Here is a 46,704-nt window from a genome sequence, read left to right as displayed (position 1 = left end):
CCCACCCGCTCCAGACATCGCGGATCTCGATACGCCCGCGCAGCGGGCTACTCGATCCGCAGGAGAGGGGCGGACGCACGAGCACCCCGCCGCGATGCGCGACGGGGTGCTCAGTGTGCGGGGAGCGTCAGCTCTCGAAGGTAGCGTCGAGGGTGATCTCGACTCCGGTCAGCGCCTTCGAGACCGGGCAGGTGGCCTTGGCCTCGTCGGCCGCCTTGAGGAACGCGGCCTCGTCGATGCCGGAGACCTCTCCGCTGACGACGAGGTGGATGCCGGTCAGCTTGAAGCCGCCCGCGGAGTCCGGGCCGAGCGAGACGTCGGCGCGGACGTCGAGCGCCTCGACGGTGCCGCCGGCAGCACCGAGCACGGCCGAGAACTGCATGGCGTAGCAGGCGGAATGAGCGGCGCCGAGGAGCTCCTCGGGGCTGGTCGCGCCGTTGGCGTCGTCGGCGGCGCGCTTCGGGAACGAGACGTCGTAGGTGCCGAGCTTCGAGCTCGAGAGCTCGACCTGGCCCTCGCCGGTCTCGAGCGAGCCGTTCCAGGCGGTGCGTGCAGAACGAGTGGGCATGGTTCCTCCTCAAGCAGACGGGGAGAGCAGTAGAACGATCGTTCTCCCCTGATGCACCGAGCCTACGGGGAACGCGCGTTCTCCTGCAACCACCCCTCGGGATGCACAGCGAGATGCCGGTTCGGGACGCCCACCGCGGCGCGTCGCGGACCGGAGGGGCGTCTCGCGGATCAGTGCAGGACCTTCAGCCCGATCACGCACGCGACGATGCCGAATACCAGCAGCGTGCGCACGAGCGAGAAGCCCTCGCCGCCGAAGAACATGCCGTACAACACGGTCAGCGACGCGCCGATGCCGACCCAGACCGCGTAGGCGGTGCCGGTGGGCAGCTCGCGCATCGCGTACGCGAGCCCGGCCATGCTGGCCACGACCGCGACGCCGAAGACGACGGTCGGCCCGGCGCGGGTGAACCCCTCCGACTTCCCGAGGGCGGTGGCCCAGACGGCTTCGAGGACTCCCGAGACGACGAGGACGATCCAGGACATGACGACTCCTATCGAGTCAGTCCTGTCGCTGTCCGGGTACTGCTCCCTCGTCCGGTCGCCGTCATCGGCTGTCCCCCATTGTGGCAAGCCTCACTGAGCAGACCGTGTGCAGTCAGCGCGGCTGCGCCGGGTTGGTCGGCACCCCGTGCGACGGCGGGTTGATCGGCGGGCCGGACGTCGCGGGCGACACCGGGGACCCGGTCGACCCCTGCGACGTCTCGGGCAGCGACTCCGGAACCCGGCCGGCGGGCTCGGCGCCCTCGCGCAGCTGAGCGAGTCGCGAGCGCAGGATCGTGGTGATCGGCGCGCGGTCCCCGTGCGCGTCCTCGTAGCTCAGCAAGGCGGTGACGCCGTCCTCGTCGAGGGGGCGGATGCGCTCGGCGATCGTGCCGAGCGGGATGTCGTTCCAGTCGGGCAGCGGCAGGTCCTCGCGGGAGGGTTCGGTCGACATGGTGCTCCTTCCGTTCCCCTCCATCCCAGCGGTTCCGATCGCCCGGCCCCAGGGGCTTGACCGCTGCTCAGGAACCGAGCCGCCCCGTCAGCCGCCGGTGGAACCCGGTGCTGCGCTCGTCCAGCCCCTCGATCGACACGGTCGCGCCGTGGTCGCGGTACTTCGTCTCGATCGAGTCGAGCGCGGCGACCGTCGAGGCGTCCCAGATCTGCGCATGGCGGAGGTCGACCACCACGTGCGCGGGGTCGTCGGCGTAGGCGAAGCGGTCGACCAGGTCGTTGCTGCTGCCGAAGAAGAGGGGCCCGGTGACGTCGTAGCGCACCGATCCGCCGTCCTCGGCGAGGATCCGCTCGACCGCGATCACGTGGGCGACCCGGCGCGCGAACAGGACCATCGCCAGCACCACCCCCACCAGCACGCCGAGCGCGAGGTTGTCGGTCGCGACCACGACGACCACGGTGACGACCATCACCAGCGTCTCGGGCAGCGGCATCCGCCGCAGCGTCGACGGGCGGAGGCTGTGCCAGTCGACGGTCGTGATCGCCACGATCATCATCACCGCGGCGAGCGCCACCATCGGGATCCGCCCCATCAGCGAGCTCAGCCCGGTCACGAGCGCCAGGAGGAACACGCCGGCGACGACGGTCGAGATGCGGGTGCGCGCGCGTCCGGTCTTCACGTTCAGCACGGTCTGCCCGATCATCGCGCAGCCCGCGATGCCCCCGTAGAAGCCGGCGAGGATGTTCGAGACGCCCAGCGCCCACGACTCGCGGCCCTTGTGCGACGGGGTGTCCGTCATCTCGTCGACGAGCTTCGCCGTCAGCAGCGTCTCCATCAGCCCCACGAACGCCACGCTCAGCGCGGTCGGCAGGATCAGCTGCAGCGTCTCGAGCGTCAGCGGCACCAGGAACGGGGTGATCCCCGGCAGCTGCCCGGTCAGCGGCCCCTCGTCGGCGACGTCCGGCACCACGAGCCCTGCGACGATCACGGCGGTGGTCACGACGACGATCGCGACGAGCGGAGCCGGCACCGCCTTGGTGAAGCGCGGCAGCACCAGGATGATCGCGAGCGTCACGGCGAAGAGCACGTACGCGACCCACGGCACCCCGATCACGTGCGGCACCTGCGCGACGAAGATCAGGATCCCGAGCGCGTTGACGAAGCCGATCATCACCGAGCGCGGGATGAACCGCATCAGCCGGGCGAGGCCGGCGAGGCCGAACACGATCTGGATCACTCCGGCCAGGATCACTGTGGGCAGCACGTACTGCACCCCGTGCTCGCTCACGAGCGGGGCGATGACGAGCGCGACGGATCCGGCGGCCGCCGTGATCACTCCGGGCCGGCCGCCGAGGATCGACATGGTGAGCGCGAGCACGATCGACGAGACCAGGCTGACCATCGGATCCACGCCCGCGACGACCGAGAACGAGATCACCTCGGGCACGAGGGCGAGAGTCGTCACCATGCCGGCGAGGACCTCGCGCGACAGCTGCCGCGGCGAGCGCAGCGCGTCGAGCACGGTGATCACCCGGTGCACGGGCTGGGGGCGGGCTTGCCGGGGGCGGGCGGGAACGGCCATGGGGTGGCTCCGGGGCGGGTCGGCTCTGGCGAGCGGCTGTCGAGGGAGGAGCGCCACATCGCGCGGGGACCGCTCCGGCCGTGCCGGAGAATGGGGGCGGGGAGCGGATCGACAGCAAACCTACCGCAGCGTGAGGTTTGCGGACACCCCGAGCGAGCGGAGCAGTGCGTGACGGACGAGCGGACGGCCGAGGAGGTCGAGGCGACCCTGCGCATCGGCGAGCTCGCCGACCGCTCCTCGATGTCGCTGCGCACCCTCCGCCACTACGACGAGGTCGGGCTGCTGAAGCCGAGCGGACGCACGGTCGGCGGGTTCCGCCTCTACACCGAGCGCGACGTCGACCGGCTGCTCCTCATCCGCCGGATGAAACCGCTCGGCTTCTCGCTCGACGCGATGGCCGAGCTGCTGCGCGTCGTCGACAGCCTCGAGATCGCCGGCACCGCGGAGGAGGCGGCCGCGATCCGCACGCGCCTGGACGCCTTCGTCGCCGACGCCGCCGCCCGCCGCGCGAAGCTCGAGGAGCAGCTCGCGATGGCGGACGAGTTCCTGGCGCTGCTGCGCGCGCGATAGGGCGGCGCGGTCACCGGGAGGGTGGATCTCGATACGCCCTCTCCGAGGGCTACTCGATCAGCAAGCTCCCCCGCTGGTCGAGTAGCCGCGCAGCGGCGTATCGAGACCCACCACCGCCCGGAGACCGGGATCTCGATACGCCCTCTCCGAGGGCTGCTCGATCAGCGAGCTCCCCCGCTGGTCGAGTAGCCGCGCAGCGGCGTATCGAGACCGACGTCATCAGGAGGGGGTGGATCTCGATACGCCCGCTGCGCGGGCTACTCGATCAGCAGAGACGGGCCGCTGCGCGGGCTGCTCGATCAGCAGAAGCGCCGACCCGTCAGTGGGACGCGCGCGGGGGCGCAGAGCTCTCGCGGACGATCAGCTCGGGGCGCTCCGACGAGAAGGTGGCGCCTCCGCCGTCCTCCATCGCGCGCAGCAGCAGGCCGAAGCCGCGGCGACCGAGCCCCGCGAAGTCCTGGCGCACCGTCGTCAGCGCGGGCGTCCACATCCGCGCGAGGGGGTGGTCGTCGAAGCCGACGACGCTCACGTCCTCCGGGACGCGCAGCCCCGCCTCGGTGAGCCCCTTGATGACGCCCATCGCGATCTCGTCGTTGCCGCAGAACACCGCCGTGACCTCGGGATCCTCCGCGAGCCGGTGCGCGAGCGCGCGGCCCGACTCCGGCTCCCAGGTCGCCTCGAGCGGAGTCGGCGCGACGGCGACGCCCGCCTCCTTCAGCGCCCGGCGCCACCCCGTGGTCCGGCCGTCCTCGCGGCGCGACGGCGGCACGCGCACGTGGTGCACGGTGCGGTGGCCGAGCTCGAGCAGATGCTCGGTCAGCGCCTGGGCCGCGTGCAGCTCGTCGAGCACGGCCTGCGGGATCCCCCGCCCGCGCACGCCCGACAGCGCGACGACCGGCACTCCGGGCGGCAGCGCCGCGACCATGGCGACGCCGGGCGGGTCGAACTTCAGCACCGCGATGCCGTCGGGGCTCTGGCTCAGCACGAGCGAGAGCGCCTTCTCGATGTCGTCCGGGTCGGCCGACTCGATGACGGTGATCGTGACGGTCCAGCCGCCGGCGCGCGCCTCCTCCTCGATGCCGCGGATCGCCTCGGCGTAGCCGTACTGCGAGGTGTTGCCGGCGACGACCGCGATCGTGCGGGAGCGGCGGGTGACGAGGGTGCGCGCGGCGGCGCTGGGGCGGTAGTTCAGCTCGGCGATCGCGGCGAGCACGCGCTCGCGCTTGTCGGGAGCCACGCGCGCGGCTCCGGTGAGCACCCGGGAGACCGTGGGCACCGAGACTCCCGCGAGGGCCGCGACGTCGGCGATGACCGGGGCTTTCGCCGCCCTGTCCCGCTTCATGTCGTCTCGCTTCCGTCCTCGGCCGTCGCGCTGGTGAAGGGCGAGCCACGAGGGGGCGGAGGCGATCGGCGCCGCGTCGGTCTCGGAGGCGCTCACTTCACCGCGCCGCTCGTGATGCCCGAGATGATCTTGCGCTGGGCGAAGACGAACACCAGGAGGAGGGGCAGGCTCATCAGGATGATATAGGAGAAGATCAGGTGCCAGTTCTGGAGGTAGAGCCCCGCGCTGGCCACCTGGTAGAGGTTCAGCGGCAGGGTGTCGAGCCGCCCGCCGACCACGAACAGCGCGTAGAAGACGTCGTTCCAGATGTAGAGGCAGATCAGGATCGTCGCCGTCGCGAGCACGGGCATCAGCAGCGGCAGGATGATCGTGAAGAACACCCGGAACGGTCGCGCCCCGTCGACCCGGGCCGCCTCCTCGAGCTCCGCCGGGATCGTCCGGACGAAGCCGGTGACGAAGAAGATCACCGTCGAGAGGTACATCCCCATGTACACGCCGACCATGCCGACGGCGGTGCCGGCGAGTCCGAGCTGGCGCAGGAGGAGCACGACGGTCACGACGGCGGGTGGCAGGACGATGCCGCTGATCGCGAGGGCGTAGACGAGGGCCATCCCGCGCCCGGTGCGGCGGCCGAGGATCCACGCGGCCATCGAGCCGAGCACGAGCACGCCCAGCACCGACGGCACCATGACGAGCACGCTGCCGAGGAACGCCTGCACCATGCGCCCGTCGGTGAAGACGGTGGCGAAGTTCTCGAGCAGCTGCCACTGCGACGGAGCGGCGAGGTTGGGGTTCAGCGCCTCGGCCTGGGTCTTGCCCGCGGTGCTGATGATGAGCCAGAACGGGACGCCCAGGAGCAGGACGACGGCGGCGAGCGCGGCGGTGGGCTGCGCGAGGCGGGCGAGCGTCCGCGAGGCGGACGGGCGGTTCCGGACGGGGGTGGGAGCGGGCGCGGGGTTCCGCGCCGGAGCGGGCTTCTCGACCATGGTGCTCACAGCACGTCCTCTCGACGGCGCAGGATGCGGATGACGGGGAAGGCCAGGAGCGCGACGGCCACGAAGAGGATCAGGCTCATCGTGGTCGCCTGGGCGAACAGGCCCTGGCCGAAGGTGCGGAAGATGAAGATGTTGAGCAGCTCGGTCGTGCCGCCGGGGCCGCCCTCGGTGGTGGCCTGCACGATGTCGAAGCCGTTCATCGATCCGAGCAGCGCCGTCGCCACGTTGAAGGTCAGCGCCGGGGCGATCAGCGGGAAGCGGATGTCGCGGAACGTCTGCCACCACGAGGATCCGTCGAGCCGCGCGGCCTCGAGCACGTCGCCGCTGATCGTCTTGAGGCCGGCCAGGTAGATCAGCATCGAGAGGCCCATCCACTTCCACGAGTGGATGAGGGCGACGACCACGATCGTCCAGGTCGTGTCGCCGAGCCACGCGGTCGACACGGACTGGCCGGTCACGAACGAGAGGATGCCGTTGAGCGCGCCGTCGGGCTTCAGCAGCGCCTGGAACACGTAGCCGACGGCGAGCGCCGACATGATCACCGGGATGAAGAACATCACCCGGGCGAAGCGGTTGACCCGCGTGTCCTTCTCGAAGAGCAGCGCCAGGATCAGCCCGAACAGGTTCTGGAAGACCGCGACGAGCACCGCGTAGACCAGCGTCACCCGCAGCGCCTGGATCAGCGTGCCGCTCTGGAACAGGTCGACGAAGTTCGAGACGCCGACGAAGCCGATGGCCGACTTGAAGCTCGACCAGTCGGTGAACGCGTAGACGAAGTTGAACAGCGTCGGCACGAAGAAGAAGACGACCAGCACGACGAGGGCCGGCACGAGGAAGACGAGCGGATGGTCGGACCGGCGGCCGCTCGCGGCGACCGGCTTCGAGGCGCGGGCGAGGACGCGGGGCGGCGCGGCTGCTCGGGTGGTGGACACGCGGTCACTGCCTTTCGAGAGAGGAGGAGGAGCGGGGGCCCGTCGAGTCGTGGCAGGCCCCCGCGTCGAGTGGCTAGAAGCCGGTGGCTCCCTGAGCCTTCGCGAGCTGCGCGAACTGGTCCTGCGTGGCCTGCGCGACCTGCTCCGGGGTCTTGGTGCCCTGGATCATGTCGGCGAGGTAGATGTAGAGGTCGGGGTTGGCGATCGCCAGGGCCTGCATCGAGCCGACCGAGGTGCCGACCGACTCGCTCACCGAGACGAGCGCGGTGGGCACGGTGTCGGGCGTGGTGACCGAGGGCTCGAGCGAGATGGTGTTCTGCGCCTCGACGAAGTCGGCGTAGCCGTCGCCGAGCCAGTAGGAGAGGAGCTGGCGCGAGGCCGCCTCCTTGTCGGCGTCACCGGTCTTGAAGGCCACGAGCGCGTTCGACTGGTCGGGGATGAAGGTGCCGACGTTGCCGGAGGGCGAGATCGGGAAGAAGCCGACGGTGTCGTTCAGCGTCTCGGTGTCGGAGAGCGACTGCAGCTGGCCGAAGAAGGAGTTGACCTGCACGACCATCGCCGCGTCGCCGGCGAGGAGGGCGGCGCCCTGGTCCTCGAAGGTGGCGGTCTTGATGTCCTCGTTGAACAGGCCCTCGTCGATCAGGCCCTTGTAGGAGTCGATCGCCCCCTGGATGGTCGGGTCGGTGAACTTCTCCTCGCCCGAGTTGACGCGGTCCCAGAGGCCGTCGGCCGCGGCGTCGGCGAGCTGCACCTGCACCCACCACTGGGTGGCCCAGCGGTCGGCGCCCATCTCGAAGAACGGGGTCTCGCCCGCGGTCTTGAGCTGGCGGGCGGTCTCGAGGAACGACGCCCAGTCGGTGGGGAGCTCGGTGATGCCGTTCTCCTCGAAGACCTTCTTGTTGTAGTAGACCCCCTCGACCGCGGGGGTCGAGATCAGCGCGGCGTAGCGGGTGTCGTCGAGCGTGCCGGTGATGTCGGCGAGCGCGGGATCGACGTCCTCGAGCCAGGGGGCTCCGTCGAGGCTCTGCAGGTTGGTGGTCGCGTTGAGCGCGGTGAGCTGCGAGGCGGTCGGCTGCCAGAACGCCAGGTCGGGCTTGTCGCCGGTGGCGACCTTGGTCTGCACGCCCTGCTCGTAAGGGTCCGGGATCGTCTCGATCTCGACGGAGGCGCCGGTGAGCTCCTCGAAGCCCTCGACGACCGACTCCGGGACGGTGTTCGAGTTCTGCGCGGCCCAGATGGTGAGCTCGGTGCCCTCGAGGTCGGCGTCCTGGGCGGGCCAGGAGGCGGGAGCGGCCGCGCCGCCGTCGGTGCCGCCGCCGGCCCCCGGGTCGCTGCAGCCGGCGAGGAGCAGGGCGGAGGCGGCCGTGAGGACGGCCGCGCTGAGGAGTGACTTCTTCATCGAAATACTCGAGCTTTCTGTGTGTGGAGAGGGTATGCCGGGACGGGTGGACCCGGCAGGGGGTCAGGTGGTGCGGAGGGACAGGCGGAAGGTGCGGGCGGAGGGACCGGAGCCGGTGGGCCGGACGGTGAGGCGGGCCGTGGAGGCGTCCCAGGCGGTGCCCCAGGTCGGGAGCGCCACGGGGAACACGACCGAGACGTCGACGTCCCGCCCGCGCAGCTCCGGGAGGTGCAGCACGACGACGTCCGTGCCGCTGCGGCGCCACACCGAGACGAGGTGCTCGTCCTCGGTGCGCAGCGCCAGGGAGACCGCGTCGTCCGTCCAGCCGGGCAGGCCGAGCGGCCAGCGGGGCGAGGAGGAGGCGATCGCGCCGCGGAGCGATTTGGCCGCGGCGACGGCCTCGTGCACCAGCGCGAGCTGCGGGTCGGACATCCGATTGAGGTAGCCCGAGAGGTAGAAGCGGCCGAGGAGGCCCGTGACCAGGCAGAACGCGATCTCCTCGTCGTCCATGTCGGCCTGCGGGTACGCCCAGCTGGCCGCCTGCTCCGGGAGGAGCATCATGGGCGCCGCGGCCGCGATCGGCGGGTAGAGGCGGAAGTCCTGCTGGTCGGAGGTCGACTGCATCTGCAGCCGCGACATCACGGCCCAGTCCTGCCGCATCGCTCCCGAGGAGCAGCTCTCGATCACCAGGGTCGGGTGCCGCTCGAGCAGCGCGTCGAGCCACGCGAGGTAGGCGCGGTTGTGGCCGAGCAGTCCGTCGCCGACGGAGTCGGAGGCCGCGTCGGTGCCGGGGCCCGCGTCGATGTTGTAGTCGAACTTGAAGAACCCGATGCCGAAGTCGGCGACCAGGCGGTCCACCGTCTCGTCGAGGTGGGCGACGGCGGCCGGGTGGCGGAGGTCGAGGTGGAAGCGCTCGTGCTCCTCGATGCGGATGCCGCAGCGCTGCAGGAACGCGTCGTCGGGGAGGCGGTCGGCCATCGGGCTGTCGACGCCGATCACCTCCGGCTCGAGCCACAGGCCCGGGACCAGGCCGTGGCCGTGGATCCGCTCGACGACCTCGCCCAGACCGCCCGGGAAGCGCTTCGCGGACGGCTGCCAGGCGCCGACGCTGCTCCACCAGCCGCCGGGCACGCCGCTCTCGTCGTACCAGCCGGCGTCGATGCAGAAGATCTCGGCTCCCGCGGCGGCCGCGGCGTCGATCAGCGGCAGCAGCTTCTCGGTGGTCGGGTCGCCGTCGAGCGTGTTCATGTAGTCGTTGAAGACGACGGGCAGGGCGGTGTCGTCGGGGTGGGAGCGGCGGGTCGCGCGGCGGTGGTGCGTCAACGCGGTGACCGCGGCGTCGGCGGTGGCTCCGAGCACCACGGTCACCGGGACCGAGGTGAACACGTCCCCCGCTTCGAGGGCGCGGATCCAGCCGTGGTCGAGGTCGGTCGGGCCCGAGAGGGCGAGCGTTCCGCCGTCGATGTCCTCGCCGACCTCCCAGCGCCACGCTCCGTTGTGCTCGATCTGCCAGAGCAGGGCGGCGTCGGGGGCGAGGAGCCCGCCGACCGGGAGGTGCGAGCCGGTGGACCAGCTGCCGGTGGACACCGCGCCGACCGCGCCGCGCGGGTCGTGGCCGGTGATGTCCTCGCGGAGGGTGACGAATCCGGAGTCGCGGACGGGCGCCGTGCGCCAGCGCCCCTCCCCCAGCCAGTCGTTCTCGCCGCGCAGCAGCGACCAGCGGGTGAAGGCGTCCTTGCCGTCCGCGCCCGCCGGGGCGCCGAGGTCGGCGCTCCAGGACGCGACCGAGCGCAGGACCTGGCGCGAGAGCGCTCCGACCGCGACCTCGGAGGTGACGGCCGCGACTCCGACGACCTGGCGCAGGACCGCCCGGGCGACGACGCCGAACGCCGGCGCCTCCGCCTCGATCTCGAGCACGGCGACTCCGTCGACGAGGCTCTCGCGGTGCGACACGTAGCGCATCGCCGCTCCGATGCGGGTGTGGGTGAGACGGGAGCTCGCGGGGTCGTGCCCGGCGGCGGCGGTCGTGATCTCGAAGAACGGAGCGACGTGCGTCGCCTCGAGGCGGACGTCCGCGGTCTCGAGGACGACGAGGGCCAGCGGGGCTCCGGGCGAGCAGTCGAAGGTCAGTCGGAGCCCGTCGCGGGGCCCCCAGGTCAGCTGCTCGGGCACAGGGGCTCCTCGTCGTCGCGGAGTGGGAAGGGCGTGGTCCCGGATTCGGGGCTGGGGAGATACTGATACCGATTTCACGAAAGTGCAAGTCCGAGATGAAAGCGTTATCTGCGACGGCCCTCCCGAGGCCGAGCGAGTCTGGTGGCGATTTCAGAAATGTGTGGAGATCGCCCTCTGATATCGATATCGTGCAGCGACCGACCCCTCTCGAGATCGCCTCGACCGCGATCCCGGATCCCTTCTCAGCGTTGAGGAACCCATGCACACTCCCCACTCCTTCTCGAGGCGGATCACCGCCTCGATCGCCGCCCTCGTCGCACTCCCCGTGCTGGCGACCTCGACACTCGTCGGCGCCGGTCCAGCGTCGGCGGTCGACGCGCCTCCCGCCCCCGCCGTCCTCTACACGTTCGACCAGAACCCCTCGGCGGCCACCATCGCCAACCAGGGCTCCCTCGGCTCCGCCTTCGACGCCCGCGTCCGCAACGCGACGTCGCTGCCCCGCGGAACGGGTCCGGTCGCCGGGTCCGGCGCCTCCGGCCTCTTCCCCGGCGGTGCGCAGGGCTCGTCGACGACCGCCGCGCCGTACCTCGACATCCCCGCGGGACTCTTCGCGGACACGTCGGCGATGACCGTCTCGACGTGGATCAAGTGGGACGGCGCGAACGCCGGCCAGCTCCCGTGGTCGTACATCATCGGCAGCGACGCGCTCCCCCGCGACAACTGGGGGCTCTACCACGTGCCGAACGAGGGCGGGCAGTCGAAGGCCGCGGCCAATACCGGCACCGAGGTCAAGGCGGTGTCCTCCACTCCGCTGCCCACGAACACCTGGGCGCAGATCACCACGGTCGCCACGACCGACTCCGTCTCGTACTACATCAACGGCTCGCTCGTGCGGACGGAGGCGGTCTCGCTCGACTTCGCGAAGCTCGCCTCGCCCTCCAGCACCCGCTCGGGCCTCATCGGCCGCGTGCCGTGGGCGGGGCCGTACGCCGCGTTCTTCGGCGGCCAGTTCGACGACTTCGCGATCTACCGCAGCGCCCTCACGGCCGAGCAGGTCTCGAACGCCTACCTCGAGGACGCCGGCGCGATCGTCTCGGTCGAGCGTCAGAGCTTCACCGCGTCCACGGCCGCGAAGGTCGCTCCGACCCTCCCCGCGACCGTGAACGTCACGCGCGAGGCCGGCCCCGCCACCGCGGCGATCACCTGGGACGCCGTCCCCGCCTCGGCCTACGCCACCGCCGGCGCGACGTTCACCGTGAACGGCACCGTCGCCGGATGGTCGACCCCGTTCACCACGACCGTCACCGTCACGGCCCGGCCGACCGAGCCGATCGCCGTCGACTTCGGTCAGGACACGGGCGAGTTCCGCGGAGGCGCCTCCGGCACCCTCTACGGCCTCGGCGACGAGGGCTCGCCGACCCAGGCGCTCGTCAACGGCGCGGCGATGACCAACGTGTCGCAGAAGCCCCCGTTCGGCACCCAGCACCCGGGCGGCGACGCCTTCACCGTCGAGAAGACCTTCTTCGACAAGTACGGGAAGGACCTCTACCTCTACACGCAGGACTACTACCCCGACTGGCCCTACAACGGCGGGAAGCGCCCCGGCGACGACCGCAGCTACGTCCGCGACGCGAGCGGACGCCTGACCGACGACTTCACTGCGGCGCCCAACGGTGTCTGGGACTACCTCGAGGTGCTCGAGATCGTCGTCGACGAGGTCGCCCGCGAAGCCGAGAACCCCGAGAAGTACGTCTTCATCCCGTTCAACGAGGTCGACCTGCAGTGGCTGAACTCGGACGACCTCTACAACCGCTACATGCACGTCGGCAACCAGCCGAACAGCTTCACCCCCGGTGGGGCGACCGACTGGAAGGCGGCGTGGGACGTCATCACCGCCACCTACGCGAAGCACGGTCTCGCGCGTCCGCAGATCGCGGGCCCCGGAGACGCCGCCTGGCGCGGCGAGGGCAACATCAAGACGTTCCTGACCATGGCCCGCGCGACGAACACGGTGCCGGACATCTACGTCTGGCACGAGCTCCGCGGCTACCAGTGGCTGCCCGACCGCGCGTCCGACTTCCGCCGCTACGCCGCCGAGGTGGGCATCGCCGCCGCCGACATCCCCTCGATCAACATCACCGAGTGGGGCGCCAGCACCGACATGAGCTCGCCCGCCAACCTCCTGCGCTGGTTCGCCGGCTTCGAGGCGGCCAAGATCGACGCCCAGACGGCCTACTGGACCGCCTCCGGCACGCTCTCGGACAACCAGGCGAAGGTCAACGCCGCGAACGGCGGCTGGTGGCTCTTCAAGTGGTACGGCGACCTGACCGGATCGCGCACGGCCGCGGTCACCACGAACCGCGAGAAGGCGATCGCCGCGATCGACCGGGACGCCGACCGCGCCCAGGTGATCGTCGCGGGGATCCCCGACGGCCGTGACGGCGCATTGACGCTGAACGGCCTCGACAGCGCGACGTTCGGCTCCTCCGTGGACGTCGAGGTCCGCGAGGCCGTCGTCAGCGGCACCGACGGCATCGCGGGCACTCCCCGGGTCGTCCTCGCCAATGACGCCGTGTCCGTCGTGAACGGCCGCGTCGAGCTGCGGATCCCCTCCGCGAACTCGTCGAGCGCCTACCAGGTCGTCGTCACTCCCGCCGCGACCCGCGACGTGGAGGCGGCCGCCGCCGCCCAGGGCGAGCGCCACGTGATCGAGGCCGAGGCCACGCGCCTCACCGCCGCGGCCACCCGGACGCCCGACGGCTACCGCGCCTCCGGCGACCGCGACGTCTCCGGCTTCGCCGCCGTGGGCTCGCGCGCCGACTGGACCGTGTCGGTGGCGCAGGCCGGTCTGTACCGCCTGCAGATCCTCGGAGCCACGCCCGGCCGGGCCGCGCAGCACGCGGTCTTCGTCGACGGCGCGTTCTCGACGCTCGCCCAGTACGGAGCGAACGCGATCAAGCCGAGCAACGTCCGCACCGTCGCCCGCGGCAGTGCCGAGGTGTACGTCGCCCTGAGCGCCGGCACCCACACCGTCGGAGTGCGCACCAGCAAGGACGGGACGACCCTCCTGCCCGGCGCCGGTGCCGACGGCGGAGTGACGCTCGACCGCTTCGAGCTCGTCCGGGTCGGCGACACGGTGAACGCCGAGTCCGTCGAGTACCCGGCGACCGGGTTCCGCCTGATCGACGGTGCGGCGCTCTCGGGCGGACGCGTCTCGCTCGAGACCGGCGAGCGCGCCGACCTCTACCCGTCGACGTTCGAGTCCGGCTACTACGACCTCGCCGTGGCGTGGGAGGGTGCCGCCGGCACGACGCTGACGGTCGACGTCAACGGCCGCCGTGCGGCGACCTTCGCGCCGGGCACGACGACGGTCCGCGTCCACCTGCCCGAGGGCATCAGCGAGGTCGAGCTGGCGAGCACCGGCAGCGTCCGCGTCGGATCGGTCACGACCACCCGTGCGGTCGCAGGTGACGCCTCCATCGTCCGCGTCCAGGCCGAGGACCTCGCCACCGTCGACCTCGGCGGCACGGCCGCGGTCGCCGGCTTCGGCGGAGCCCTCACGAACGGATCCGGGACCGGCTACGTGACCGGCCTCGGCATCACCGACGCGGACCCGGCGAACGAGGGCACGCTCACCGTGCCCCGCCTGCCGGGCTTCGATGAGGCCGGCGCCTACGACGCCGTCGTGCACTACTCGAACGACGACATCGAGGGGACGCACGACTACAACCCGCAGGTCGTCGACCTCGGGCTGCAGGCCGAGGAGGCCGGCACCACGGGCCTCGTGGGCCGCACCACCTTCCGCTACACCTACTCCTCGAGCAACTTCTGGGAGGCGGTCCTGCCGCTGGACCTCGCGACCGACTCCGGTCCGGTGACCTTCGGCAACACCCGCTCGACCCTGTTCATCGACGAGGGCCCGACGACGAGCACGAACGACGACCGGGTCCTGCCCGGCTACGCCGTCGCGCCCGACGTCGACTGGATCGACTTCGCTCCGTTCGTCCTGCCGGCGCAGGAGACGAAGCTGAACGTCGCCAGCACGGCCGCCGTGCGCTGCATCGCGGGCAAGGCCGTCGTGACGGTCACCTCGGTCAACCGCGACGCGGTGCCGGTCGACGTGACGATGACGCGGGGGACGACCGTGAAGTCGTTCGCCTCGGTCGTGCCCGGCAAGGCGGCGACCCACGCCTTCAGCACCCGCCTGGCGGTGCTGCCGGCCGGCGAGGTGTCGGTGGCGGTGAGCCGGTCCGGTGGCGGAGCGGGAGCGCACACGCAGACGGTGGCGCACCCCGCGACGACCTGCCGGTGAGGCACGGGCGTGTGAGCGTCGGACCTGGTCCGACGTGAACCGGCCCTGACGACGAGGACCTCCCGGGTCGAGCAGCTGCTCGGCGCGGGAGGTCCTCGTTCGTCGTGGGCGTCGAGGGCGGCGACCCTGCTGGTCGGGGAGCGCCGCAGGCGCGTACCGAGACTTGCCATCGCGAGCAGATCGGCCACCTGACCCGGCCTTCTGACGCTGGTGGATCTCGATACGCCCGCTGCGCGGGCTACTCGATCAGCAAGGGCAGTGCCACACGCGCGACGTGACTTCTCCTCAGAGACCCATCGGCTCCGGACCCGCGGATCTCGACACGCCGCTCTGCGACCACTCGATCAGCAGAGGGGGAGGCGAACGCCGCGAATCGGCTCCTGCGCCCCTGCCGTGCCCCGTCTCGCGACCACTCGCGGCAGCCACGCGCACCGACTCGACCCGAAACGGGGGCTGCACACACGCCGGGGCCCGCCGACCGACCACTCGCCCACCCCCTGCTGGTCGAGTAGCGCCGCAGGCGCGTATCGAGACCCACCCACTCCGGACCCGCGGATCTCGACACGCCGCTCCGCGGCCACTCGATCAGCAGAGGACGGCGAAGCGCCGCGGCGCCGCTCAGCCTTCGTTCTGCAGGCCGGCCGCGCGCGACCGGGTCAGTCGCGGTCGCGGACCCGCTCGCCGCGCTCGCTCCGGCGCTTCGTCGCCAGGTGCAGCAGCGCGCCGATGCCCAGCAGGGCGGCGCCGTAGGCCCAGACGATCGGGGCCTGCTGCGTCAGCAGGAGGACGCAGGACGCGACTCCGAGGACCGGGATCGCCGTCCAGACGCGGAAGTGGTCGTGCTCGACGCGGTCGCGGCGCAGCACCAGCACGGCGACGTTCGTGCTGATGAAGACGAGCAGGAGGAGCAGCACGACGGTCTCGGCCAGCGTCGCCAGGTCGCCGACGAGCGTCAGGAGGCACGCCGCCACGGTGGTGACGACGATCGCGACCCACGGCGTGCGGCGCTTCGGCAGGACCTTGCTCAGCACGGCGGGCAGCAGGCGCTCCTCGGCCATGCCGTAGGTGACGCGGCTGGCCATGATCATGGTCAGCAGGGCGCCGTTGGCGACCGCGATCAGCGCGATGAGGCTGAAGAGCCAGGCCGGGACGCCGACTCCGGAGGCGGTGACGACGTCGAGCAGCAGAGCGGAGGACTCGCCCAACTCGTCGGCGGGCAGCGCGATCGAGCTGGCGAGGCCGACGAGGACGTAGACGGCGCCGGCGGCGAGCAGCGATCCGAAGAGGGCGCGCGGGTATACGCGGCTGGGGTCGCGGACCTCCTCGGCGACGTTGGCCGAGGTCTCGAAGCCGACGAAGGAGTAGTAGGCGATGATCGCGCCGCCGAGCACCGCGAGGGCCGGCCCCTGCTCGCCGCCGATCTCGACCGTGCGCGAGAGGCCGCCGCCGCCGCCGGCCACGAGCAGCGCGACGCAGGCGATCACGATGAGCAGGCCGCTGACCTCGATCACGGTCATCACCGTGTTGCTGAGGAGCGACTCCGCCACGCCCCGCGCGTTGAGGCACGCGACCAGGATCAGGAACACGATCGCGGCGGGCACCGCGGGCACATCGAGGAAGGTGCCGAGGTAGTCGCCGGCGAACGCGAGCGACAGACCGGCCGCGCTCGTCACTCCGGCCGCGAGCATCGCGAACCCGACGAGGAACGAGACGATCGGACGGCGGAACGCGCGCTGGGCGAAGACCGCGGCACCGCCCGCCTTCGGGTACTTGGTGACGAGCTCGGCGTAGGAGCCGGCCGTCAGGAGCGAGAGGCCGAGGGCGAGCAGCAGCGGCATCCAGACGGCGCCGCCGACCTCGTTCGCGAGGGTGCCCATGAGGGCGTAGATGCCGGCGCCGAGCACGTCGCCGAGGATGAAGAAGAAGAAGAGGAGAGGGCCGGTGATGCGGCGCTTCAGCTTCTGCCCGTCGGTGGTCGTCGCGGTGGGCTCACTCGTGGTCGCCATGTCGTCCTCCCGTCAGGTGCGCTCCGGGATCGGGGCGGCACGACGGGCCTGGCTAGGCCGGGCACGTCGGGGCCGGACAGAGACTTGACCGGGCCGGACGCGGCACGATAAGGGACGGATGTCGGGTTCGACGTTCGCCTCAGTCGTGGACGATGTGACCGCCACCGCGCTGGCGGGCCATGGCGGCGCCCTCGCGCTCGGCCTCGTCGCGGTCGGAGTGGTGGGTCAGCGGGACGCGGGCGTCGGCGATGCGGTTGTGCCAGCCGTCGTCGTCGGCGTAGGTCTCGATAGGGGCGATGCGGGTGGTGCTGGACTGCACGGGGCTCCTGTCGTGTCGGGTCCTCCAGACAACCGCGCGGGGGCGGAGGGGCGGGAGGGGCTTGACCGGCGGGGCGGGTGGGGCGACGCTGGCGCCCGCGACTCCGCGGAAGTCGTCGTACTCAGCGCTCGAGTACGACGACTTCTGGAGAGTCGAGCGCGACGGACGCGGGGCTCGGCTCGCAGGAACGCGTTCGGCTCGCAGGATCCGGGGAGTCCTGCGAGCCGAACGCGCTGTGACGAGCCGGAGGTGCGGTAGCCGACCCCCGACCCGGCTAGGAGATCTTCGCGCGGAGCGCCGCGGCGGCCTCGCCGACGTCCGGAGCACCGTAGATGGCGCCGCCCGCGACGGCGACCACGGCGCCCGCGGACTGCACCGACTCGATCGTGGCGGTGCTCACTCCGCCCGCCACCGAGAACGGCACGCCCGAGGACTCTCCGTCGCGCAGCAGCGTGTCGAAGGTGAAGCCGTCCTCGGCCTGCTCGTCCAGGCCCGCGTGCATCTCGACGAACTCGGCGCCGAGCGCGACGACCTCGCGGGCGCGGGCGGCCTTGTCCGGCACGCCGATGAGGTCGACGACCACGCCCTTGCCGTGCTTCTTGCCGGCGGCGATCGCCCCCGCGATCGTGCTGTCGCCGGCGACTCCGAGCACCGTCACGAGGTCGGCTCCGGCCGTGAACGCCATGTCGGCCTCGAGCTCGCCGGCATCCATGGTCTTGAGATCGGCGAAGACGATCTTGTCGGGGTGGGCGTCCTTGATCGCGGTGATGGCCGAGAGGCCCGCGCTCTTGATGAGCGGGGTGCCGAGCTCGAGGATGTCGACGTGCGGAGCCGCGGCGGCGGCGAGCTCGAGGGCGGCCTCGGTGCTGAGGGTGTCCATGGCGAACTGGAGCTTCATGAGGTTCTGCTTCCTGTAGAGAGTGCGGGGAGTGCGGGGGTCATTCGAGGTTCGCGTGGCGCGGCCAGAGCTCGTCGGCGCTCTCGCCGCGGCGCTTCCAGAGCGCGTGGAACAGGGCGTCGCCGGCGAGCACGACCACCTGCTCGAAGAGCCCGCCCGAGTACTGCGCGGAGGCGGTTCCGGAGCGATCGAGCTTCTCGGCCGCCGGCACGATCACGACCGCGGAGGCGAGCCCGGCCAGCGGCGATCCCGCGGCCGTCGTGATCGCGGCCACGCGCGCGCCCGCATCGACGGCCGACTGCGCCGCGCGCACGATGCCGCCCGTGGTGCCGGAGCCGCTCGCCGTGAGCAGCAGGTCGCCCTCGCGGATCGCGGGCGTGGTGACGTCGCCGACCACGTGCACGACGAGACCGAGGTGCATGAGGCGCATGGCGGTCATCCGCAGGGCGAGGCCGGAGCGGCCGGCGCCGTGCACGAAGACGCGATCGGCGTCGGCGAGCAGCGCGGCGACGGGCTCGAGCCGGTCGTCCTCGGTGAGGGACGTGGCCGCCGCGGTCACTTCGGCCACGATCACGGCCAGCGCCTTCGCGGGGTCTGCGGTGGGGTCCTCGGTGTCGGGCATGACTCCAGCCTGCGCGCGCCCGCCGCAGGAGTCCGCCCCCTGATGGAGCAGGCCTGCCTACCCGTTCGGGTAGGCGGGCTCCGCAGGAGGTAGGACGGGTAGGTTCGACGGATGGACTCCTCCCCCGCCTCCCGCGCGCTGCTGCTCGAGCACGCCCGCACCGTCGCCGAGCAGGCCGACCGGCACGCGGTCGCGCTGGAGTCGGTGCTCGCCGCCCTGCGCGCCGAGCGCCTGGACGATCGTGCGGCCCGCGCCGTCGCGATCGACATCGCCGCGAACGCCCTGGTCGAGCTGCGCACCGCGACGGACGAGCAGCGCAGCGCGATGCTCGAGCCCGTCGTGGGCGCCTTCGCGCGCCTCCGGAGCGACCTGCGCCCGCTCGTGCGCTTCGGCGACCTGGACGTGCAGTTCGTCGAGCCGCCGACCACCGGCCGCGCCCTCCCCGGCGAGGTCGCCCACGCGGCCCGCGCCATCGTCCGGAGCGCCGTGCTGGCCTTCGTGGAGTCGGAGCAGACGCGGCGCGTGCGGATCCAGTGGGACTGCGACGGGCTGAATCTCCTGATCGAGATCCGCGACGACGGCCGCGGCGAGCTGACCGCCCGCGACGAGGCCCTGCGCCCGATCGCCGAGCGCGTCCGCGGCCTCGACGGCGACCTCGCGATCACCTCGACCGCCGGCTGGGGCTCGACCCTGTCGATCCGCCTGCCCCTGGACCCGCCCGCTCAGCCCGACGGCCTCGACCTCGCCGAGCTGAGCGCCCGCGAGCGCGAGGTGCTGCACCTGATCACCCTGGGCGCCTCGAACCAGCGCATCGCCGACGACCTCGGCATCAGCGGCAACACGGCGAAGTTCCACGTCTCGAACCTGCTGCGGAAGGCCGGGGCGCGGAACCGCGCGGAGCTGGCGGCGCTGGCGCGGTGACCGCGGCGCGGAGGGACTCCCCCGCGCCGGGCCCGCTGTCAGCAGGTGCTGCGGTACTCGCTGATCAGCGTGGAGACCGCCGGCGGCGGGCAGAGGAACTGCTCGTAGCGGACGTCGTCGTCGATGTAGCGCTTCAGCCAGGCGATGCTGTACTTCGCGATCGTGGTGTTCGACGTGTTCGGAGCGAAGTGGCTCGCGCCGCGGAGCTCGAGGTAGGCCTTCTCGCTCGCCGAGGTCAGCGAGTCGTAGAACGGCTCGGAGTGCTGCGCGACCGGAGCCGTCCGGTCGACCTCGGCGCCGATCAGGAGGGTCGGCGTCACCACCTCGGGCCACGTCTTGTCGAGGTTGTAGGCCGTGAGCGGGATCGCCGCCTGCAGGGCGGTGTTCTCGGCCGCCGCCTCGAGCGCTCCGCCGCCGCCCATCGAGTGCCCCATCACGCCGAGGCGGTTCGGGTCGATGCGGTCGCGGACCTGGCTGGTCGTGGTGAGGTACCGCAGGGCGGCGAGCAGCTGATCGCCGCGCTGACTCGGCTGGTCGTAGGTCGTGTTCGTGTCGATGGTGAAGACGACGAAGCCCTGGGAGGCGAGGCGCGGGCCGAGCCACGCGATGCTCGACTGGCGGGCGGTGTAGCCGGGCGCGATCGCGACGGCGCCGAACGTGCCGGAGGCCGTGCTCGTCGGGTAGTAGATCGTGCCGCCGCCGAAACCGGAGACGAGGTACCGCGAGACGCTGGTCTGCGAGACGGCGAACGATCCGCGGGAGGCCTCGATGCTCGAGACCGAGGGAGCCGGGCCCCGCTCGAACGGGTTGTCGGCGGCCTGAGCCGGCGAGGCGACCAGTCCGGTCGCGAGGAGGGCGACCAGCGCCGCGGCGCCGAGTCTCGTGCGGAGGCCGGCGGTGAGTGTCGACATCGGAGAGGTGTCCTTTCGTCCCGGGGCTCGACCGGTCTCTCGCGACGACCGCGTCGGACGGGGAGTCCCGTCACGAGAAGGCTAGGGAAAGCCCTACCAGTCGGTCAATCAAAGTCCGCGTGACCGCGGAGTTAGGATCCGATCCGTGGAAGAACGAGTGGACGGCCGATCGCTCCGCTACGCCCACCGCCGCGAGGAGCTGCTGGCGGCCGCGACGGAGCACGTCCTCGAGCACGGTCTCACCGGCCTGTCGCTGCGCCGCATCGCGGTGAGCGCGGGAGTGAGTCACGCGACGCTCGAGCACCACTTCGCGAGCCGCGACCGGTTGATCGCCGAGATCGTCGACCGGGTCCTCGCGGTGATGTTCGCGGATCCGGAGGTGAGCCACGGAGGCAGTGATCCGCTGCGGGCGATCTGGGCCAGCGCCACCAGCGAGCACGGGCGACGGCACGTGCGCCTGTTCCTCGCCATCACCGGCCAGAGCATGCATGAGGAGCCGGTCTTCGCGTCGGCGGTCGCGCGCTCGGTCCGCACCCGGGTCGAGCTCCTCGCCGCCGCGCTCGAGCAGGACGGCCGCTCCCGATCCGAGGCTCTCGCGGTCGCGACGCTGATCCTCGGCGTGATGCGGGGCCTTCTGGCGGACCTCCTGCTCACCGGCGACGAGGAGCGCGTGGATGCGGCGTTCGACGTCTTCGCGACGGGAGTGACGGGGCGGGACGGCGGCGCGTGACGGCGTCGGCGGATCACGTGAGCCTCGGACTCCGCGACTCCGCGCGACTCCGCTCTTCCGCCGGTGGCAGCGTGAACATAGGCTGAGCACCGGTCCTCGTGCGACCTCGCTCCGACGAAGCTGTCGGGCACAGGCGGATCACAGGAACGACCCAGGGCCCTCATCGACTCCGACCGTAGTCTCGCCCGCACGACGCCTTCGAACCCGGAGTGCGACGGACACCACGACGCCAAGGACGACGCCGATGAACCGCACGAAGATGATCACCGCCCTCGCGGCCGGACTCCTGCTCACAACGGGAGTGGCCGCTCAGCCCGCCGCCGCGTCGGAGTCGTCGAACACCTCCGAAGACCGCGGCGTCGACAACCCCGACACCCTGCTCATCAACGGGCGGGCGTACACGCTCGACTGAACCCGCGGTCGGCTGCACGACGTCAGCTGAGCGAGGGGCGTATCGCCTATCAGGCGCTTGACCCCCTCGGCGACTGAGGTTGCGTCGGCGTATCCGGCGTCGGACCGCTTCACCCCTCCGGCACCGCCCTCCGCAGGCTGCTCGATCAGCGAGCAGGCCCGTCAGCCCACCCGGCGCCCGTCGACCAACCGCACGACCGCACTCCCCACTCCGAGATCCGACGCGTCGTGCGTCGCCTCCACCACCGTCGCCCCGCGCGCCAGCTCGAGCGACACCGCCCGGCGGATGAGCCGCTGCGCCCCCTCGTCCACCCCCGACGTCGGCTCGTCGAGCAGCAGCAGACCCGCGCGTCGCGCGAGCCCCTGGGCGACGAGCGCGCGCTGGCGCTGACCGCCCGAGAGGCGTGACAGCGGCCTCCGCGCGAGGTCGGCGATGTCGAGCGCCTCGAGGCACTCGTCCACGATCGCGCGGTCGGCGCGCCTCAGCGGCAGGCCGAGGGGCCGGCCCGCCCAGCGCCCCATCGACACCACGTCGCGCACCGTCACGGGCAGTCGGTCCGGCACGGCACTCCGCTGCACGACGACGCCGATCGACACTCCGGGCGCCCGGTCGACAGTGCCCGCGACGAGCGGATGCACGCCCGCGAGCACCGAGAGCAGCGTCGACTTCCCCGATCCGTTCGGCCCGACCAGCAGGGTGTGCGAGCCCCGGTCGAGCGTCACGTCGACGCCCCGCAGCGCGGGGACTCCGTCGTGCGCGGCGTCGATCGAGCGCAGGCGGACGACGGGGGCGAGGAGCGCGGCGGAGGAGGTCACGGCTTGATCATAACGATAATCGTTTTCATGTAGGGTCGTGCCCCGTGCCCTTCCTCCTCGATCCGTTCGCCTCCGGCTTCCTGCTGCGCGCCCTACTGGGCGGCGTGCTCGTCGCCGTGCTGTGCGGCGTCGTCGGGACCTGGGTCGTGCTGCGCGGCATGGCGTTCCTCGGCGAGGCGATGGCGCACGGACTGCTCCCCGGGGTCGCCATCGCGGCCCTCCTCGGCCTGCCGCCGGTGCTCGGCGCGGCCGTCAGCGCCGGCGTGATGACCGCGGGAGTGGGCCTGGTCGCCCGCCGCCCCCGCTCCTCCCCCGACGTCACGATCGGCCTGTTCTACGTCGGGATGCTCGCGCTGGGCGTGATCATCGTGTCGCGCTCGCGCTCCTTCGCCACCGACCTCACCGCGATCCTGTTCGGCGACGTCCTCGCGATCGGCGAGGGGGACCTGGTGCTGCTGGCGATCGCGCTGGCCGTCGTCCTGGCGCTCGTCGTCGTGTTCCACCGCCCGTTCGTGGCCCTCGCGTTCGACGAGCGCGTCGCCGCGACGCTGGGCCTGCGCCCCCGACTGGCGCACGTCGTGCTGGTCGGGCTGGTCACCCTCGTGGTCGTCGCGTCGTACCAGGCCGTGGGGAGCCTCCTCGTGGTCGGGCTGCTGCTCGCGCCCGCCGCGGCCGCCGGGCACTGGACCCGCGGGATCTCCGCGACCATGGCGCTGGCGGCCGTCCTCGGCGCGGTCGCCGTCGTGATCGGGCTGCTCGTGTCCTGGTACGCCGCGACGGCGGCCGGCGCGAGCATCGCCGCGGCGTCGGTCGGGCTCGTCGTGGTCTCGGCGGCACTGCGCGCCGGAGTCGGCAGCCTGGCCGCGCGATCGGGAGCGGCGCTTCATGCGGTCCCGGCCGCCGCGTCCGACTCCACCGCCTCCTCCCCCTCGGTTCCGCTCCCCACCGCTGCCGTCTGCGATTCCGACACCGCCTCCGCCGCCTCCTCCTCCGCCGCCGCCGACACGAAAGAGCCGTCCCACCCGTGACTCCCCGATCCACTCCGCTGCTCCTGACCGCCTCGGGCGCACTGCTCGCCCTGGCCGCCTGCTCGAGCGCTCCCGCCTCGTCTGACGCCGACGCCTCCGACGGCCACGGCTACATCCAGGGCGCGTCCGAGATGCAGGAGCCGCAGCTGCGCCTGGTCACCCTGTCCGGCGCCGTGCTCAGCGCCTTCGACCCCGCCACGGAGGAGTCGGTCGAGCTCGCCGAGTTCGACGGCGATGTCACCCGGCTCGAGACCGACGGCCGCTACGCCTTCGCCTCCTCGGCCGACGGCGTGCTCCGCATCGTCGACGGCGGGGCGTGGACGGTGCCGCACGGCGACCACTCCCACTACTACCTCGCCGAGCCGCGCCTCGTGGGCGAGATCGACGGCGGCGCCGGAGAGGCGCGCGTCGCCTCCTCCGCCACCCTGACCGCGGCCTGGTTCGGCGACTCCGGAACGGGCGTCGTGCTCGACGCCGACGCGCTCGCCTCGGGCGGAGTCGAGGAGCGCGGGCGGATCGAGGGCGTGCCGCACGACGGCGCGCTGCTCCCGCTGGGCGACGTGCTCGTGGGCTCCGTCGCGAAGGAGGGCGACGAGCGCGCCTCCTCCGTCGCGGTCTTCTCGGCCGACGGCGAGGCGACCGGTGACAGCGCCGCGTGCCTCGGGCTGCGCGGCTCCGCGATCACCCGGGTCGGCGCGGTCTTCGGCTGCGCCGACGGCGCGGTGCTGGCCGTGGCGGGCGACGACGGAGTCGCGTTCGAGCGCATCCCGTACCCGGAGGGGACCGCCGCGGCCGACGTCGCCGGCGCGTTCTCGTCGCGCCCGGGCCGCCCCTCCGTGGCCGCCGTGGCCGGCGAGCGCGGAGCGTGGCTGCTCGACACCCGCGCCCGCACCTGGACCCTGATCCCCGCCGCCGAGCCGCTGCTCGCGGCGAGCGCCGTCTCGGACACCGACGACACCGTGGTCGGCCTCGACCGCAGCGGCCGCGTCGTCGCCCTGACCCCGGAGGGGGACGTCGCCGCCACGGACCCGCTGCTCGCCGCCGACCTGGTCGACGGACGCCTGCCCGCGGGAGTCGCCGTCGAGGTGGACGTGTCGCGCGCCTACGTGAACTCGCCCGCGACCGGGCTCGTGCACGAGATCGACTACGACGACTCCGCCCGCCTCGCCCGCAGCTTCGCCCTCGACGCCCGCCTGCTCGTGGAGACCGGACGATGAAGCGCCTCACGCGCGCGCTCGCCGCCTCCGTCGCCCTCTCGCTCGGCGCTCTGACCGCCGGCTGCTCGGGCCCCGCCTCCGCCGACGGACCCCTCGTGGTCGTCACCACGAACATCCTCGGCGACGTCGTCGAGCGCCTCGTCGGCGACCAGGCCGAAGTCATGACGCTCATGGTGCCCGACGCCGACCCGCACTCGTTCGAGATCTCGGCGCAGGAGGCCGCGCGGATGCTCGACGCCGACCTCATCGTGTCGAACGGGCTGGGCCTGGAGGAGGGACTGCAGCAGCACGTCGACGCGGCCGCCGTCGAGGGGGTCGAGGTGGTCGCCGCGGGCGACCTGATCGAGACGCTCGCGTACACCGAGGGCGACGCGGAGGGCGAGGTCGACCCGCACTTCTGGACCGACCCCCGGCGGATGATCGACGTCGTCGACGGCCTCGAGCCGCGCCTCGCGATCGACGGAGTGGATCCCTCCGCCCTCGCCACGAGCGTCGCTGCGTACCGGGGCGAGCTCGAGGCGCTGGACGCCGAGATGACGGCGTCGTTCGCCGCGATCCCGGAGGAGCGCCGCGCGCTCGTCACGAACCACCACGTCTTCGGCTACCTCGCCGACCGCTTCGGCTTCCGCGTGATCGGCGCCGTGCTGCCGAGCGGGACGACGCTCGCAGCGCCCAGCGCCTCGGACCTGGAGGAGCTGACTTCGGCGATCGAGGAGGCCGGCGTGCCGACGATCTTCGCCGACTCGTCGCAGCCCGACCGCCTCGTGCAGGTGCTCGCCGACGAGGCCGACCTCGACGTCGACGTCGTCGCGCTCTTCACCGAATCGCTGACCGCCCCCGACGGCGGCGCTCCCACCTACCTCGAGATGATGCGCAGCAACGAGCGCCTCCTCTCCACCGGACTGTCTCCCTGACACTCCGTCCCCGCGCCGGCGACGGCTCGACCACGAAGGAACCCATGAACACCCCTCACCGCCGCGCGCTCGCCGCCGCCGCCCTCGTCGCCACCGCGGCTCTCGCCCTGACCGCCTGCTCGGGGAGCGGCACCGCCGCGGCTCCCGCTCCCTCCGGCCCGCGCGTCGCCCTCACCTACGACGGCGGACTGCTCGTGCTCGACGGCACGACGCTCGACCTCGAGTCCGACATCGAGCTCGCGGGCTTCACCCGGGTCAACTCCGCGGGCGACGGGCGCACCGTGCTCGTGTCGACGGAGGAGGGCTTCCGGGTCCTCGACACGGGCGCCGGAGCGGGCGAGCCCGAGCTGACCGACCTCGTCTTCGACGCGCCGACCCCCGGCCACGTGGTCCGCCACGGCGGCAGGACCATCCTGTTCGCCGACGGCACCGGAGCGACCACCGTCTTCGACACCGCCGACCTCGCCCCGGCCGTGGCCGACGGCGAGCTGCCCGAGTCCGAGACGATCGAGTCCCCCGCCGCGCACCACGGCGTCTCGATCGAACTCGAGGACGGCACCCTGCTGACCACGATCGGCGACAGCGAGTCGCGCACCGGAGTCCGCGCGCTCGACTCCTCCCGCGAGGAGACCGGCCGCAGCGAGGACTGCCCGTCGGTGCACGGCGAGGGCGCGGCCGCCGACGAGATCGCGGTCTTCGGCTGCAGCAACGGCGTGCTCGTCTACGACGACGGCGAGTTCACCAAGATCAGCGCTCCGGACGCGTACGGCCGCACCGGCAACCAGTACGTGAGCGAGACCTCGGCGATCACGATCGGCGACTACAACAGCGACCCGGACGCGGAGGGCGTCGAGCTCTCCTCCGTGGTGCTGACCGACACCGTCGCCACGACCTCCACCGTGCTCGACCTGCCCGAGGGCGTCGGCTACACCTGGCGCGGCATCGCCCGCACGAGCGACGACAACGGCCTGATCCTGGGCACCGACGGCGCGCTGCACGCCCTCGACGTGACCACCGGAGAGATCACCGCGTCGTACCCGGTCGTCGCCCCGTGGTCCGGCCCGATCGAGTGGCAGGACGCGCACCCCGCGCTGGTCGTGCTCGGCGACGTCGCGTACGTGACCGAGCCCGCCACCTCCGAGATCCACGCGGTCGACACCGCGACGGGCGAGATCCTCGAAACGGCGTCCCTCCCTGGCGCCCCGATCGAGATCGCGGCCGTCGAGGGCTGACCGCCCTGGCTCGCCGCCTGGATCGGCTCGGACACGGCGGTGAAGACCATCGACGACATCGCGACGCTCGACCGATCGTGGCGGGCGCGGGCGCGCGGTACCAGGAGCTGCGATCCCACCCGGCCCCGAGCCACCGAGCCCGGTTCGCCGCCGCTGGCGGCCGAGGCCGTCCTTCGAGGGCACGGCACCGCGTCTCGGCGCTCAGACCCCTGATCGGATCCGCACGACTGACCGCAGGAGCAGGAAGGCGAGCCCGTAGGAGACGACCACAGCCGCTCCGTCTCCTCCCGACGCGCGGCAGTCGGTCCCCACCAGAAGGTCGACCACCAGCACGACCGCGAACAGCACGGCTCCAGCCGTCGCGATGACGACCTCTACCGAGATCGCCGCAGAGACGAGCACGACCGCGACCCCGATGACGGCGGTGACGACGCCCGGGACACCCAGCGACGTCGCCGCCAGGCCGAAGGGGAGCGTGAAGAAGAGCAGCAGCTCGACCACTCCGTACGCCGCCAATGCGGTGTCGAACACCTCGAACGGCCGACGGGGCAGAGCGAGCACTGCGCGCACGACGAGCAGCACGGAGACGACCGTCGCGAGGACGAGTGCTGCCACGGGCACCCAGGCAGGCGTCGAAGCGGCCGAGCACGCGGCACTCGTCGCGAGGAAGCTCGTCAAACCCACAGCTGCCGCAGGGATGCCGACGACGGCCTGGAGAACGGGGCGCACGACGCGGTCGACGACCGAGAACGACGGCGCGAGCACCGCTAAGCAGCCGTACACACCCCCGACCGCCCCTCCGATCGCCACGACGCCCTGGGCTCCTTGGGAGGAGCCCGGAAGGAGCTGCCGCGCGACGTCCAGACTCGCGACCGAGACGGTCACGCCCGCGAGGAGCATCAGCGTCCCGGATCCACGGGCCTGCGCGATCCTGGCCCGGGGCCGGCGCCGTCCGCCTCCGAGAACGAGCGCGAGGATCAGAACGAGGACGACCAGGACCAGGACCGGGCCCGCGAAGGCGGAGAACAGTTCCACGTCGTCCTCCTGGACTGTCGACTCGGGCAGGGCGCCCACTTCTCAGCCGATCCCCGTCGTGTCGGGGATCGGCTCTTCTGCACGCGCGGTCCGCATGGGAACGCACCGTCGAAGGGTGTACTGATGACCCGGAACTCCGCCTCCTCCCGCCCGCAGCGCTTCGCGATGTACATCTGCAGGGGCTGCGGAGGTGAGATCGCCTACCCGCAGCGCTTCCGCACCTGCCCCATGTGCGGCATCCGGCTGAATTGATGGGAGCGTGGTGTGTCCGCGGCGCAGTGACGCCGTAATCAGGACTTAACATCTCCAACTCTTCCTTCTGGCGTGTTTTCTTCGTATGTTGGCGCCACTCGATAGAGACAGTACGTCTCTATCGCCGGGAGGAGCCGCTGTGGAGAACGTCACTGCCGAGTCGAGGGTGTCCGTCCGCGAGCCCTCCACCTGGTCGTCCGGTCGAGGCCGCCCCGTCGGAACCTCCGCGCTCGCGACTCGCACCGAGGTCATCGAGCACGTGCTGGCCCGGGCGCCCCTCGTGCGGGCGGCGGCGTTCCGAGAGCGGCGGTCCCTGCTCACGAAGCACGTCGGAGCCGCGGTCGGAGCAGCTGTCGCGCCCGGACCGGACGTCGCAGCCTTCCGCGGCGCGGTCCTGGGGACGACCGACCCGGCGCTCGCGGCCCGCCTGGCGAGCGCCGGTCGACACGGGCAGCTGTCGCCCGAGGACGTCGCAGCACTCCTTCCGATCACCGAGGCGGCGCTCAGTGTCATCGCCGCGGTCCTCCTCACCGTCGACGGAGCCGTCCTCTCGGAGGTCGCGGCCGCCGTTCGAGAGTCCGCCGAGCGAATCGACCGCGCTACTCTGCGCGGGCGTCTCTTGACACGCAGCCGCGATGCCGCATTCGGCCTGATCGGCGACCGGCCCCCACTCCTCGACGACGCCGATGGGCTCGCCGACGCACTGCTCCTCTCCCTCCGCACCGAGTGGATCGAGACCGGTACCGTACCGACAGCGCGTGAGCGTCCGGACTGCCGCCCGCTCGACTGGGCGACCTTCGCGGCGATCGACGGAGAGATCGCCGATCCGGCCTTCTTCGACGTGCTGGTCCGGCGGATCGGCTCCTCCGAGCGCGTCGGCGCCGCCTACGACAAGCTGCGGGACGACCTCCTGGCGCAACCGTCCGAGAGACGTCCCTGGGTCGCTCTCGAGGACGCCCTCTCGGAGGCACCGGGCTCAGCCGCCTGGACGATCGAGCTGCGTCGCGAAGTGCGACGTCGACGGGGTCTGCTCCTGCGCGTCCTCCGTCAGGCGGCGAGCGATCTCACGTCCCCGTCCGGGGCGATGCTCACCCTCGATGACGAACCGTTCACGACCGACCACGCGGCGCGCCTGAGGTACGGCTCGGCTCCGGAGCGGGACGCCGTCGCGCTGGCAGCACGATGCCTCGCGGAGGTGGCGGACCGCGCGGCCAGGAGCGGAGAGGACCGTGCAGTCGTCCGGACCCTCGCCTCGCTCGGCACGGACGACCGCACCACAGGGGGGCTGAGCACGATCCTCGGAGTGCGCTCTCGGAAGGGGATGCTCGCGGCGCTGCACGCGGCTCTCGCCGGCGAGGCGCACCGTGCCGGCAACGGAGTCGAGGCCGCCCACCGGGTGGCGACGGCCGCGCTCGAGCTCTTCGCCCAGAGCCGACGCGACTCCTGAAGCGGGACCGCGCGCGCTGGAGCGGGTCAGGCCGGCGGCTCCAGCAGGTCGCCGAGCTGCTCCTGGTGCACAGCGCCCCAGCTCGAGAGCCGTGCCACGAGGCTCTCGGAGTGGACGGCCACGACGTCGAGCGCGGCGGACCGGTGTTCGGCTACGAGCTGCTCGGCGGCGGCGGCACCCGCGTACTCCGTCGGCGTTGCGCCTCCGAATGCAGCGAGGAGCGCGTCACCCAGCCCCTGCTCGAACTCCGGCCAGGCCGCGGAGAGCATCGCCTCCATCGTCTGCTCGTCGAGTTCGACGTCCATGCTGCGCAGCCGGGCCCGCAGCAGTCCGCGGATCTTCGCGTAGTGCCCGTCCGCGGAGGCGCCCGCATCCTCCGACGGGAGCGCGGCGCCGTCGGTCATGCGCAGGCATCGACGTCGAGGCCGCGGGAGACGACGACGACGCGGTTCGCTGCGGCCTCCGCCTGCAGGAGCACTCCTGCGTCGTCCCGGTCGGGCACTCGGCAGGGCCACGTCCCGCCGAACCCCTTCACCTCGATCGTGCCGATGTCCACGCCCAGCTGAGCGGCCAGCGGAACGGCGACGGCGAGCACCCGCGCCTCGGACAGCGGGACGTTGACCTCCTCGCCGCGCGCCGAACTCGTCGAGCCCACCACCGTCCACCTCCCCTCGCACGCGGCGAGGCCGGCCGCCGCGGCCGCGATCGTCGCCTCCGCGGCCGCCTTCTCGAGGAACTCCGGCTCGTCCTGCACGAATCCGATTGTCCCGTCGCCCAGCGTCCACCGGCATCCCGCCGCGACCGGCGCGGGCCGCTCGATCGGAACGGGAGTGACGACGGGCAGGTCGGTCCGCGACTGAGGCGACGCGACGGCGCTGCCGCCACCGGAGGAGAACTCGCCCCCGGCCCGCTCGACGAAGGTCTGCCACTGGCCGGTCAGCGCGCCGCGGGCCTCCTCCGTCACCGGGTCCTGCGGCTCCGACGTCAGGCCGAGCATCGGGAACGACACCGAGGTCCCTGCCAGATCGGGCAGAGCTCCCGACTCCTCGAGCGTCGTGACCCGGTCCCCCGCATCGCCGAACAGGCCGCCGCCCTGCATCGAGAACGGTCCGGTCGTCTGAAGGCCCGAATCCAGGAGCACGATGGTGCCTCCGGGCGTCTCGAAGGTCGACGCCGCCAGTGAGATCGACTCGGCCTGGTCCACCTCCGCCGCCTGGGCTTGCGCAAGGCCCACCGCACGACCGACGTCGTCGGCCACCCACCCGAGCTCCTCCTCGCGATCGTCCGAGTTGGTCGAGATCTCGGGGAGAGTGAGGTCGAAGACGACGCGCGGCTCGCCGTCGGCGGCGATCACGGCCACGCTGTCACCCTCCGCATCGATGCTTGCGAGGAGGGCCGGGATCTCGTCGATGAGCGGAACAGCGGAGCCGGTGCGGACGCCGACGACGAGGGCGAGCTGGTCGCTCTGCTCACAGCAGGGCGACGGCTCGCAGCCGGTGAGGCTCGCGGTGAGTAGCGCGACGAGGGAAAGGAGCGCGAGAGGCCTGGTGCTTCTGCGGAATGGGGTTCTCATAGTGGTCGGATCCTCTCGGGGATCAATCGGTGGCGTCGCGAGAGCGAAGGGGAGGGGGAGATCAATTCCAGAACCGCTCGTGGCGGGGGCAGATCCGGCCGATTCCGCAGGAGCAGTCGCGCACGGCTGTCCACTCCCCCGCGCACCGCGGGCACCGGAGCAATCTGTTCCCGCACGCTCCGCACAGTCCGAGTTCGGCGGGTCGGGCGGATCTGCGAACGACCATCCGCCAGAACCAGTTCACGAGCGGACGCCGTCCTCGCGGACGTGAGCCGACGCGGTGGTGCGCAGGGGCGCGGAGCCGTCCGTGCCGTCCTCCGTGCCGTGCCCGCTCAGGATGGCCGTGGCATCGGACGCCGACGTCCGCGGCGACCGGAGGTGGGACTCCTGCATCCAGGACGGCCACGGACGCTCGGAGGTCGACTGCGTGAAGCCTCGCCATCGCACGGGCACCGGCTCCTTCCGAGCAGCACGGTCGCGCTCCTCGAGCACGACCCAGAGCTCGGGGTCCTCGCTCGCCCGCACCAGCGCTGCACGGTAGACCTGCTTGCGCTGCTCGCCGAGATGGACGATCTCGTCGGCGCGATCGGAGAACTCCGCGCGTTCGATGATCGCGGCGTCCATCTGCGCGCGGGTCTCGCGGTCGATGACCGCGGTGTACTCGAGCGCATCGGCCGCCTCCTGCTCGAGATCGGCGACGACGCCGCGCGCGAGCACCTCCTCGCGCCGCACCGGATTGTGAGCCGCGAACTCGAGGAAGAACATCAGCAGGCCGAGCCCGAGGAGCGCGACGACGAAGAGCACCAGGAACTCGCCGCCGCCGCCGGTGTCGACCGCGGCTGCCGTCGTCGGGGCGGGAGTCGGCACTGCGGCTCCGAAGCCCGATCCCTGCTGGAAGCGTGCCGCCCTGTCGGCGGCCTTCTCGGCTTCGGCGCTCGCGCGCAGGACGGCCAGGCAGATCGCGGCGGCGAGCCAGAAGGACCCCGCGAGGCTGATGATCGCAATGCTCCACGGCCTGCTCCCGTGGCCGGCGCGCAGCTCCGCCGCCGCCCGACCCGCTGCGAACGGCCCACCGGTGAGCGTCGCGACGAAGACGAGAGCGAACGCGAACGCCGTCAGATAGTTGCTCTCGCGCAGGCCGACGTACAGCGTCGCGGTCGACACGGTGACCTCGACCGCCGCGACTCCGACGCCGATCGCGGCGAGACCGAGAGTCCTGCGCTTCAGCGCACGCCGATGCACGTCACCCGCACGCCGCGGGTTCCGGCTCCGACGGGCGGGTCTGTCCACCCATCGACCGGGGATCGCGATCGGCTCGCCGAGCCACGAAGCACCGTCCGGCGTCTTCGTCCGCCCCTCGAGGACGGAGGCAAGCTCCCCCTGGCGCGCTCGGGCGCCAGGAAGACCGGACTCGGAGGTCCGACGGAGGTGCTCGGCGCGCTCGCGGGAGCCGTTCGCCGTTCCGATCGCCGCGGACAGCTCGCCGTTGACGGCGCGGATCACGGTGCGCTCGACCAGCTTGTCCGCCTCGGCCGCGAGGACTCCGACCGCTGCGAGCTGCGCGACGACCTCGGCGTCCACCTCCTTGTCGAACGGTAGAGGCCCGTCGCCCGCCGCGATGTCGAGGGCGGTCACTCCAGAGGCGGCGTCGGCCGTCCCGCGCTGCTGCGCGAGGAGCAGCGCGAGGTGCGCATCGGGGTCCGACTCGGTCCGCGGTGGGGCCGGGTAGTGGGCGTCCTGGAGCAGGACGGGCGAGTCGAGGTCTCCGGACTCGTCGCGGGAACGGAGCCGGGCACGGAGGCGGGTCATGAGGGACATGGGGTCCTTTCAGGGGGCGGGGGCCGAGAAGGGGGTCGCGGATGACGAGTGGGGCGGGGCGGGGCACCTGTGACGACGGGGACCGGCCGCGGCCGGAGACGGCCGTCGCCGAGGGCGGCGCGCCGGGTTCGGGTCAGCCGACGGAGGACGGCTGCAGCAGGTCGTCGTCCTCGGCCGGTCGAGGTCCCTGCGTCGGCCGATACTGGACGACGGTGGGAGTGCTCGTCACCTGGCGCCCCCAGACTCCGTGGCGGGCGCGCTCGTACAGAGCCGCCCGGGTCTCGAACGACTCGCGCCACTCGCTGCGGATAGCCAGCGCCTCGGCCCGGATGCCGCGCTCCTCCTCCCGGAGGGTGACCACGGCGACGCGCGCTGCGGCGGCGGAGGCCGCGGCGGCCCGCGCCGCCTCCGCCGCCTCCCGCGCCGCCCTCACCTCGCGCACCCACTGGACGCGGTCCGCACCCTCACGTTCCTCGAGGTCGTGCGCGGTCGGCTCGTCGACGGTGGGGGGGATCGCCTGGTCGGCCTCGAAGATCGCCCTCTGCACCATCACCCGCAGGCGCGAGATCGCGTTCTCCTCCACACGGACGACGTCGGCCTCCCTCCTGCGGATGGCGTGCTCGAGCCGGTGGAGGTAGTGAGTCCGCTCCGAATCCGGCACGATGCGCAGCCGGAAACGGTCGACGAAACCCGACCAGCGGAGCCCGCAGCGCTCGATCAGGCCCGGAGCGACCCGGGGGACAGGGACCGATGCGGGAACGGTGCCCGTGCCGAGCTGCACGTTCTCGATCCTGGGACGACGAGCCATGATGCCTCCTTCTCGCCTCCGTTCGGCGGCGACACGAGGAAGCCGATCCCCGCACAGACCGTGGAGCCTCGGCGAGGTCAGACCGGCTCCGCCACCGCATCTGCACCGGTGGCCGCGCGCGGGCGGGCCGCTCCGGTGAGCAGCGACACCGCCGCGACCAGCACGAGGACCACGATCATCGCGCCGCGCAGGCCGAAGTGCTCGCCGAGGAACCCGAGCAGCGGGGGCCCGACAAGGAACGCCACGTACCCGGCGGTCGCCACCGCCGCCACGGTCGCGGTCGGGTCGTCGCTGTCGGCGGCCGAGGAGAGCGTGACGGGGAACCCGAGCGCCGCGCCCAGCCCCCACAGCGCGACCGCGACTCCGGCCATCGCCGCGCTGTCCGCGAACACCACGACCGCGATGCCGGCGGCCGAGACCAGCGCGCTCGCCCGCAGCACGGCGACGTTGCCGAAGCGGGCGAGCAGCGGACCGCCGACGAAGCGCCCGACGGTCATCGCCGCCGCGAATCCGGCGAACACGATCGTGCCGACCGTGGCGGTCGCTCCGTAGCCGTCGACCATCAGCAACGGCAGCCAGTCCATGGCCGACCCCTCGGCCAGCGCCAGGGCGAGCACGATCGCCCCGAGCGCGAGCACCCGCGGCTGCCGCCAGACCGGTCCGCCCGCGCGCACGACGGCGGGCTCCCCGGGCGCGCCCGGCACGATCTTGCCCGTGTCGGTCGGCACCGAGCGGATGACCGTGACGAGCAGCGCCGCGCTGAGCGCCGCCACCGCCAGCAGCTGCCAGAGCACGGGGAACTCGATCGCGGTCAGTCCGATGCCGGCCACCGCACCGAGGACGGTGCCGAGGCTGAAGCAGCCGTGCAGCGCGGGGAGGACCGAGCGGCCCGAGACCGCTTCGAGCGCCGCGCCCTCGAGGTTCAGCGCGATCTCGGACACGCCGATGCCGAGGCCCACGAGCGCGAGGCCGACGAAGACGCCCGGAGCCGACGAGAGGTTCGCGGCGAGACCGACGAGCGCGACTCCGCTCGTGAACGAGACGCCGCCGATCGTCACCGTGAACCGCACGCCCCTGCGCCGCACGATCGCCGCGGAGGAGAGGACGCCGGTCATCGAGCCGACCGAGAGCCCGAGCAGGACGAGTCCCATCTGCGCGGTCGAGGCGCTGAGCAGATCGCGCACGGCGGGCGTGCGGACCACCCACGACGCCATCCCGATGCCGAAGACGAGCATGAAGGCGAAGATCGCGAGGCGGCGGCGGGCGACGGAGGGGGGCATGGTTACGACCGTAGGTGCACGACAGCTGTCGGCGGAACAGGCCCGAACCACCGGTCCTCGCGTGGACCTCTCCGCTTCCGAGGCGCCGGAGGAGGCTCGACGGAGCGGTCATCGCGGATTCGCCTGCAGAACGAAGGCTGGTCACTCCGATCCGAGCGATTCCGCCCCGTTCGAGCCCCTCAGCCTTACTTCTGAGGGCGATCGGAGCCGCATCCACCACATGAACACCCCCTGTCCAGAATCCGTCGCCCGCCGCCTCCGGCCCCGGCGGCGTGCGACGCTGGAGGGTCCCCCTCCACCCCCTCCCCCGCTTGGACTCCGTTGACCGACGTCAAGACCCCCGTGTTCCCCTGGATCGGCCTGCTCACGCTGGCCGGCGCGATCTTCGTCTCGGTGACCAGCGAGTTCCTGCCGACCGGACTCATCCCCGACATGTCGCGCGACCTCGGCGTGAGCATCCCGCTGACCGGCCAGCTGGTCACGATCTTCGCGGCGACCGTCGTGGTGGCGACCACTCCGCTGACCCTCGTCACGCAGCGCTTCTCGCGGAAGAGCCTCGTGCTGGTCGCGCTGGGGGTCATCGCGGTCGCGAACGTCCTGGCCGCCCTCGCGCCGACCTTCGAGCTGCTGGTCGGCGCCCGGATCCTCGGCGGACTCGCCCACGGCCTGTTCTGGGCGGTCGTCGCCGCCTACTCCGCGCACCTCGTCGCGCCCGAGCACCTCGGCCGGGCGACCGCGATCACGGCGGGCGGCGGCTCCGCGGCCTTCGTGCTCGGCGTGCCGGTGGGCACGGCGCTCGGTCACGCGTTCGGCTGGCGGCCGACCTTCGCGATCCTCGGCGGCATCGTGCTGATCCTCGCGCTCGTCGTCATCCGCTACCTGCCCGCGGTCGAGCACATCGTCCCGGTGCGCACCGGCGAGATCCGCCTCCCCGCGCGCAAGGACCGCTCGCTGCCCCGGATCCTCGGCGTCTGCCTGGTGATCCTGCTGGTGCTGATCGGCCAGAACACCCTCTCGACCTACATCACGCCCTGGCTCGAGGAGGCGCAGTTCGCGCCCGACGCGATCCCGCTCGTGCTGTTCGCCTTCGGCGGCGCGGGAGCCGTGGGCCTCGTGCTCGCGGGCTTCGCGACCGACCGGTTCCCCCGCTCCGGATTCGTCGTGGCCGCCCTCGCGGTCCTCGCGGCTCTCGCGGGGCTGTCGTTCGCGGCGGGCTCCGGAGTGCCGGCGCTCGTGGTCGTCGCGGCGGTCGTCTGGAACATCGCGTTCGGAGGCATCCCCGCGATGCTGCAGACGCGGATGCTGCGGACCGCCTCCTTCCAGTTGCGCAGCCTCGCGGCCGCCCTGCAGACGACGGCGTTCAACATCGGCATCGGCGGCGGAGCGATCGTGGGCGGCCTGGTCATCGACGGCAGCGGCCTCGGCGCCCTGCCCTGGTTCGCCCTCGGCATCGTGGCCCTCGGGCTCGTGGTGAGCCTGCTCGTGGAGTGGCGCGCGGGCCGCGCGGCGGCTCCGGTGCAGGGTCGGGCGGAGCGCGTGAACGCGTAGCCGACGCCCGTTCAGCGTCCGCTCGCGAGGCGCCCGCTGCCCGACTGGACGCGAACCGGGGCCTGGCGGGTCGTCGCACCCCGTCCCGCGTCCACTCGTCTATCGCCCGGCACCTGGGTCGACGCGAACCGGGCCCTCGCTGGTCGTCGCACCCCGTCCCGCGTCCAGTCGAGCGCTCCGTCGAGTACGAGCGGATGCGCTCCGCTGCCGAGCACGTCGGCTCCCCCTCGCGAGGGAGGGCGCGCGGCGTCCCGCGGCGTAGCGTCGGAGGATGGCCCAGAAGACTGCCGACGCCGGACTGCCCTCATGAGTCGCACCGCGCCGACTCCTCCGCTGCACCTGCCCTACCCGGGAGCGCCCGCCGGGGAGGCGATCGCCCGGTTCTTCCGCAAGTACGCGACGTTCAGCGGGCGCGCGAGCCGCGCGGAGTACTGGTGGATCATCCTCGCCACCCTGATCGTGAACCTCCTGCTGCGGTGGGCCGACGGGTCGCTGTCGCAATACACGTTCACGACGTCGCCCTTCTCGACGGGGACGGACTTCGCGACGCCGTGGGTCACCGGGCTGTCGATCCTGATCGCCCTGGTGACGCTGATCCCCGGACTCGCGCTGATCTGGCGGCGCCTGCACGACGTGGGCCGCAGCGGCACGTGGTTCCTGATCATCCTGATCCCGATCGCGGGCTGGGTGGTGCTGATGATCTGGTTCCTGATGCCCGGCCGCGCCGAGGGCGAGCGCTTCGACTCGCCGCCGGTCGAGTAGCTGCGCAGGGCCCGCAGTCCTGGAGACGGGGGATCTCGATACGGCCCCTGCGGGGCCTACTCGATCAGCAAGGGGGGAGTGATACCCGCCCCTCCTCTGCTGGTCGAGTAGCCGTGCAGCGGCGTATCGAGACCCACGTCAGCCAGCAGTCCCGGGAAAAGGGGATCTCGATACGGCCCCCGCGGGGCCTACTCGATCAGCAGCAGCCCCTACGCGCACCAGTCGCGCGAGACGCCGTTCACGCTGCGCGAGGTGTCACCCGAGCCGAGGTCGACGAGCACCGTCGAGGTCGCGCTGAAGCCCGGCACCTCCGGGTAGTCGTCGGGCTCACCCTCGACCGACACCGCCTCGACGGCCAGGAACTGCCCGTTCGGCGAGAGGCAGATGCTCCGGATGCGGCCCGTCGGCGACGTGCGGAAGATCTCGGACGTGCCGCTCGCGTCGACCCGCACGACGGAGTACTGCGTCGCTCCGTCCTCGGGCGAGTACTCGGCCTCGAGCTCCACGTAGCTCGAGGAGTCGAGCAGCAGCAGCTGCACCGGCGACGCGGTCGCGCTCACGTCGGCGACCGGCAGCGCGAGCGTCTCGACCGAGCCGTCGGCCAGGTCGATCAGCGCGCCGCGGTCGGGGTCCGCGACCACGAGCCGGTTCGCTCCGGGGACGAAGCCGCGCAGCTCGGCGTGCTGGCCGAGCGGGCTGATCGCTCCGGGCACGAGCAGGTCGACCAGCAGCACCGTGTCGTCGACGGAGTGGGTGACCACAGAGGTGGTGCCGGGCACGACCAGCCAGTCGCGGGCGCGCAGGGGGCCGCCGTCGATCCCGGTGACCGCGACCGCCTCGGCCTTCTGGTCGGTGAGGTCGTAGGAGTAGAGCGCGCGGTCGAGCGGCCCGGTCGGCGCCTCGCCGGTGAAGGTCCAGCCCAGCACACCCTTCTCGGACGCCGCGTGCAGCTCACGCACGACGCCCGGACCGGGCAGCGGGATGACGCCCTCGTCGCCGGTGTCGAGCGCGACGGTCCGGAGGAGGTTCGTGTCGTCGGGCTCGAGGGTCGCCAGCACGAGCAGCGGACCCACCACGACGTAGTCCTGGATGCGGTCGGCGGTGGCGACGACGCGCGCCTCCCCTCCGGACAGCGGGCGCACGCGGATCGCGTCGGGCTCGGCCGGGTCGGCGGTGCGGTCGAGGGTGAAGAGGTCGGGGTCCTTCGTGGTGAAGGAGGCGGTCACGTCCGACGTCGCCCCGGTCGCGAGGCCGCGCGCGTCGTCGATCGCGATCGAGTACTCCGTCGCGTAGCGGAGGGTGTCGGCGAAGGTGACGGTGACCACTCCGTCCTCGAGCTCGACGGTGTGCTCGGCCTCGGGAGTCACGGTGACGCGCTCGAGCGCGTCGGGATCGAGGTCCTGATCGAGGTGCACGCGGGCCCGTCCGCCGTCGCGCTCGACGACCCCGTCGGCGCTGACCTCGAGCGAGGTCACGCGGGGCCCCTTGCCGATCGTCGCGGCGGTCAGCCCGCCGACGCCGAGCACCAGGGCCAGGGTCGCACCCCAGAACACGCGGGAGAAGCCGGAGGCGGCACGAGGCTCCCGGGAGCGGCGCGGGCGCGCGTCCTCGCCCCATGGGTCAGTAGACATACGGCATCGCCGGCTCGTCGATCTCGGCGACCGCCGACGGCTCGAGCACGACCGACTCGGCGCTCGTCACACTCGCGTTCGCCGCGAAGCCGCCGGACATCTCGAGCCACTGGCCCTCGGTGTAGGTGTCGGCCCAGCCCGGCTGGTACACGGGGACGCCGACCGGCTGCGCGTCGACGGCGCAGCACGTGACGACGAAGCGGGCGACGTAGAAGACGTTCTCGGGGTCGTCGGCGTCGGGGGTCACGAATCCGCTGACCGTCGCGGTCGTGCCCGCGAGGAACTGCTCGCTCGCTCCGGAGCGCAGCAGCGTGGCCCAGTCGCGCACCGAGAAGGAGGCGTAGTCGCCGGTCGGCGCGGCCACCAGGGCGGCGGAGTCGACCGCGCTCGTGTTCACCTCGCGCTGCACGGCGGTGCCCGCGGTGAGCGCGGCGGGCGGGACGACGAGCAGCGCGACTCCCGCGGCCACGATGATCGCGACCCCGCCGAGCACCGCCAGCCGCGCCCGCCACGGGTTCCCGGGCGCGTGATCGTGCAGGTGGCCGTGCGCGTCCGACTCCTCGACGCCCACCCCCTCGCTCTCGTCGGCGCCCGGCACGATCGCGAAGGCGAGCAGCAGCAGCACCGCCGCGATCACGGCGAGGATCACCGTGAACTCGAAGTAGCGCGGGTGGATGTAGAGGCCGAGCCGGCCGGTCGCCGCGAGCCAGAGCGTCGACACGACGCCGATGACGCTCAGGACCACGCCCTTCCAGCGGGTGAGGAGACGCTCAGAGCGCATAGTTGACCGCCAATCCGAGGACGGCGGAGCAGAGTCCGACCAGGACCGTCATCCGCACGAGGGTGGGCACCGAGAAGGTCGTGCGCAGCAGCGCCAGCATCTTGATGTCGATCATCGGGCCGAAGACGAGGAACGCGATGATGCCGCCGGGCAGGAACGTGGAGCCGAAGGACAGCACGAAGAAGGCGTCGACGTTCGAGCAGATCGAGATGACGAACGCGAGCACCATCAGCGCGAGCACCGACCAGAGCGGGTTGCCGCCGAGCGTGGTGAGCACGTCGCGCGAGACGCCGACCTGGATCAGCCCCGCGATCGCGGAGCCGACGAACAGCGCCGGCAGCATCGCTCCGGTCTCCTCGGCGAAGAGCAGGACGCTGCGGCGGGAACGGGCGCGGAGCGTTCCGGGGGCGCGCTCCCCCGCCTCGCAGGCCGCGCGGAAGCGGTCGGTGAGCAACGACATCGGCTCGGAGTGGCGGCTGAAGATCCAGCCGACGAGGTTCGCGATCGCGAAGCCGCCGACGATGCGCCAGACGAGGATCCCGTCCTCCCAGCCGAACGCCTGATAGGTGGTGATGATCGTGATCGGATTCACGATCGGCGCGGCGAGCAGGAACGTCATCGACTCCGAGACCGACAGGCCCTTCACGATGAGCCCGCGGGCCAGCGGCACGTTGCCGCACTCGCAGACCGGGAGGAGCACGCCGAGCAGCGAGATCACCAGGCGCCGCGGCAGGGCGCGCTTCGGCAGGATCCGCAGCAGCACCGCCTCGGGCACCCAGAGCTGCACGGCGATCGAGAGCACGATGCCCAGGAATACGAACGGCAGCGACTCGATGACGACGCTGATCGAGAGGGTGAGGAAGTCGCGCATCGCGTCCGAGAGCACGTCGCCCGCCGCGTCGGGCGAGAGCAGCCGCAGCGCGACGGCGGCGGCGACGAGGGCGAGCCCGATGCCCACGCGGCGACCGGTGCGGGACCGGGGGCGGGACGGGGCGGCGATCGACATCGCGGTCCATCGTAGGCGGGGGCGGGCGGGCTGCGGCCGCGGCCCACGGTCCGCAGTATCGGGCTCATCACCCGCACAGATGAGGCTGAGCGGAACGATCGCCCCGTCTCCGCCGCTGTCGACGCTCTCCTCCTTACTTGTGCAGGTCATACGGTTCGCAACCGAGGTCGAACGCGGCGGATCGACGTCACAACGCCGGTTCCGGCGCTCCCGACCTCGGTTGCGCACCTCGACCGCCGCTCTCCGCCCGATGACCGCCCCTCGTCCGGTGGACACCCAGCGCAAGCTGAGGTTCCGTTCAGTCTTTGACCCCCGAGCGACGGGTGAGCGGCCCTCGATCCGCGCTCCTAACCTGCGGTGCGAGAACGAGGGGCCGCCTCGATCCGCCGAGGAAGACAGGGGTCCGCCGTGCGTCTACGAGCCGTTCGAACGAGTGTCCTGGCCGCGATCGCGTCCGTCGCGACCGCGGTCGCGCTGAGCGGAGCCTCCGTCCCGACCGCGGAGGCCGCCGAGACGAGCACCCCCGCCTCCGCCGTCGCGCTCGCCGCCCCCGCGCCCGCCGACGGCTGGACCACCGTGTTCGCCGACGACTTCGACGGCGCGGCCGGCTCCCCCGCGGGCCCCGAGTGGATTCACGAGCTCGGCACCTGGGGCACCGGCGCGATCGACCGCACCACCGCCTCCACCAGCAACGTCTTCCTCGACGGCGCCGGCAACCTCGGCATCCGAGCGCTCCGCGACGCGTCGGGCGCCTGGACCTCCGGCCGCATCATCACCGCGGACAAGTCGTTCTCGGCGCCCGCCGGCGGGCAGCTGCTGATGACCGCGTCGATCCGCCAGCCGAACCCCGTGCAGGCGACCGGCTACTGGCCCGCGTTCTGGGCGCTGGGCCTCGACGAGAACGGAGCGATCGACTGGCCGCGGACCGGCGAGATCGACATCCTCGAGGCGGTCAACGGCACCTCGCAGGTCATCCAGACCTTCCACTGCGACCTCGTCGACGCCGGCGAGTGCGATGAGCCGTACGGGCTGACGAGCGGGCTGCAGGACTGCGCCGGCTGCCTGACCGAGTTCCACACCTACTCCGCGCTCATCGATCGGCGCGTCGCCGGCCAGGAGTCGCTGCAGTTCCTCGTCGACGGCGAGGTCCGCCACACCGTCGAGCAGGCCGGCCTCAGCCCCGAGGCCTGGAGCGCCGCGATCGGCAACGACTACTTCCTGATCCTCAACCTCGCGATCGGCGGCGGCCTCCCGAACGGGGTCTGCGGCTGCGACAGTGCGAGCGCACCGAAGTCCTCGGGCGGCACCATGAGCGTCGACCACGTCGCCGTCTACCGCTCCGACGCCGCGCTGAGCGCCGGCGTCCCCGTGATCACCGGGACCGCGAAGGTCGGCTCGACGCTGACCGCGCAGCCCGGCGTGTGGACTCCCGCCCCGGTCGCCCTCTCGTACCAGTGGGAGGCGAACGGCGTGCCGATCAGCGGGGCGACAGGAGCGACGTACACGGCGACCAGCGCGACCGCGGGGGCGGTCCTCACCGTCGACGTGACCGGCTCGAAGGCCGGCTTCGCGCCCGAGACCCGCACCTCCGCTCCGACGGCGCCGGTCGCCACCGGCACATTGACCGCGGCGACGCCGACGATCTCGGGGAGCGCCAGGATCGGCTCGACGCTGACGGCCAAGCCGGGCACGTGGGGTCCGTCACCCGTGACGCTGAAGTACCAGTGGCGGGCGAACGGAGTCGCGATCAGCGGAGCGACCGCCGCCACCTACAAGGTGGGGACTCTGCTGCTGGGCTCGAAGATCACGGTGTCGGTCACCGGCACGAAGACCGGCTACACGAGCACCGTGCGCACCTCGGCGGCGACCGCGGCGGTCACGCGCTGAGGCTCAGACCTCCTCGACCTCGCGGTGACGGCGCGGCACGATGCGCATGATCGCGGTGCCCGTGGCGATGAGCGCGAAGGCCGCCAGGCCGAACCACAGCGAGTTGAACCCGGTCGACGCGAGGACGCCGGCGCCGGCTCCGGCACCCAGGGCGGGCGAGAGGTTGCTGTACATGATCTGGATCTTCCTTCCGATTCACCACGCGCGCTGACGGCGGGTCAGCGCATCGAAGTAGGCCTTGGTGTGCACGATCTGCAGGAACAGATCGAGGAACAGCTCGTACATCGACGCGGCGAGCAGCATGTGCTTCCACCCGCGGTCGCGCACCGTGACGATGCGCTCGACGACGAAGATGAGGGTGATGCCGAGCCAGAACGGCTGGATCGAGAGCTGACCGAGCGCGAGGGCGTAGATCACGGTCGCGAGGTACACGTAGGTGATCACGCAGCCGGCCATCGTGAGCAGCTGACGGCCCCAGTAGGGCCAGGTCACGCGGGTGAGGCCGTACTGCACGCAGTTCTCGACGGCGCCGCGCTTCCAGCGCAGACGCTGGTGCCAGAGCTCCTTCCACGTGGGCATGACCTCGGTGACGAGGGTGCAGCCGGCGGGGCTCAGCACGTCGTAGCCGAGGTGCTTGATGGCGAAGGTGAGCTCGTTGTCCTCGGTCAGGACGGTCGTGTCGTAGATGCCGCCGCGGCCGTCGCCCGAGGGGAGGCTGCCGTCCAGGCGCGCCCGGCTGATCTCGCGGAGCATCCCGCCCTTGAGCACGGCGGCCGTGCCGGTGACGACCAGGCACTTGCCGTTCAGGCGGCGCACGTCGCGGGCGTAGCGGGCGTACTCGTTGCGCTGCAGGTGGCCGACGACGCCGCCGCCCGGGGTGCCGCGGAACACGCCGCCGACGGCGCCGATCCGCTTGATGCCCACCTTGAGGCGCGCGATCGCGAGGAAGTCGGGGTCGAGGGCGGAGTCGGCGTCCTGCACGAGGACGAGGTCGTCGTCCTCGAGCTCCAGCAGCAGGACCTCGAGGAACTGGTTCAGCGCCCCGGCCTTCTTGTCGGTGTTGCCGACGGTCGCGAAGACCTCGGCGCCCTCCTCGAGCGCGATGCGCGCGGTGCCGTCGGTGCAGTTGTCGGTGACGACGACGATCCGGTCGGGCGGGGAGGTCTGGTTCTGCAGGCCGTGGATCGCCGCGGCGATGCCGGCCTCCTCGTTGTGCGCGGGGAGGACGGCGACCAGGCGGCCGACGACGGGCGAGGCGTGGCGTCCGCCGCGGGTCTGCGACCGGCGGACGGGCTCCTCCGGCGCGGCCTTCGCACCGCGGGCGGGAGCGTCGGCGAAGCGCACGGGGAGCGGCTTCGCGTTGCCGGCGGCGACCGGGGTGAACGGGGCCGCGGCGGTCAGCGGACGGGCGGCGGGGCGCTCGGTGAGCGTCGCGGCGCGCGTCGATGTCGTGTGCGGGAAGGGCGTCCGCACAGCGGGCATCGTGCCCGCGGAGTGCACAGTCAAGGCCAGGGTCCTCGAGTCGGAGGGCGCGATCGGGGGAGGTCGCGCGCTGAGGGGGGTCGCGTGGGGGCCGCGATCGGGGGGAGGCGTTCGGGAGCGCGTTCGGGCGCGCTCACGAAACGTTCGGACGGGGACGACCGGCGATTCGGGAGCGCGTTCGGGCGCGCTCGAGGATCGTTCGGACGGGGAGAGCGGGCGCACCTGACGCGCTCGGCCGGCGATTCGGGGCGCCGGTCGAGCTGAGGAGGAGTGACCTGCCTGCTCTCGGGTGAGCGCGGTGGCGGGTAGCGGATCCGTCAGCATCGGGTTGCTTGATGGTGAAGCTACATCCTCGATCCATGCGGAATCAAGGAAATTTTCACCCCCGGTTGCGGGGGTGCAGGGGGGTTGCCGCGAGAAAGGCCTTCTGGATCGATGTTCGCCTCCTTTCTGAGACACCGTGACGCGACGAATCAGGGAAAGGGGGAAGAACGTCCGTTCTCCCTCCGATATCGACGGTGTAACCGATATCGACGGTGCTGTTCGGAGATCGGTAGGGCCTTCTCCGATAGCCGGGATCCGGAGGCAGGAAACGGGTGTGGTCACGGCGGCGGAACGTGGTCGGAAGGGCGTGAGGATCGGCGTCGACGGCAGGCGCCTCTCGATAGAGCAGAGGCGGCGCGCTGACGATGACGCGGGGGCGAAAGGCGCCGTGACCGGGATTTCCGCCTGACCGGAGGCGCGATGGACGCCTGCTCGCACCGGCGCGGAGAGCGGGGACAGCGGGAGGGACGAGCGCCGCTCGGTCGGAACGGGACAGCGCTCGGGAGAGCAGTCGCATCGAAGGAAAGGTGCCGAGTCGTCTCCCGAAGACCCTTCTCCGACCGGAGTCGATCACTTGTCCGAGAAGTCGGCTCCTCCTCGCTTCCGCGCAGCGCCCACTCCTCCGAAGTCGTCGTACTCGAGCTCGAGTACGACGATTACTGCGGACTCGCGGGACTTATTCAGGGCGAATGTCGCGCGGCGTCGGATGGACGGCGTCCGGTGCACGCTGTTCGGCGTGTCGCAGGTTCGCTTCGGCGTGTCGCGGGTTCGGGACGACCCTGCGGCGGGGGCCCGGGCCGACCCCGAGTCGCGAGCCTGAGACACCCCCCGGACTCCCGCGGCGGCGGCCGGACGGGCCGCGGTCGGATCGGAGCCGGGCTCGCTGGAGCGGAAGGACGTCCCGCGGTCGGGAGGAACGCCGCCTCGGCTTTCACCACTGCCGCTCCGAGGTGGTCGGCTTCTGCGCCCCGTGCGACGGGCTCGTTTCGGCAGGTTTCCGCCGTGTGAATGTTCGCGCGCGGAGCCGCCGCGCTGCCTCCTCCGGCGGATAGGGTCCTGCACAGGCGCCCGTCACCCGTCGACGGGGAGCGCCCGACAGCCCGCCGCTTCGCCGAGGAGTCCCGCCGTGTCCGAGTCCACGCCCCTCCACCGCCTGAGCGGTGCCTGGCGGCTGGGCACCTGGCGGCTCTCGAACTCGCGCGCGCCCGCCGCGGCCTGACCGCGGCACCGCACGCGCTCCGCTCCGCGCGTCCCTCCGCTCGGATCGCGTGAAGTTCCCGACGCCTCGACCCGTGTCGCGAGCAGCCGGATCCGCGGCATGCGCTGCCGCGTGCGCGATCACGGGGGTGCCGCCGGCGTCCTCCCGGCGAGGCCGACTCGCCGGAGGACGTTCGCGCGTCGCAGGCACGTCCGAACCGACGGGGCTCCTCCCTCGGCGTCCCTGCCCGTCATCCGCTCGCCGTCATCGCGGCCGAGACGGTCTTCCTCCGCACCCCCTCCCCTCCTCCTCCCTCCCTCCCTCAGAAAGCGAGACCTCTCATGCCCGTCCACTTCTCCGACGACCCCTGGACCCGCGTCACCTCCGTCCGCGGCTACGCCGCCGACGAGCTCATCTCGACCCTGCAGAAGTCGATCCGCCGCGGAGACACGCGGCTGGCCCTGCTCGTCGGCCGCGAGATGTACGAGTCGAGCGCCGACCTCGAGGAGATGATGTGGGCGCGCCTGAACGTCATCTCGTGCGAGGACGTCGGCGACGGCAGCTACTCCGAGCCGGTCGTCGTCAACAGCCTCTACCTCATGCACGAGCGCCTCGACCGCTCCTTCGGCGACCGCTGGCTGTTCGCGACCCACGCGATCCGCTTCCTGTCCGAGCGGACGAAGGACCGCACCTCGGACGAGCTCGCCAACCTGACCCTGCACCTCATCAACGCCTCCGAGAAGCCGTTCGAGATCCCGGAGTACGCGCTCGACGTGCACACCCGGAGGGGCCAGCTCGCCGGCCGCTCGGTCGACGACTTCTGGGGCGACGGCGGAGGGTCCGAGCTCGTCAACGAGATCGCCGGCCGCGACGGCTCGCTCAAGGAGGAGATCCTCCGCCTCCGCGCCGCCGGAGAGTGGCGGGCGTGACCGTCGCGCCGGGGCGGCCGACGGGCGGCGGCTCTCTCCGCTCGCACCGCTGACCGCCCGGCGCCGCCGTCGGCGCTCCTCCAGAAGTTGCGGGAAGCGTGACCGATCAC

The 46,704-nt window shown here is 72.2% G+C and carries 41 protein-coding genes and 1 riboswitch; of the genes, 15 read left to right on the top strand and 26 right to left on the bottom strand.

From position 1 onward, the window contains the following. Window positions 1-127 precede the first annotated feature (127 nt). The 4 genes from ASF46_RS01350 to ASF46_RS01335 form a co-directional block, all read right to left on the bottom strand. Window positions 128-568: an OsmC family peroxiredoxin gene (locus ASF46_RS01350; protein ID WP_056866107.1), complete on the bottom strand. Its 441-nt coding sequence runs from the start codon at window positions 566-568 to the stop codon at window positions 128-130. A 170-nt stretch (window positions 569-738) separates the two neighbouring features. After that, complete coding sequence (locus ASF46_RS01345) at window positions 739-1,053, bottom strand: DMT family transporter (RefSeq protein WP_056866106.1); 315 nt, start codon at window positions 1,051-1,053, stop codon at window positions 739-741. A gap of 10 nt (window positions 1,054-1,063) precedes the next feature. Continuing rightward, window positions 1,064-1,127, bottom strand: a riboswitch (guanidine-III (ykkC-III) riboswitch). Window positions 1,128-1,165: 38 nt separating this feature from the next. Next, window positions 1,166-1,504, bottom strand: coding sequence for a hypothetical protein (locus ASF46_RS01340; protein ID WP_056866105.1), 339 nt, complete (start codon window positions 1,502-1,504; stop codon window positions 1,166-1,168). Between the two features lie 67 nt (window positions 1,505-1,571). Next, the gene (locus ASF46_RS01335; RefSeq protein ID WP_056866104.1) at window positions 1,572-3,086 is read right to left on the bottom strand and encodes a SulP family inorganic anion transporter; all 1,515 of its coding nucleotides are present in this window, start codon (window positions 3,084-3,086) and stop codon (window positions 1,572-1,574) included. Between the two features lie 168 nt (window positions 3,087-3,254). On the opposite strand from ASF46_RS01335, the gene ASF46_RS01330 reads away from it, so the two are divergent. Then, window positions 3,255-3,656 (top strand): MerR family transcriptional regulator, encoded by a 402-nt coding sequence (locus ASF46_RS01330; protein ID WP_235576821.1) that lies wholly within the window; start codon window positions 3,255-3,257, stop codon window positions 3,654-3,656. A gap of 319 nt (window positions 3,657-3,975) precedes the next feature. On the opposite strand, the gene ASF46_RS01325 is transcribed toward ASF46_RS01330, so the two are convergent. From ASF46_RS01325 to ASF46_RS01305, 5 genes are all read right to left on the bottom strand, one after another. Continuing rightward, window positions 3,976-4,998, bottom strand: coding sequence for a LacI family DNA-binding transcriptional regulator (locus ASF46_RS01325; RefSeq protein WP_056867385.1), 1,023 nt, complete (start codon window positions 4,996-4,998; stop codon window positions 3,976-3,978). 92 nt (window positions 4,999-5,090) lie between these two features. Next, window positions 5,091-5,984, bottom strand: coding sequence for a carbohydrate ABC transporter permease (locus ASF46_RS01320; RefSeq protein ID WP_082485358.1), 894 nt, complete (start codon window positions 5,982-5,984; stop codon window positions 5,091-5,093). Window positions 5,985-5,989: 5 nt separating this feature from the next. Next, window positions 5,990-6,925: a carbohydrate ABC transporter permease gene (locus ASF46_RS01315; RefSeq protein WP_235576820.1), complete on the bottom strand. Its 936-nt coding sequence runs from the start codon at window positions 6,923-6,925 to the stop codon at window positions 5,990-5,992. Between the two features lie 73 nt (window positions 6,926-6,998). Beyond that, the gene (locus tag ASF46_RS01310) at window positions 6,999-8,324 is read right to left on the bottom strand and encodes an ABC transporter substrate-binding protein (protein ID WP_056866103.1); all 1,326 of its coding nucleotides are present in this window, start codon (window positions 8,322-8,324) and stop codon (window positions 6,999-7,001) included. Window positions 8,325-8,387: 63 nt separating this feature from the next. After that, window positions 8,388-10,496: a glycoside hydrolase family 36 protein gene (locus tag ASF46_RS01305; protein WP_056866102.1), complete on the bottom strand. Its 2,109-nt coding sequence runs from the start codon at window positions 10,494-10,496 to the stop codon at window positions 8,388-8,390. Window positions 10,497-10,755: 259 nt separating this feature from the next. Here ASF46_RS01305 and ASF46_RS01300 point away from each other — a divergent pair, with 259 nt between their 5' ends. After that, window positions 10,756-14,808, top strand: a complete 4,053-nt coding sequence (locus tag ASF46_RS01300; protein WP_056866101.1) for a LamG-like jellyroll fold domain-containing protein — start codon at window positions 10,756-10,758, stop codon at window positions 14,806-14,808. Window positions 14,809-15,464: 656 nt separating this feature from the next. On the opposite strand, the gene ASF46_RS01295 is transcribed toward ASF46_RS01300, so the two are convergent. The 4 genes from ASF46_RS01295 to hxlB form a co-directional block, all read right to left on the bottom strand. After that, window positions 15,465-16,814, bottom strand: a complete 1,350-nt coding sequence (locus tag ASF46_RS01295; RefSeq protein WP_056866100.1) for an APC family permease — start codon at window positions 16,812-16,814, stop codon at window positions 15,465-15,467. A gap of 139 nt (window positions 16,815-16,953) precedes the next feature. Next, on the bottom strand, window positions 16,954-17,133 hold the full coding sequence (locus ASF46_RS01290; RefSeq protein WP_056866099.1) for a DUF2188 domain-containing protein: 180 nt from the start codon (window positions 17,131-17,133) through the stop codon (window positions 16,954-16,956). 274 nt (window positions 17,134-17,407) lie between these two features. Then, complete coding sequence (gene hxlA / locus ASF46_RS01285; RefSeq protein ID WP_056866098.1) at window positions 17,408-18,031, bottom strand: 3-hexulose-6-phosphate synthase; 624 nt, start codon at window positions 18,029-18,031, stop codon at window positions 17,408-17,410. 40 nt (window positions 18,032-18,071) lie between these two features. Beyond that, a complete protein-coding gene (gene hxlB / locus ASF46_RS01280) occupies window positions 18,072-18,653 on the bottom strand; it encodes a 6-phospho-3-hexuloisomerase (protein ID WP_056866097.1) in 582 nt (193 codons plus the stop codon). A gap of 111 nt (window positions 18,654-18,764) precedes the next feature. Here hxlB and ASF46_RS01275 point away from each other — a divergent pair, with 111 nt between their 5' ends. Beyond that, on the top strand, window positions 18,765-19,574 hold the full coding sequence (locus tag ASF46_RS01275; RefSeq protein WP_056866096.1) for a LuxR C-terminal-related transcriptional regulator: 810 nt from the start codon (window positions 18,765-18,767) through the stop codon (window positions 19,572-19,574). Window positions 19,575-19,612: 38 nt separating this feature from the next. Here ASF46_RS01275 and ASF46_RS01270 read toward each other — a convergent pair whose 3' ends face one another. Next, window positions 19,613-20,485 (bottom strand): dienelactone hydrolase family protein, encoded by an 873-nt coding sequence (locus tag ASF46_RS01270; protein WP_056866095.1) that lies wholly within the window; start codon window positions 20,483-20,485, stop codon window positions 19,613-19,615. Window positions 20,486-20,630: 145 nt separating this feature from the next. Between ASF46_RS01270 and ASF46_RS01265 the strand changes: the two genes are divergently transcribed. Together ASF46_RS01265 and ASF46_RS19015 are read left to right on the top strand one after the other, a co-directional pair. Next, on the top strand, window positions 20,631-21,215 hold the full coding sequence (locus ASF46_RS01265; RefSeq protein ID WP_157602136.1) for a TetR/AcrR family transcriptional regulator: 585 nt from the start codon (window positions 20,631-20,633) through the stop codon (window positions 21,213-21,215). Window positions 21,216-21,459: 244 nt separating this feature from the next. Further along, window positions 21,460-21,627, top strand: coding sequence for a hypothetical protein (locus tag ASF46_RS19015; RefSeq protein ID WP_157602134.1), 168 nt, complete (start codon window positions 21,460-21,462; stop codon window positions 21,625-21,627). Window positions 21,628-21,788: 161 nt separating this feature from the next. Here the strand turns inward: ASF46_RS19015 and aztA are convergent, their stop codons facing one another. Next, the gene (aztA, locus tag ASF46_RS01260) at window positions 21,789-22,442 is read right to left on the bottom strand and encodes a zinc ABC transporter ATP-binding protein AztA (protein ID WP_056866093.1); all 654 of its coding nucleotides are present in this window, start codon (window positions 22,440-22,442) and stop codon (window positions 21,789-21,791) included. Window positions 22,443-22,486: 44 nt separating this feature from the next. Between aztA and aztB the strand changes: the two genes are divergently transcribed. The 4 genes from aztB to aztD are packed head-to-tail and all read left to right on the top strand — an operon-like array spanning window position 22,487 to window position 26,833. After that, entirely contained in the window at window positions 22,487-23,470 is a 984-nt protein-coding gene (gene aztB / locus ASF46_RS01255; RefSeq protein WP_082485116.1) for a zinc ABC transporter permease AztB, read from the top strand. Next, complete coding sequence (locus ASF46_RS01250; RefSeq protein ID WP_056866092.1) at window positions 23,467-24,687, top strand: hypothetical protein; 1,221 nt, start codon at window positions 23,467-23,469, stop codon at window positions 24,685-24,687. Before aztB ends, ASF46_RS01250 begins: the two co-directional genes overlap by 4 nt. Next, a complete protein-coding gene (gene aztC, locus ASF46_RS01245) occupies window positions 24,684-25,601 on the top strand; it encodes a zinc ABC transporter substrate-binding protein AztC (protein ID WP_056866091.1) in 918 nt (305 codons plus the stop codon). Before ASF46_RS01250 ends, aztC begins: the two co-directional genes overlap by 4 nt. 44 nt (window positions 25,602-25,645) lie before the next feature. Next, window positions 25,646-26,833 (top strand): zinc metallochaperone AztD, encoded by a 1,188-nt coding sequence (gene aztD / locus ASF46_RS01240; RefSeq protein ID WP_056866090.1) that lies wholly within the window; start codon window positions 25,646-25,648, stop codon window positions 26,831-26,833. 201 nt (window positions 26,834-27,034) lie between these two features. Here the strand turns inward: aztD and ASF46_RS01235 are convergent, their stop codons facing one another. Then, on the bottom strand, window positions 27,035-27,868 hold the full coding sequence (locus ASF46_RS01235; protein ID WP_157602132.1) for a hypothetical protein: 834 nt from the start codon (window positions 27,866-27,868) through the stop codon (window positions 27,035-27,037). Window positions 27,869-27,991: 123 nt separating this feature from the next. Here ASF46_RS01235 and ASF46_RS19840 point away from each other — a divergent pair, with 123 nt between their 5' ends. Continuing rightward, on the top strand, window positions 27,992-28,120 hold the full coding sequence (locus ASF46_RS19840) for a hypothetical protein (RefSeq protein WP_268788635.1): 129 nt from the start codon (window positions 27,992-27,994) through the stop codon (window positions 28,118-28,120). Between the two features lie 139 nt (window positions 28,121-28,259). After that, window positions 28,260-29,567, top strand: a complete 1,308-nt coding sequence (locus ASF46_RS01230) for a hypothetical protein (protein ID WP_056866088.1) — start codon at window positions 28,260-28,262, stop codon at window positions 29,565-29,567. A gap of 26 nt (window positions 29,568-29,593) precedes the next feature. Here ASF46_RS01230 and ASF46_RS01225 read toward each other — a convergent pair whose 3' ends face one another. The 5 genes from ASF46_RS01225 to ASF46_RS01205 form a co-directional block, all read right to left on the bottom strand. After that, window positions 29,594-29,971 carry a hypothetical protein gene (locus ASF46_RS01225; RefSeq protein WP_056866087.1) on the bottom strand — a complete coding sequence of 126 codons (378 nt, stop codon included), beginning with the start codon at window positions 29,969-29,971 and terminating at the stop codon, window positions 29,594-29,596. Next, window positions 29,968-31,140 carry a hypothetical protein gene (locus tag ASF46_RS01220; RefSeq protein WP_056866086.1) on the bottom strand — a complete coding sequence of 391 codons (1,173 nt, stop codon included), beginning with the start codon at window positions 31,138-31,140 and terminating at the stop codon, window positions 29,968-29,970. The genes ASF46_RS01225 and ASF46_RS01220 overlap by 4 nt, the downstream gene beginning before the upstream one ends. 240 nt (window positions 31,141-31,380) lie before the next feature. Further along, window positions 31,381-32,958: a hypothetical protein gene (locus ASF46_RS01215; RefSeq protein WP_157602130.1), complete on the bottom strand. Its 1,578-nt coding sequence runs from the start codon at window positions 32,956-32,958 to the stop codon at window positions 31,381-31,383. 133 nt (window positions 32,959-33,091) lie between these two features. Continuing rightward, on the bottom strand, window positions 33,092-33,766 hold the full coding sequence (locus ASF46_RS01210; RefSeq protein ID WP_056866084.1) for a hypothetical protein: 675 nt from the start codon (window positions 33,764-33,766) through the stop codon (window positions 33,092-33,094). Window positions 33,767-33,843: 77 nt separating this feature from the next. Continuing rightward, the gene (locus ASF46_RS01205; RefSeq protein ID WP_056866083.1) at window positions 33,844-35,046 is read right to left on the bottom strand and encodes an MFS transporter; all 1,203 of its coding nucleotides are present in this window, start codon (window positions 35,044-35,046) and stop codon (window positions 33,844-33,846) included. Between the two features lie 321 nt (window positions 35,047-35,367). Here ASF46_RS01205 and ASF46_RS01200 point away from each other — a divergent pair, with 321 nt between their 5' ends. Further along, a complete protein-coding gene (locus tag ASF46_RS01200) occupies window positions 35,368-36,594 on the top strand; it encodes an MFS transporter (protein WP_056866082.1) in 1,227 nt (408 codons plus the stop codon). 306 nt (window positions 36,595-36,900) lie between these two features. Further along, window positions 36,901-37,356 carry a DUF805 domain-containing protein gene (locus tag ASF46_RS01195; protein ID WP_056866081.1) on the top strand — a complete coding sequence of 152 codons (456 nt, stop codon included), beginning with the start codon at window positions 36,901-36,903 and terminating at the stop codon, window positions 37,354-37,356. A 209-nt stretch (window positions 37,357-37,565) separates the two neighbouring features. On the opposite strand, the gene ASF46_RS01190 is transcribed toward ASF46_RS01195, so the two are convergent. The 3 genes from ASF46_RS01190 to ASF46_RS01180 are packed head-to-tail and all read right to left on the bottom strand — an operon-like array spanning window position 37,566 to window position 40,774. Further along, complete coding sequence (locus tag ASF46_RS01190; protein ID WP_157602126.1) at window positions 37,566-38,987, bottom strand: hypothetical protein; 1,422 nt, start codon at window positions 38,985-38,987, stop codon at window positions 37,566-37,568. Next, window positions 38,977-39,768, bottom strand: coding sequence for a TIGR03943 family putative permease subunit (locus ASF46_RS01185; protein ID WP_056866079.1), 792 nt, complete (start codon window positions 39,766-39,768; stop codon window positions 38,977-38,979). Before ASF46_RS01185 ends, ASF46_RS01190 begins: the two co-directional genes overlap by 11 nt. Next, a complete protein-coding gene (locus tag ASF46_RS01180) occupies window positions 39,758-40,774 on the bottom strand; it encodes a permease (protein WP_056866078.1) in 1,017 nt (338 codons plus the stop codon). Before ASF46_RS01180 ends, ASF46_RS01185 begins: the two co-directional genes overlap by 11 nt. A gap of 408 nt (window positions 40,775-41,182) precedes the next feature. On the opposite strand from ASF46_RS01180, the gene ASF46_RS01175 reads away from it, so the two are divergent. After that, complete coding sequence (locus ASF46_RS01175) at window positions 41,183-42,661, top strand: family 16 glycosylhydrolase (protein ID WP_056866077.1); 1,479 nt, start codon at window positions 41,183-41,185, stop codon at window positions 42,659-42,661. 3 nt (window positions 42,662-42,664) lie between these two features. On the opposite strand, the gene ASF46_RS19535 is transcribed toward ASF46_RS01175, so the two are convergent. Both ASF46_RS19535 and ASF46_RS01170 read right to left on the bottom strand, forming a co-directional pair. Beyond that, complete coding sequence (locus ASF46_RS19535) at window positions 42,665-42,835, bottom strand: hypothetical protein (RefSeq protein WP_170116332.1); 171 nt, start codon at window positions 42,833-42,835, stop codon at window positions 42,665-42,667. A 21-nt stretch (window positions 42,836-42,856) separates the two neighbouring features. Next, a complete protein-coding gene (locus ASF46_RS01170) occupies window positions 42,857-44,161 on the bottom strand; it encodes a glycosyltransferase family 2 protein (protein WP_235576900.1) in 1,305 nt (434 codons plus the stop codon). 1,845 nt (window positions 44,162-46,006) lie between these two features. Here ASF46_RS01170 and ASF46_RS01165 point away from each other — a divergent pair. After that, the gene (locus ASF46_RS01165; RefSeq protein WP_056866076.1) at window positions 46,007-46,594 is read left to right on the top strand and encodes a hypothetical protein; all 588 of its coding nucleotides are present in this window, start codon (window positions 46,007-46,009) and stop codon (window positions 46,592-46,594) included. Window positions 46,595-46,704 lie beyond the last annotated feature (110 nt).

The sequence above is a fragment of the Rathayibacter sp. Leaf296 genome (genome assembly GCF_001423045.1).
Taxonomy (GTDB): domain Bacteria; phylum Actinomycetota; class Actinomycetes; order Actinomycetales; family Microbacteriaceae; genus Rathayibacter; species Rathayibacter caricis.
The sequence above is the reverse complement of the archived record's forward strand: the minus strand, read 5'-3'. Positions and strand labels throughout refer to the sequence as shown.

Coding starts and splice junctions, on each gene's coding strand:
- ASF46_RS01185 (WP_056866079.1), bottom strand. CDS start 39,768: ATGCGCTCTGAGCGTCTCCTCACCCGCTGGAAGGGCGTGGTCCTGAGC.
- ASF46_RS19015 (WP_157602134.1), top strand. CDS start 21,460: ATGAACCGCACGAAGATGATCACCGCCCTCGCGGCCGGACTCCTGCTC.
- aztD (WP_056866090.1), top strand. CDS start 25,646: ATGAACACCCCTCACCGCCGCGCGCTCGCCGCCGCCGCCCTCGTCGCC.
- hxlB (WP_056866097.1), bottom strand. CDS start 18,653: ATGCCCGACACCGAGGACCCCACCGCAGACCCCGCGAAGGCGCTGGCC.
- ASF46_RS01335 (WP_056866104.1), bottom strand. CDS start 3,086: ATGGCCGTTCCCGCCCGCCCCCGGCAAGCCCGCCCCCAGCCCGTGCAC.
- ASF46_RS01345 (WP_056866106.1), bottom strand. CDS start 1,053: ATGTCCTGGATCGTCCTCGTCGTCTCGGGAGTCCTCGAAGCCGTCTGG.
- ASF46_RS01295 (WP_056866100.1), bottom strand. CDS start 16,814: ATGGCGACCACGAGTGAGCCCACCGCGACGACCACCGACGGGCAGAAG.
- ASF46_RS19535 (WP_170116332.1), bottom strand. CDS start 42,835: ATGTACAGCAACCTCTCGCCCGCCCTGGGTGCCGGAGCCGGCGCCGGC.
- ASF46_RS01350 (WP_056866107.1), bottom strand. CDS start 568: ATGCCCACTCGTTCTGCACGCACCGCCTGGAACGGCTCGCTCGAGACC.
- ASF46_RS01270 (WP_056866095.1), bottom strand. CDS start 20,485: ATGTCGACACTCACCGCCGGCCTCCGCACGAGACTCGGCGCCGCGGCG.
- ASF46_RS01310 (WP_056866103.1), bottom strand. CDS start 8,324: ATGAAGAAGTCACTCCTCAGCGCGGCCGTCCTCACGGCCGCCTCCGCC.
- ASF46_RS01225 (WP_056866087.1), bottom strand. CDS start 29,971: ATGACCGACGGCGCCGCGCTCCCGTCGGAGGATGCGGGCGCCTCCGCG.
- hxlA (WP_056866098.1), bottom strand. CDS start 18,031: ATGAAGCTCCAGTTCGCCATGGACACCCTCAGCACCGAGGCCGCCCTC.
- ASF46_RS01275 (WP_056866096.1), top strand. CDS start 18,765: ATGGACTCCTCCCCCGCCTCCCGCGCGCTGCTGCTCGAGCACGCCCGC.
- ASF46_RS01180 (WP_056866078.1), bottom strand. CDS start 40,774: ATGTCGATCGCCGCCCCGTCCCGCCCCCGGTCCCGCACCGGTCGCCGC.
- ASF46_RS01165 (WP_056866076.1), top strand. CDS start 46,007: ATGCCCGTCCACTTCTCCGACGACCCCTGGACCCGCGTCACCTCCGTC.
- ASF46_RS01210 (WP_056866084.1), bottom strand. CDS start 33,766: ATGGCTCGTCGTCCCAGGATCGAGAACGTGCAGCTCGGCACGGGCACC.
- aztC (WP_056866091.1), top strand. CDS start 24,684: ATGAAGCGCCTCACGCGCGCGCTCGCCGCCTCCGTCGCCCTCTCGCTC.
- ASF46_RS01325 (WP_056867385.1), bottom strand. CDS start 4,998: ATGAAGCGGGACAGGGCGGCGAAAGCCCCGGTCATCGCCGACGTCGCG.
- ASF46_RS01300 (WP_056866101.1), top strand. CDS start 10,756: ATGCACACTCCCCACTCCTTCTCGAGGCGGATCACCGCCTCGATCGCC.
- ASF46_RS01190 (WP_157602126.1), bottom strand. CDS start 38,987: ATGTCTACTGACCCATGGGGCGAGGACGCGCGCCCGCGCCGCTCCCGG.
- ASF46_RS01215 (WP_157602130.1), bottom strand. CDS start 32,958: ATGTCCCTCATGACCCGCCTCCGTGCCCGGCTCCGTTCCCGCGACGAG.
- ASF46_RS01320 (WP_082485358.1), bottom strand. CDS start 5,984: ATGGTCGAGAAGCCCGCTCCGGCGCGGAACCCCGCGCCCGCTCCCACC.
- ASF46_RS01340 (WP_056866105.1), bottom strand. CDS start 1,504: ATGTCGACCGAACCCTCCCGCGAGGACCTGCCGCTGCCCGACTGGAAC.
- ASF46_RS01195 (WP_056866081.1), top strand. CDS start 36,901: ATGAGTCGCACCGCGCCGACTCCTCCGCTGCACCTGCCCTACCCGGGA.
- ASF46_RS01205 (WP_056866083.1), bottom strand. CDS start 35,046: ATGCCCCCCTCCGTCGCCCGCCGCCGCCTCGCGATCTTCGCCTTCATG.
- ASF46_RS19840 (WP_268788635.1), top strand. CDS start 27,992: ATGACCCGGAACTCCGCCTCCTCCCGCCCGCAGCGCTTCGCGATGTAC.
- ASF46_RS01220 (WP_056866086.1), bottom strand. CDS start 31,140: ATGAGAACCCCATTCCGCAGAAGCACCAGGCCTCTCGCGCTCCTTTCC.